Source organism: Hymenobacter sp. H14-R3, from assembly GCF_030063445.1.
Taxonomy (GTDB): Bacteria; Bacteroidota; Bacteroidia; order Cytophagales; family Hymenobacteraceae; genus Hymenobacter.
Map to the genome: position 1 here is coordinate 1 of NZ_JASITD010000028.1, position 47,839 is coordinate 47,839.

Below are 47,839 nucleotides of genomic sequence, written 5' to 3' on the forward strand. Positions count from 1 at the left end.
CCTTGGGCACGTGGACGGGCAAATGAGGGGACAACCGCGCCCAAAGCGTGTCCGAAATGCGAAATTCTTGAACTGTAGCCATACCCCTAAAATACAACTGATTTTTCCCTATTCGGATAGCCTCTTATTGATATGCGGTAGCAGGCCCTAGCGGCCGCGCAAGCGGGGAGATGCCGGAGCCACCTCAGCCAGCAGAGGCGCGGCCACCAGCGCTGGCGCTTGCCAAACGGGGGCTGCCAGCGTCGCGCCAGGCGCAAAGTAGGCCGCTGGCCGCTCGCTACGGCAGCCGGCTACCCAACTGGCCGCTAGTATCACTCACAGCCAAAAAAATGCGCGCATAGAGAAGTTGTTTTGCCTGCTCACGCACTACTTGGCCGGTTTAGTACTGGTCTTTTTCCCACCGCTCAGCAGCGAATAGAGCAAGAACAGCACCACCAGCCCCGCCGCCGTGTAGCCCAGCGCCGTGAAAAAGCCCACGCTGAAAATCAGGTTCACCAGCGCTGCCAGGCCGGCGAGCACGCCGAGTATCACGCCAATAAAAAACAGCGCCACCCGGCCCAGCCCGTTTTCAGCCGCGCCCTCGGTGGCGTGCCGCCGCCGCAGGTGCTGGCTCAGCTGCCGGCTGGCCTGCGTAGGTACAGATAAAGTAGATAACGCCTTAGTGGGCAATGTGTTAATAGCATCTGCTAAGCGGTGTGGGCGCAGTTGCCTGGTGGGTTTTGGTGAAGCTGCTACCGTGGCCGGCGCTACCGTTTCGGTTGGGGCGGGGAACGCTGTAGCTGAGGTAGTTACAGGTATCTCAGGAGCCATAGCCACCGACGTAGCCGGGGCCTGCTGAAACTGGAATACTACTTGCTCGCCGCGGCAGCCCGCCAGCAGCAGCGCCGGCACCAGGAATACGATTCTTCTCATAACGCCTTATACTCAGAAAGCCCGAATAACGTCGGCAATAAGCACGCAGGCCTCGCGCAATTCGCTTTCAGTAATGACCAGCGGCGGCGCAAACCGGATGATGTCGCCGTGAGTGGGCTTGGCCAGCAGGCCACGCTCCATAAGCATTACGCACACGTCCCAAGCGGTGCGGCCATCGGCGGCGGGCTTGATAACCACGGCGTTAAGCAAGCCCTTGCCGCGCACCAACTCGATAAGCTCAGGCCGCTGGGCCTGTAATTTTTTCATTTCGGCCCGAAAAATAATGCCTAGCCGAGAAGCATTTTCAGCCAGGTTCTCGTCAATTAGCACGTCTAGTGCAGCCTGCATTACGGCACAGGCCAGTGGGTTGCCACCAAACGTAGAGCCGTGTTGGCCGGGCTTAATAGTCAGCATAATGGCATCATCGGCCAGTACGGCAGACACCGGGAGCACACCGCCGCTCAAAGCCTTGCCCAAAATAAGCACGTCAGGATGCACGGCCTCGTGGTCGCAGGCCAGCATCTTGCCAGTGCGGCCCAGCCCGGTCTGAATTTCGTCGGCCACAAACAGCACGTTGTGCTGGCGGCAGGCCGCCGCCGCCTGCGCCAGATACCCGATGGCTGGCACCATCACACCGGCCTCGCCCTGAATAGGCTCCACCATAAAAGCGCAGACGTGCGGGTCCTGCAACGCAGCTTCCAAAGCCGGAATGTCATTATATGGAACTACCTGGTAGCCAGGCACGTAGGGGCCGAAGCCACCCGTGCTGTCGGGGTCGGTACTAAAGGAGATAATGCCCGTGGTGCGCCCGTGAAAGTTGTGCTCGGCCACCACAATGCGCGCCATATTGGGCGCAATGCCCTTCTCCTGGTAGCCCCACTTGCGGGCCAGCTTGAGGGCCGTTTCCACGGCCTCGGCTCCCGAGTTCATCAACAAAGCTTTGTCGTAGCCAAACAGCTCGCAAATCTGCTTCTCGGCCGCGCCCAGCCGGTCGTTGAAAAATGCCCGCGAGGTGAGCGTCAGCTTCTGCGCCTGCTCAGTCAGCGCCCCGATAATGCGCGGGTGGCAATGCCCCTGATTCACGGCCGAGTAGGCCGACAGAAAGTCAAAATACTGGTTGCCAGCTACATCCCATAGGTAAGTACCCTGGCCGCGCTCCAGCACCACGGGCAGCGGATGGTAATTGTGGGCACCGTATTGGTCTTCGAGCTGCATCAGCTCCGCGGCGCGGGTGGTAGTAGGGGTGGGGGCGAGCATAGGGGGTGGGCGTAAGGAAGTAGTGGAGTTAAACTACTCAAAATTACAAACAAAGCGGCGGCGGGTTTGGGTCAGGTGTGGCTACTTCTACCTTTGCCGCTCCTCTTTAGTTATTAGCCCTATGGAAACGCTGCACCACCCCGACGCCCCGCAGGCAGTTGGCCCTTATGCCCAGGCCATTGTGGCGGGCGGCCTGGTATTTTGCTCGGGCCAGACGCCGCTGGTGCCCGCCACCATGCGCATCGAAGCCACCACTATCGAAGCCCAAACCCACCAAGTGCTCGCCAACCTGCGCACCGTGCTCTCAGCCCGCAACCTGGGCCTAGCTGATATTGTGAAGACCACCGTTTTCCTGAAGAATTTCGCCGACTTTGCCCGCATGAATGCCGTGTACGCCGACGTGTTTGGCGCGCACCGGCCGGCGCGCACCACCGTGGAAGTATCGCGGCTGCCGCTCGATGCGCTGGTCGAAATCGAGTGCATCGCCGCCCTATCCAATGGCCATTGACCCCCGCCTCGCCGCCTTTGCCGCCCTGCCGCTGCAAGCCGGCGACTTCTACAATACCCCCGAGGGCTACCTCGTTTTTACCGCGCAGTACCACCGCCGCCGGGGCTTTTGCTGCGGCAACGGCTGCCGCCACTGCCCCTATAAGAAGGCGAAGCCACAATAAAGAGGCGGGCAAAACGGCCGTTGGGAGCTCTCCCAAATGCCTCATTCCTCCTTCTCAATTGTTTCGCAATTTGGTATTTGGCTGAAAATTGCCGATATTTGCGGCCCGTTTCGGAATAGCATCATCTAACCCTTCGATATCATGGCCCGAGTTTGTGATTTGACCGGCAAGCGCACCCGCGTTGGTAACAACGTATCGCACGCCAACAACAAAACCAAGCGCAAGTTCTACCCCAACTTGCAGAAAAAGCGCTTCTACATCCCCGAGCAGGATGCTTGGGTAACGCTGAAAGTAGCTGCCTCCACTATCCGCACCATCAACAAGAATGGCATCATGGCCACCTTGAAGAAGGCCAAGGAGCAGGGCTTCATCGTCTACTAGTTGCCGCTTTTCGCTTAGGGAAGGATTTTTTTTCGGGACTGCCACTAAAAAAAACGATGTGCCTGGCACACCGCCTTTTTAGCGTGCAGCAGGCAGGCCGACAAGGCTTTGCGATTTTTCAAAAAAAGCCGTACCTTTGCAGTCCTAAAATTAAAAATTAATCCCCCTCCCGTCACGATGGCCAAGAAAGGAAACCGGGTGCAGGTTATCATGGAATGCACCGAGCATAAGACCTCGGGCATGCCGGGCACCTCGCGCTACATCACCACCAAGAACCGCAAGAACACCCCCGAGCGCATCGAGTTGAAGAAATTCAACCCGATTCTGCGTAAAATGACTGTTCACAAGGAAATTAAATAACCTGAGTCATGGCTAAGAAAGTAGTAGCAACGCTGAAAACCGCCACGGGCAAAGACTGGGCGAAAATCATCCGCGCCGTGCGCTCGGAAAAGACTGGTGCCTATACCTTCAAGGAGGAAATGGTACCCGTTGACAAAGTACAGGAAGCATTGGCTAACAGCAGCAAGTAAGCTGCCCAGCCGCTGATGAAGTAAAAAAGTCCCACCTTCGTGGGACTTTTTTCGTGTTATACATTTTCGTCAGGCTCCGCGTGACGTCCTTTTTGCCGGTAGTATGGGTCTCTTCGACTTTTTTAAGAAAGACAAGGAAAACAAAGAGCAGCAGCAGGCGCTCGACGAGGGCTTGCAGAAGACCAAAACCAACTTCTTCGACCAGCTCAGCAAGGCCGTGGTGGGCAAAAACACCGTGGACGAGGCCGTGCTCGACGACCTCGAAACCCTGCTCGTGCACGCCGACGTAGGCATCGACACCACGGTGAAGGTTATCGACCGCATTGAGAAGCGCGTGGCTCGCGACAAGTACGTGAGCACGAATGAGCTCGACCGCATTTTGCGCGAAGAGATTGTGGCCCTGCTCGATGCGAATACGGAAACCACCGGCTCGCGCGCTATCCTCGACCGGCCCGATAGCCCCGGGCACCCCTTCGTGATTATGGTGGTGGGCGTGAATGGCGTGGGCAAAACCACCACCATCGGCAAGCTGGCGCACCGCTTTCACAGCGCGGGCAAGAAGGTGGTGCTCGGCGCGGCCGATACCTTCCGGGCCGCCGCTGTAGAGCAGCTTATTGTGTGGGGCCAGCGGGTGGGCGTGCCCGTTATCTCGCACGGCATGAATACCGATCCCGCCGCCGTGGCCTACGACGCCGTGCTGAAGGGCGTGGAGATGGGGGCCGATGTGGTTATTATCGACACCGCCGGCCGCCTGCACAACAAGGTGAACCTGATGAACGAGCTCAGCAAAATCAAGCGCGTGATGCAGAAGGTGATTCCCGAGGCCCCGCACGAAGTGCTGCTGGTGCTCGACGGCAGCACCGGCCAGAACGCCTTTTTGCAGGCAAAGGAGTTTACCCGCGCCACCGAGGTGTCGGCGCTGGCTATCACCAAGCTCGACGGCACGGCTAAGGGCGGCGTGGTTATCGGCATTTCGGACCAGTTCAGCATTCCGGTGCGCTACATCGGGGTGGGGGAGAAGATGACCGACTTGCAGCTGTTCGACCGGCACACGTTCGTCAACTCGCTGTTTAAGAAATAGAGTTTACAGCGGTAAAACGCGTTCCGAGAGCGCCTGGTAAACTACCGGGCGCTCTCGTGCGTTGGGAGGCTTTCTACTGCTCTACATCATGCGCATTCTCTACTTTGGGCTATTGGCTGGGGGCCTGCTGGCCGCCTGCAACTCCAATACCGATACCGTTACCCTTATTCCCAACGTGCCGGTGAACGTGCAGCTCGACCTGCTCGACCAGCAGAACCGCGCCCTGCGCTTCGATAACGGCGTGGTGACCATCATGCCCGGCGGCGTCAATGGCGGGGGCGTGAAGGGCATCTACGTGGTGCGCCAGAACGCCACCACCTACTCGGCCTTCGAGCGCAACTGCCCCTACCAGCCCCTGAACGCCTGCGCCACCGTCACGTTGGACCGCAGCTCGCGCCTGTTTTTCCGGGATAGCTGCTGCACGTCGCAGTTCAGCCTTCAGGGCCAGGTAACGGGCGGCCCATCAGCCCGCTCGCTGCGCCAGTACAGCACCAGCCTCAGCGGTAGCTTGCTGACAATCACGAATTAAGAAGTTTTTTGCGTAAAAAGCGCAGTAATTTTTACAGAAAGTTTGCGTAATCAAAAATAGCCTTCCTATCTTTGCAGCCCGAAAGCGCCGGTTTCGGGATAGAAAAGCTTCCTTAGCTCAGCCGGTTAGAGCATCTGACTGTTAATCAGAGGGTCCCTGGTTCGAGCCCAGGAGGGAGCGCTATTACTTCAAACGCCACTGTAAATCAAGTATTTACAGTGGCGTTTTTGGTACTGTGCCCCTCGCTGTGTCTTTTAACATGGAAAACCAAGAGAAAATTGAGCGCCGCACCTTCGGCGGGGCTAACGCCATGGATGGCTACGCGGGCTTCCGGGTGGGCCAGAGCTACCAGCTGCGCTACACGGTGCTGGAGAGTGGCGAGGTGTCTATCGAGCTTGACCACGCGCAGGAAGGGGTGGGGCCGCTGGTGATGCCCTTCGCACAATTCAAGACCTGGTTCACGAAGGACTGATGCCATGCCGGCCCAAAACTGCCCGGCGCCAAAAGATTCGGGCCAGCCTGCCCCAGCGGTGCGCCGCCTGTGGGGCTGCCGACCGGCTGCTCACGCTTGACCACATTATTCCGAGGGTGTATGGGGGCGGCAATGAGCTGGCAAACTTTCAGCTGCTGTGCCAGAGCTGCCACGACGAAAAAAGTAAGCGCGAGGTGCGTCACTGGCACCCCGCTGCCAACCAGCGCGCTGGCGACCGGCTACGCAAAAAAGTTAATACAATCCAGTTGCCAGCCTGATTAGTGCTAGTTATCTTAGTAGAAACTTTAATTTCTACTTATGGCTACGAGTACGCAGAAAGAATGGGAAGAGTCGCCGACCTATGATGAGGTGGTTGACGCGGAATTTGAGCAGGGTGCCGACCCTGAGTATGATGAGAGCCGGCAGGCCGAATACGATGAGCAAGCGCAGCGGGACTTTGGCGACGATGTGGCTGACCCGGATGCAGACGATGGGGGTAGCCAGGACTGGCGCGCCCGCAAGCAGAAATAGAAAAAGCCCAGACCGCAAGGCCTGGGCTTTTTATTTGGACATTAAATTGCACGACACGCTCAGCGTAGTATAATTATTAGATAGCAGGTAGCCAGAAAGAGCACGAGCGAGATGCTTCGGCATGCCCACCAGGTGCGAGTGAGCATGCGGCGTAGATAGTCGTTGGCGTAGCTCTGCTGCACGTATTTGGCCAGATTATTTCCGTGCCTAGCCTCTTTCCACGCCGCTGCGTCAGGCCACGAGGCAGAATCAGGGCTGGCGTAGAACTCGCTCAGGTCGGTGCGGCCGGCGGCGATGCGGGCCAGGTTGAGCAAGGGGGTGAAGTAACGGGCGAAGTAGCCAGCCAGCAGTGCCAGCAATCCCACGCTGGCCAGCAGGTAAGGCAGCCTGCCGCGCGGGGCCAGTGGCAGGCCCGCCACCAGCACCAGACCACCCGCCACCAGGGCGCGCACGTTGCCGCGCCGCTGGTGGTAGCCTTTTCTGAGGTCATCAGCCGCACCGTTGGCCGTGATGTCGCGGTCGTTCAGCTTTACTTCGCTGGCTGTGAATCGCCTCCACAGCAGGAAGGCAGCTAGCCAGGTGAAGGGCAGCAGGTAGGCGAGCCAGGCCATGCTAATGCCCGCCAGCACTATCAGAAATGAATTTGCCCGTGCGGTACTTCGTGATGCCCAGCCACAGGCCAGCTACTACGGCGCCTGCGCCACTGGCGAAGCCCCAGCCGCTACCAGGCTGAACAAACGAAAGCACTAGGGCGATGAGCGCCAGTACTAGAATAAGGAGGGGTACGTACTTCATGGCAGAAAAAGAAAAAAAGGTTAGTGAGACAGAAAAAGGGCAGCCTCGCGCCCACGGCGGGCCTCAATTGCCCGGTTAGGCTGGCCGTTCACATTGCGCCAAAGCTTGAAAGCGGCCGTGAGGGCGGCGGCATCCTGACTGCCGGCGTTGACGAGACGCAGCAGGGAAGACTTTTGCAGCGCGCCCGCACCCAGGTTGAAGGCAAATGACACCAGGGCATTGAACTGCGACTGGTTGAGGGCCACCCGCACCAGGCGGTGCACGGCCGCTTCGAAGCGGGCCAAATCCTGGGTGAGCAGGCGCTGGCTGGCCTCGTGGGTGAGGGTGCTGGCCGGGTACACGTCGGGCCCGGTGTGGCCGACGCCCATGGTGAGCACGCCGCCCGCGTCTTTATAGGTGTGCAGGATTTCGCCTTCCTCCTTGGTAAGGAAGGCCCGCCCGGCGGCATCAACTGTTAAGTGATTCATCGGATAGTGAGGGTTATCGGCTCGCCGGCCGTAATGGCGTTTTGCATGCGCTGAAACAGGCGGTCGAATGCCAGGCGGCTACTGGTGACCATGGTGCCGCCTGCGGCAATGGCCAGGCCCGGCAGCAGGCAGCCCTCGGTGTCGGTGGCGTAGTTGCCGGGGTGAATGCGGATGCCGCATAGGCCGATTAGTCGGCCCCCAAAGAAGGTTTGCTTGCCGGGCATATCGGAGAGCAGGGGCAGCACTCGTTTGAAGCGGGTGCTCAGCGAGAAGTGCACCTGGTAGGTGCCGGCGGGAATGGCCGTCTGGCCGAAGATTTTCGGCTGGCCCTGCCCCCGCACCACATCTTCCATGCCCACGCAGAACGGGGCACCATCGACGTACCAGGCGGAAAGGGTGCAGCCCTTCTCGCTCGGCTTGCGGATAATGGAGATAACCACGGCTAAAAGAGGCTTTTCTTACGCCACCACACAACGCCCCCGATTACCCCGCCAAGCACTACCACGGCCAGCACCTTACCCAGCGGCTGGGCAAAGGCCGCGGCGATAGTAGCCCCCACACCGGGCGGCTCCACATCGGCTTTCGTCTGGCTGGTGGTATTGCCGTCCCCATTCGTAGCCGCCAGGTTGCCGGTGCCCACCGTGTTCTGGCTCACGCTGTCGGAGCCCACCACCGCTGGCCCCGCCTTCTTTTCCACGACACTGGCTACGGCGCCGTCGCCGGCGGCGACCGTGGCTTTCTTGCTGGCTACGGTCGCGTCGCCATACACAATCGTGCAGCCTTTGCACTTGCGGGGCACCACCGCCGGCGCAGCCTTGGTGCGGGCGGCCGCGCGCTGAAACTGCCGCTGCCAGCGCCGCAGAATGCGGCCCTGTTTGCGGTAGGACTGGGCCGGGGTTTTGCCGCGGGCGTCGAAACTGGGGGGCGGGGCAATGGTGCTGGGGCGCGCCTCGTAGGGCGGGCCGCCATTGGTGGGCCGTGCCTGGTTGAGCAGGCTCACCACGTCGGTGGCGGACGGGCGCAGCGGCGTAAGCTGGCGCTGGGCGGCGCAGCTGGCCAGCGCCAGCCCGGCGGCCAGGAGAAGGAAGTGTTTCATGTTGCAGAAAAAAGGATGGTGACAGAATCAGGACTGGCCGTCGAGGTTGACGTTTTGGGCCGTTTCGACCGTTACCTCAGCGGCCGGGGCAGGCGGCCTATCAGCCAGGATTTTCGCCTTTGTTACAAAGGCATCGATGCCCAGGCCAGCGGCGAGAAACAGCAGGGTCGGGCTCCAGATGTACTCCGGTGGCCAGCGTCCCCATACCCAGCCGATGGGAAAGGCCGCCACCACGATAGCGGCAACGCCGGCAATGGTGAGCAGCTTGCCGTCAGGGGTGCCGGTGGCGTCGCAGAAGGTGCTCTTAAAAAAGTCGGACAGTCTCATTACATGCTGTAGCTAAACTTATTGGCGTATTCCTGAAGCAGGTGTTCCATGTCTGAGTCGAGCAGCCGCGTCGGGCCCTGGTGGCTTTTGGGCAGCGTACTGGCCTGGTCAGGCCGGTAGACTTCGCAGTCGCGCCAACTCAGCACGTACATGCCGATGATGCCCATCTCCGGACTTCCGGGCTTAATGGGCCGGCGCACAAACACGGCAATCGAGCTATCGTAGCCGCGCTCCTGCATCATTTTATTTACCTTCCAATCGTCGCAGCGCTCGGCCCAGAGCAGCAGGTAGGGCTGTAATTCGAGCGCCGTAATGGTGCGCGGAATGTCCTGCGCGAATACCATGCGCTCCGTATCCATGTAGCGGGGCAGGCCCTGCTCTACCGCCTCGGCCTGCATCACGAACTTGTCAATGCCTTCGCCTGAGCGCAGGTACTCGCCGTTCTGACAGCCGTACACGCTCACGTGGTCGCAGTCGACGCGCACGCGCAAGGCCTCGGCCGCCTGCTCCAGAATAATGGCCTTCTTGGCCTTGCGTACCAGGTCGGCCCCGCTGGCTGGCTCCTTGCTGCTGCGCTTGAGGCGGTCGGTGAGCTGGTCGAAGAGCTTACTGGCAAATTCCTCGACCGGCTTTTTGAGCAGCCAGGCAAAGAAGGCCAGGATGCCGAGCACAATGACTACGCTCACCGGCATTGTCTCCAGCCAGTGCACGTACCAGGGTGCTGGGTCGTAAGTAATGGGTGGAGCGGCAGGCACGGCTTAGGCGTTGAGTTCCTGGGTGATTTGGTGCAGGCGGTGCTCCACGATGCGCAGCTGCCGCCGCAGGCTTTTTTCTTCGCTGGCCAGCTCCTTGCGCGTGTAGGGTCGCGTGGTGAACGGCACCGTTGTTAGGGTTTGGCCGCCAGCGGCGACCATTTCGCGGGCGGGCGCGGGCAGCTTTGCCAGGGGCTTGATGGTGAGCGAGCCGGTAGCAGAATACCCCACGGCGGGCCGCTGAAAAGGGAGGTTGCGGAGGGTTGACGTGAGCATGATTAGCGACGATAAAAGGAGGGATAATTCTCATCGGGCCGGCGAATGCCCTGCACCACGACAGAGGGCGCGCGGCCGGCCGCCGGGCCACCGCAGCAGGGGCTGGCCACCGGGTAGAAGGTGCCGAACTCCGAGCCATTGGCCCGCAGCCACTTGGTTAGGCTCACCTCGTAGCTGAGGGCCTCCCCGTCGTAGATGTTGGCTTGCCGGGCCAGGTCGCGGCCATCGGCCGGCTGGCTGTACTGGCTGGTTTTCACGGCAAAGCCATTGGAAACTGCCGTCTGCTGGGCAAACGGCATGTAGCGCGCCATCGCGGCGCTGGCCACCACGGCCACGGCCTTGGTGCGCAGCGTGCTCCAGGGGAATGCCAGCGGCGCGGGGCTGGCCAGGTCGGCAGCGCGCTCGGCCGCTACCAGGCGCAGCAGCTCGTTGGTCAGCCCATCCGGCAGCAGCGGCCGCAGGCGCTGACGCTGGGCGGCCAGGATGTGCGGCCGCAGCCGGTCGATGTCGAGCGACTCGGCCAGGTCGGCGAAGTCGGCGAAGTCGCTCTTATTAAGGAGTAGCGTTTCCATCGGTAGTAGAAGAGGTGTCCGGTGCGCCATCGACGAGCAAGCCGATGAGCGATAGTTTTTGCTTCTGGCTCATAGCCCCTAGCACGTTGTTGGCTACCAGCGGGGAGAGCGAGTTAATGGCCTTCAATACCTGCTGGGCCTCGCTTTCTTCCGCCACCTCAGCCACCGCGGCCAAACTCAGGTTCTCAATCGAGTAATCGTCCGACGGGCACAGGGGTACGTCGGGCTGGTCGGGCCGTTGAAAGGTGGCAAACACGGCCGTTAACGTGCGCTCGATACTGCGCTGGTTGGTGTTGACCACCATGTTCTGCACGTAGAGCGTGGCATCCTCCATCTCCTGGCTACTGCCCAGCTTGCCGGCCGTGGCCTCGCCGTAGAGCAGGCTCGGAATCTGGAACACGGCCCGGATATCCGCCTTCAGCGCCTCGCCATCGGTGGCGTACCGCTTGCTGGCGTCGGGTGCCGAGATGGTTTTGATATCCGGTGTAAGGTCTTTGCTGTCAGCGTAGAGCAGCATAATGCGGTCCCCATCTTCGCCGACGAAACCGCCATACTTCAGGGCGTTGGCGGCCATTACTTCCAGCGTGGGGCTACTGCTGCCGTACTCGGTGATGACGGTTTTATCGGAGTAGCCGCTTTTGATATCAGTGCGCCGGCTGCGCTTCAGGCGGGCCTCGGTTTCCATATCGACCTCGACCGGCTCGTACACCTGTTCGGGGTAGTAGCCGGCCTCGTCGAGCCAGGAGCAGTACACCTCCCCCGGGTAGGCTTCGGGCCCACCGGGCCACGAGGCCAGGCGCTCAGCCCGCTGCTCAGCCGGCTCCCTGGGGTCGAACACCAGGTGCAGGGTAGGCTTGGCGGCTTTGGCCTTGCTGCCCGGCACCTTGGGGTGCAGCTGAAAAACGTAATCTATCGTGCCATCGTCGAGCGGGATGCCCAGCCGCACGCTCTCGGCCGCCAGGTGGTAAACGGAATAAGGATTGCCCAGCAGGTTGAGATTGATGAGCAGCGCGTGACCGCTGAGCTTGCTTTCGCGGTCGGCCAGCAGCTTGAGCAGCGCGTCCATGGTCTGGCCGCGCGGGTTGATGAGAGCCTGGTAGAAGTCGATATCCTTCAGGCCGTTGCCCTCGATGAATTTGGCCTTGGTGGTAGCGCAAACTTTCCCCGTGCCCGAGTTCGCCAGCAGGGCCAGCAGCTGCTGGGGGCGCTGGTCATCCACGCCCCAACGCACGTAGTCGCGGGTATCGACGACGCGGCGTTTGGGGGCGGGCTCCAGGGCGGTGATTTGCTGGCGGAAAACGGTCACGGGGAAAGGCTACTTAAAACTTGAGACCGTCAGCAGTCGGGTCAATAGTTGTATTGCTGGTGTCGCGGCTGTTTGGGTAGGGATAAGGCGTGCCCAACTCCTTCAGGTTCTGGCCCAGCCACATCACGGCTTCGTCCAGCTTAGTGCGCACCAGAGAGATTGGGCGATTAGCTGGCAGCGCTTTTACACGCTGGATAATCGCGTCCAAATCCACGCGCAATTGCTTAGTTTCAATGATTTGCTCTTCCATTTCTTATTCAGAAAATCAAGTGGAATAATGACCCGCCCCGTGATTTTCACGGGGCAGGCGGAAACTATTCGGGGTCTTGCAGGCTGGCGCGGTGCTCCGCGATGGCGTCGCGCAGCTGGTCGTTGGTCAGGCCGGCGGCTGGCTCCAGGCGCAGCTCCACGCGGTAGGTGTCGAGCAGCTGCTCCTTGTTCATGCGCGAAAGGCGCACGGGCTGCTCGTCGTGCTCGTCAATCACTTCCAGGTGGCCAGTAGTCACTTCCACGCCGTTGGTCAGCGTCTGCGTTTCCACTACCGCTTCCGTTGCCGGCGCTTCAGCACCGCCGGCGCTGGCCGTCAGGCTGGGCGTGGCGTTGTCGGCCGGAGCGTGCTGCTGAGCGGCATCAAGCCAGGCCTTTTCATGAGCGGCATCTACTTCGTTCTGGCGGCGCTCCGATTCATCGAGCAGGGCGGCGGCTAACTTGGCGTAGTCGAAGCCGGCGGGCGCGGCGGGGGCCGGATGCTCGGCTTTCTCAGCCTGCTTTTCAGCCGAGGCCTGGGCGGGCGTCAGCGGCTGCTCATCCTCGCCTTCAGTAGCGGCGGGGGGCAGCACGGCAAAGTGGGCGGCTGCATCCGGGTCGGCCTTGAGGATGTCGCGGGCGGCCTTATCGGTCAGGTTGGCGTTGGAGTAGGCCACGCCCAGGCCGTGGGGGGTGTAGATAAGCTGGTCGCTGTGGAAGCGCGCGGTAACAGTGGACTTTTTCACGTTGTCGGAAAAAATGGTGGAGGAAGAATCTTGTTGGTCAGCCCAGCGCTTGATGGCGAAATAGGCCGTACCCAGCTCATGGCGACAGGTCTGGCACACGGCATCCCGGCCGGGGTAAAGGGCGGCGTGTACGCTGGCCACCTCGGCCGGGCGGGCCGAATAGGGCCCGGCAGCTACCAGCTGCCGGGCCCGGTCGAGTAGCTCAGCCACTAGGCAGCGTACAGCGCCTCGAAGGCGGCGAGCGTAGCCACGGGGTCTACCAGGCCGTCGGGCGTCATGACGGCGAAGAAGTCGGCCAGGCCCTTCTCCTTAGTGCTGGCCAGCGTGATTTCGGGCGCGCCACCGGTATCGGCATTGGCCGAGTCGGTGTCGTTCTTGGTGGCCGTGAGGCCGGCGTTGAGGCCGTACACCAGGATGTTTCCGTTGTTGTCGCGCACCACCGACACGGTTTTGTCCTTGGCCAGGTCCTCGGCCGTGGCGTAGTCGGCGGGGGCGGCGGTGAAGGCCACCATATCCACCTCGTGGGCGTAGGTGGGCGAACCGTATTTGCTGGGCGTCATCTTGGCGCGCGCCACGTTGCTTTCGCCTAAGCCCTCGAAGACGTAGCCCTTGGTGCCCTGCTTCATGGTGATGGTCACCAGCTTCGGGTTGAGCGCATTGCGCACGTAGCTGGCAATGTCAGCCTTGCGCAGCTGCACAAGAGTTGTTTGCAGCCCGCCGGTAGCGGGCTCGCAGCCGGCGGCGATGCCGCGTTTTAGTTTACCGCAATCAAGGGCCATAACAGTAGCAGAAAGAAGATGAGAAGAAAAAAGGCCCAGCCGGTTGGCCGGGCCTCTAGTGGTTGCTTGGGGGAGGTGCGGGCCTAGAAGGCAGCGCGGGTGAGGAAGGGGCGCATCACCTTGGCATCCATCTTCCAGTTGCCGCGCATGTGGGTGAACTTGCTCTCGCGGTTGAACCACGACTCCACTTGCGTGGCCTTGTCGTAGGAGTCGAAGCCGAGCTGCATGTTGGCGTTGGTGGTGAGCACCGCGCGGTGGGGCAGGTTGATTTTGCCGGCGATGTCGAAATCCTCCATCAGGATGTCATCCCATTCGGCCACGGGCACGATGACCACGTTGAGAAACTTGGGGCCCACCAGGCCGGTCACCTGTAGCTCCCAGCTGGTTTCGAGCTTGTCGTTCGACATGCGGTAATCAGCCCAGTTGTCGGCAATCGACTGCGTGCACTGAATGGTGGGTACGCCGAACTTGCCGCTCAGCAGCCGGCGGTCAGCGCCGCGAATCAGCTTCTGGAAAATCTGAAGCGACTCGCCCGGGGCCAGCTGCTGGTCGGCCGTTTGGTTGGCGGCAATGCTGTAGGCGCGCACCTTGGGGTACACCGTGGCCAGCGCGATGATTTGGGGCCACAGGCCCCGCAGCTGGTTGTAGTTTACCAGGTCGGCCGCGCCGCCGGTGAGCTGGCCGGCGGTCAGGGCGGGGTCGGCGAAATAGCCGATGCGGAAGATGTCGTCGCGGATAGCCGCCTCCATCATATCCTGCACGAACTCGTTCCAGTAGTTGAGCGTGGTTTCGTCGCTCTCCCCCAGGCCCGAACGGATTTTGATGGCCGCCTCCTGCAAGTCCAGGCGCTTGTAGCCCACGCCCAGACCCCAGGCCATGAAGGTGCCGTCGAAGTCGCTGCCGCACTCGGCAATCCAGGCCTCCAGGGCTACGGGGTCCCAGGTGAGCTTTTCCACGTCCATGCCGGGCGTGTGGGGCACCGTGCCGCAGCCGGTGTCGAGGTGCGTCACCTTCTTGAAGCGCTTGGCGAAGAGGATGTCCATCTTCGCCTTGATGTCGTCGCTGATGGTGAGCAGCTGCGTCAGGTCGGGCGATTCGAGGACGGGCTCCAGAATCAGCGCCCGAAAGTTTTCGGGGCCATACAGCAGGCCCTGGCCTTGCACGGCATTGGCGATGATGCTGGTGCCCGCGTAGCGGGGCGGGACCACGATGGCCCCGAGCAGGCCGATGAAGGCTAATTTGCTGAGCATAAAAAAGGGCAGAAAAAAGGCGGGAGAGTGTGAGCAGCGGGTGGGCTACTTTTTGAACTTGGCTTCACGGCGGGCGCGGCGGGCATCGCCGGCGGCCTTCACGGGGTCCACAGGGGCGTCCTTGCCTTCATCGTTGGCGGCGTTGGCGCGGGTCGGTACGGCACGGCTGCCGGCGGTGGCGGCTACGCGGTTAACCACTTTGGCCTGCGCGGCGAACTGCGTTTGCAGGCCGCCTACGGTAGTAGCCAGCGCCGTCACGGTGCTAACCAACTGGGCGATAGCCGCATCAGAATCGGCCGAAGCGGTGGGGGCAGCAGCCATGGAGTCGGTGGGCATAATGACCGTGATGGCCCCGGCGGCTACCGTAATCGTGTTGCCGTCGTCGAGGCTGTAATCCCCATCGGCGGCTTCCGTAGCCATCGTGTCGTCGGTGTAAACCATGTCGCCTACCTGGTAATCCGTGCGGCTGTCGCCAGTGTGGATATGCAGGCCAGTGCCATCGGTCGTGGTGACCGCGCCGGCAACGGCAGCTTCGGTTTCGGGGGCCTGCGCGGTGGCGGGCTTGCGGGCGAGGGTGAGAGCCGAGGCCATCGCGGCCAGGCCCAGATTGAATTTAGACATAAGGGTATGGGCCCAACCGGGCATTTGGTCGGCCGGGGCCGGGGTGGTGGCAGTGGTAGGCACGAGAGCCAGCGCGGTGGCGGGTTGCAGAATCTGGGTGGCAAAGCCGTAGTCCATCAGCTCCTGGCCCACGAGCGTAGTCGCGGCGCGCATCACTTCGCGGAAGGTGGCTTCCTCCACGCCGGCGCGCGCCACGTAGAGAGCCAGCAGGTCAGCCTCGCAGCGGGCCATCTCGTCGGCCCAGGCCTGCGCCTGCTCAGCGGTAGCCCCGTTGATGCCGCCGATGGGCAGGTGCACCAGGCTCTCAGTGTGCTGGTGGGCGATGCGCACCGAGCCAGCCAGGAACACGGCCGTGGCGATGCTGCTGCACTGGCCGATGGCCTCGGTGGTGATGGTCACGCCGGGCAAGCTGCGCAGGTAGTCGTACATGGCCATGCCTTTATCCACGCGCCCACCGGGCGAGTTGATGATGACCCGCACGGCGTCGAAGGGCTTCTGGTATTCCAGCTCCCTGGTCACATCTTCCAGCGTGCAGTAGGGGTACGCGTTGCCCGCCTCACTGCTGTCAGCGACAATAGGACCCGAGATATAGACTTTCGCTTCCGGCATGCACAAAGTTTCCGACCACCAAGGGCCGCAAATGGGCATTTTGAGGATGCAGAATCGGACTAAACCCAAACTGCGTGGCGCTTTTGGCAATCGCGTGGCGCTTTTGGGGGCCACCATTTGGGAGAGCCTACGGCCGGTCGGAATTTCGAAGGACTATGGCCGACCAAACCACCGAGAGCATCCTGTTTGAAATAAAAATCAATGCGGAGCAGTACAAAGCGGAGCAAAAACTTATCCGCGGCAGCCTGCAACAGCTCACCCTCGACATTGAGCAGACAAAATCGGCGCAGAAGCTGCTTACCAAGGAGCGGGAGCTGGGCAAGCTAACGGACCGCGACTACGCGCAGCAGTCGGTGAAGCTGCGCGAGCAGTTGAAGGGCCAGACGGCTGACCAGCGGGAGCTTGAAAAGGGCCTGGCCACTAGCCAGCGCGCCTACAACAGCGCCGCCGGCAGCGCCGAGCAGCTGCGGGCCCAGCTTTTCGAGCTGACCACGGCCTACTACGCCATGGGCGAGGCCGAGCGCAAGTCGGCCGAGGGCCAGGCAGTGCAAAAGCAGGCGCTGGCCGTGTCGGACGCGCTCAAAAGCATCGAAGCCGGCGTGGGCAGCACCGGCCGCAACGTGGGCAACTACGCCGCCAGCTTCAAGCTGGGCCTGGCCCCCGTGGTGGCCGAGCTGGTGAAGATTGAGCAGGAGCTGAAGGGCGTCGATGCGGCCAGCGAGCAGGGCGCGCTACTTCAGCAGAAGCGCATCGGCTTTATGACCGCCGCTCAAAAGGCCGCGGCGCAAGCTGGCATCACCGACTTCACCCAGGCCAAGGCCACCATCGACCAGTACACGCAGGCCTTCACGCCGGCGGTGGAAAACCTGGTGCGCGTGCAGCAGGAGCAGCAGCAGGTGGGCCAGACGGTGGGCGAGAACTCGGAGCAGTACCAGCAGCTGGGCTTTCGGGTGGCGGGCGCGCAGAAGCAGCTCGATGATTTGGTGAGCGCCCAGCAGGCGGCCGAACAGGCCAGCCGCGCCGGCGGGGCCGCGGCCCAGGGCCAGGCCGCGGCGGTGGAAGTAGCGGCCGGCTCGCTGGCTGGCCTGCGGGCGCAGCTCGTGGCGCTCGAAAACACCCGCGAAAGCCTTGACCCCGCCACGAAAGAGGCGCAGGAGCTGAACAGCACCATCCTGGAGCTGCGCACCACCATTCAGCAAGCTGAGGGCAAGATTGATGAGTTCGGTGAGCGGGTGCAGAAGAACATCAAGAAAGAAAACTTCGACACCGTGACCGACGCCGTGCAGGGCATGGTGGGCGCGTTCTCGGTGGCCACGCTCGTGCTCGGTGACAACACCGACGCGGCAGCGGCCCAGGCCAAGGCCTTGCAACTGATGGCCATCGCCCAGAACGCGCGCGCCATCGCCATCGGCCTGGATTCGGCCAAGGATGCGGCGCTCATCGTGCTGCTGAAAGCCAAGAGTATTTTCCTGCGGGAAGAGTCGGTGCTGACCGCGGCGGCGGCCGTAAGCACCGAGGCGCACGCCGCGGTGGCGGGGGCCGATGCCGTGGCCATCACGGCCCAGGCCGAGGCGGCGGCCCTGAACGCTGAAGGCCAGGCGGCCAGCGCCGTGGCCACCGCCGGCAGTACCGTGGCCACCGAAACCCAGGTGGTGGCGGTAGAGGGCGCCACCATTGCCCAGCGCGCCCTCAACCTGGCCCTGCGCCTGAATCCCATCGGCCTCATCATCATCGCGGTGGCGGCGCTGGTGGGCGCGTTCCTGGCTTACCGCAATGCCAGCGAGCAGACCCAGCAGAAGGTGCGCGACTTCGCGAAGGCCCTGCTGCTCTTCACCAATCCCATCGGGCTGGTGTACGTGGCTATCGAGAAGCTCTACCAGAAGTTTGCCAGCGTGCGCGCCGTGCTCGACCCGCTCATCAAGGGGTTCGAGCTCGTGGCCGGCAAGGCCTTGGAGCTAGCGCGTGACTTTGGCGAAACAATTGGCCTTCTCGATACGGCTAATGAGAAAGCCATCAAGGCCGCGCAGCAGCAGCTGAATAGTATCGAGGCGCTCAAAACTGCTTACGCCCAGGAAGCCAAGGCACTGGAGCAAGCGGGCTTCAGCATGGAGCAGGTGCGGGCCAAGGGCCGGCAGGGCCTGGCTGAAGAGTTAGCGCAGCGCACTGCCCTCAACAAGCAGCTAGAAGCCCAGGAGCGGGAGAAGAACCAGTCGCAGTTGGCTAGCATTGCCCGGAAGCAGGCAGCCAATGAGCAATTGAGCGACCAGGAACAGAAGTTCTTTGAAGAGCGACAGGCCCGTAATAATGCGGAGAAAGCTGCTCAGATTGCCCTGAACGCCTACGACTACGAGACGATTGAAACCCGCCGGGCTGCCCGCCAGCAGGAGGCCCAGGACTTTCAAACGAATGCGCAGCGGGCCAGCCAGAACCTAGCCCGGCGCATCGAGCAGCAGAATGCCGCGGAGGATGCCCAGCTTCAGCGCAATATTTCGCGCATCGCCCTGCGGCTGAGTGCTGTGCAGAAAGGCACCACGGAGGAACTGCGTTTGCAGCAGCAGCAAGTGCAGGCCCAGACGGCCCTGCAAATCAAACAGGCGACGGATGAGCTGGCCGAGAAAACCCGCCTGCGAAAGGCTTACTACCCAACTGAGTTGGCGGCCTTGAATAAGGCTACGGCAGCTGAGCTAGAACAGTTTGGCTTAACCGAGCAGCAGAAGAACGCGCTGCGTGCTACAGCGACCCAGGCGCGCATCGACTTGGACCAGAAGTACGACCTCAAAGCAGCCCAGCAGGCTGTAGCGGAAATTCCGTTGTTGCAGCTGGAAGCCGATGCGGTGAAGCTCAAGCTACGGGCCGACTTCGAGCGGCAGGTGAACGCGCTGGTGCTGCAAGCAGAAGTAACGCGCAACCAAGCCCAACTGGCCCAGGCCAAAGTGGGCACGCTCGAGCGCCGCAACCTCGAACTCACTCTCATCGACCAGGAGCAGGAGCTGGCCATCGCCGGCCTCGACCGCCGGGCCATGAGCAACCTGGAGTACGAGACGCGCATCACCGCCATCCGGGCCGACGCCATCGGCAAGCGCAAGGCCCTGAGTGAGCAGGACACCCAGAACGTCATCACGGAGCTGAATGCGCAGCAGCAGGCCGCCGAACTCAATCAGCAGCTTATGCTCGCCGGCCTGACCGAGGCCAAGCAGAAAGAAGTGCAGGCCACCCGGCAGTACGCCAACGAGCGCCTGCGGGCCGAGGTGAACGCCTACGCCGCGGGGCTGGCCGCCACCAAGGAGGGCACCACCGAGCGGGAAAATGTCGAGAAGCAGCACCAAATCAATCTCAAGAACCTGGCCCAGGAGGGCGCGCAAAGCCAGGTGGCGGCCTTTCAGGCTAAGTATGAGCAGTACAGCCGGATAGCTTCGCAGTCGCTCAGCGCGCTCTCCACCATTCAGGACGCGGCCACCCAGGACCAGCTCAACCGCATCAACCAGGAGATGAACGCGGCCACGACCAGCCAGGCGCGTAAAGCGGTGCTGGCCAAGCAGCAGGCCCGCATTGAAAAAGAGCAGCACGAGCGGCAGCAGAAGTACGCAATTGCCCAGGCCGTCATCGACGGGGGTTCGGCCGTGATGAAGATTCTGGCCGAGACGCCCAAGTTTGATTTCGGCATTCTTACGGCCCTGCAAATTGCGGCGGCGGCCATCACCACCGGCGCACAGATTCGCGCTATCAGCAGCCAGAAGTTTGCCAGTGGCGGTATCGCCTACGGGCCCAGCCACGCGCAGGGCGGCATTCAATTGCTGCACCGCGGGCGTCATGCCGGCATTGAGATTGAGGGTGGCGAGCCGGTGCTCACCGCGGCCGTTTCGCGCAACCCCGTGCTGCTGAGCATGGCCAGCATGATTAACCAGTTGGCCGGCGGCCGGGCGCTCTACCGCGACCCCACGCCCACCGCCACGTGGGCGCGCTGGGCAGAGGGAGGCGTAGTGAGCAGCAGCGCTGCCTACCTGCCCCAGGTGCGCACGGGTGGCGTGGTGCATGCGGCGGCCGCCGGCCCGGCCATCGACTACGACTTGCTGACGGCTAAGCTGACGGGGGCCTTCACGGCCGGCGCGCAGGCACTGCCCCCACCGCAGCTCAACCTCACCGACCTGCGCCAGCGCCAAAGCCAGCAGCAGCAGCTTGATAACCAGACCAATATCTAGGCCATGCAGTTAATCGACCTTCTCAATCAGCTCGACCAGCAGGGCCGGCTCAGTCAGCTCTATCAGGCGGGCGCGCTTAACATCAAGTGCTTCAACTACAAGGAGTTGGTGCTGCACTACCGCGCCCTGCTGGCCAGCCCGACTTATGCCGAGCAGCCCAGCCGCGCCGCGCAGGCCACGGCTGCGCAGTGCGGGGTAGCCAAGAGCACGGTGTATCTCGCTATCCGGGAGATGGAGCAGATGGTTTAGCGTTGGTAAGTGTAGATGTTTGTAGCTGTAACGTTAGTATTAGCATTACTACGCGCTACGTAAGAATCCTGCAAAACCAGCTGATTAGCAGTCAGCTGGTTTATTTGCACAGCATTTGTTGTGCCGCCAGAGGTCGTGCTTAGTTGATTGTTACTGATAGTGTAAGTGCCTGACGTTGGAGATATACTCTTGTCGTAGCTGATTACAGTCGCAGTTTCAAATGTTAAATAAGAATCCCCCTTTGCATAGAGTATGCTATTGTCTTTAAATGTGCTCGTGGTGGGTGAAAAGGTTGTTTCCCTCTTTGCCAAATCCCACCGGCCCAGAATCAATTGATTATTGGTGGGGGCAGCAGCTGCCGGGTCATCTTTTTTGGCGCAACTGGTAGTGCTCAATTGGCTACTAGCCAATAAAAAGATAAATAGTAGTTTCTTCATCCTGCCAAACTACTACAGCCGAATCAACTCCACCGGCGTGCTGGCCTCATCTTCCTCCCAGCCGTCCACCTTGTTCACGAAAAACCACGCTCCTTCCTCTTCCAGCCACACGGGCACGAGCTGGTCGAAGGCCACCACCTCGGCCGCCGTAAGCCGCACGGCCGGTCGCAGTACGAGGGGCCGCACCAGGGCCGCCGCCAGGTGCGGGTAGTAGCGCGGCAGCAGTGAGCGGGTGAAGTCCAAGTCTTCAGTTTGGTCGCGCCGCACGAAGTAGCTCAGGCGCATGCTCACCTGCTGCGTGTTACCCTGGTCATCTTCGAGCTTCACCTCGCGCCCGTAGGCGGGCGGCAGCTGGTAGCACAGGCGCGGGGCCGGGGCCTGGGTATCGAAATCATCGACGAGCGCCTTGGCGCGGGCCGCCACGGCTTCGACTGCCGAGTACGTGCCATCGGCCTGCGCATCGGCAATCACCTGCAAATCAGCAGCGTAGTCCGTACCCGCCTTCGGCTTCCAGTAGGGTAGCAGCAACAGGCCCGCCTCACCCACCGGGGAGGCAGCAAAGGGCAGGCTCAGCACGTCTTTGGTAGCAGCTAGGCTCACGTCGCCGGCCCCATTGTCGAGGTAGCCGGCGGCGAAGTCGGCCGCCACTTTCTTGGCCGCGTCGCCATCCCAGTAGAAGCCGGGCTGCGTGCGGGCGGCCTGGGCCTGGGCGTAGGCCAGGTTGCTGTCATCTTCTTTCCAGCGAAACCAGTTGCGCTGGGCGAAGTCACCGAGCCGCCAGCTGCGCTTCGCCGGCTGGCTGCCATCGCGGCGCGCGCTCCAGTCAGCCCCCGTGGCGAAGTTGTCGAGCACGGCAGCCGTGCGCCGAAACAGGGCGGCATTCGTGTAGGGGTCGGTGGTTTGCGTGAGGCCGTAGAGCTGAATGAACCCCTTCACGAAGTCGCGTTGGGTCATTTCGGGCAGCCAGTCGGCCAGCACCACGCGGCCACCGGGCGGGAAGTCGCTCAGCAGCGAGATGCTGAGGCGGCCTTCGGTTTCGAGCACCCAGCCGTAATCGTAGGGGCCGTTACCGATGGTGCCCCCCTTGAACTTATCGAACTGGTAACGCGCCTGCACGCGGTCGCCAACCTGCAACAGCTGCCGCTCCGCAAGGGCCGTGAGCCCCGCATCAAGCTGGCCACTGCCGCGAATTGAGTCCACCTCTCCCACGAGCTGGCCATTGACAAGCAGCTTGATGACTGCTGCCACCTCCCCGCTCAGAATATTCGAGCAAAACAGGTGCACCGTCTGGTCGGCTTGTAAATCGTAAAAGCCGCGCTGGGTGATGACGGCCTCCTTGGCCACCGGGTCCCACACGGCGCTGCTGCCCAGCACCAGGCTGCCGTCGACCTTGGTGGCCAGCGTGTGGGTGAAGGGCAGCGGCGCGTTCTGCTCGTCGCCGAAGCGCAGGGCCTGCGCCGTGGGCGCGTAGCCCGCCACCACGCGGTGGGCGGCGCGGGTGGCCTCTGAGTAGCCGAAGCTGGCCGTGGCGGGCAGCAGCGCCGTGTCGAAGGCGCCCGGCAGCTCCCCGCTCCACTTCACGCCGGCCCCCACGAAGATGGCCTCCCACACGGCGCGGGCGTAGGCCGTGGGCCAGTAACCGGCTTCGAACAGGCGGCTGCTACCGGCGGCGGGCAGCGGGGGCGCGCCCAGGCCGCGGTCGTAGATGTCGTACACGTAGCCGGCTTGCCAGTGACTGTTACTAGCACCAGCCGCTACCTGACTCAACGTCCAATCATGGTCGAAGGCCGACAGGTCCAACTCGCGCAACGTCTTATCGCCCAGCAGGTCGTAAAACGCCTTGTTGCCGGCCAGCAGCTTGCCGGTGTAGCCCGTGCGCGGCGTGTAGTCGTCGAGGGCCAGCCGGGCCCCGGGCAATACTTCCACGCCGCCGGCTTCCAGGCAGCAGCCCAGGCCCGCGTAGGGTGCGGTGCTCAGGCTGGTACCCAGCTGCGCGAGGTCGAGGCGCTTGTGCGTGCCCACGTCGTCGGGCAGGGCGAAGGAAGTAGAGAACGCCGCCTGCACGCTCTCGGGCCGGGTAAGGTCGTTATCCTGCCGCGTGATAGCCACGCGCCCGCCCAGCGTCTGCACGGTGCCATCGGGGTAAACCAAAGAGTAGGCCATTGCTTAGTGGGTGAGCGCGTTACGCGTGGGTAGTTTGATAGTCAGCTCCAGCTCGTGGCGGCCCTCGCTGCTGGTGCGGGAAGCGCTGGAGTTGGCCAGTACCAGCACCGGGATGCGGCGGCCATCGGCTAGCTGCTGGTACACCTGCGGGCTGTCGAGTAGCGTAGTGAGCGCCTGGTGCTGGGCCGTGCTCAAGTCACCGGCCCGGACTACGAGGGTGTCAGTAGCCGCACGGCGCACGGCTACGGTGGCGCGCGCGTCGGCCGTGCTGATATCGGTGGCGTCGGTGGTTTCCGTTTTGGGGTCGCTATCGCCGGTGAACAGCCAGCCGGGCCACGTGCCGAGGGGGCTGAGCCAGCGCAGGTAGGTGCCCGCGCAGGCGGGTTGCAGTTGAAGTAGCAGGGGCTGAGCCAGGTATTGCATGGCCGAAGTTCCGGCGGGCGCGGGCCAACTCCAAATCAAAGCACCAAAAGCGTAACGGGATTTAAGTGGCCAGCAAAAAGCCCCGCCAGGTGGGGCGGGGCTCGGGGTGCTCAGGGGCGCAGGGCCTTATAAGTGATGCGGGCCAGGGCCAGCTAGTAAGTTATTGGCTTTTCTATCACGCTGTGGTGAGGGTAATACATTGCAGAATGGGCGGCCCGCTGCCCGTGCTGGCAAGAGATAGCGTTATGCCATTGCCGCCGGTTGCCGAAATGATTGCTTGGCTCGCGTAGCTAGCAATATTACTCCCTGCTGTGTACGTATTCACGTTGGCAAGAATGAGCGGCCCGCTAGCATCTAGCCGCACGTCGAAAGTACGCGCACCCCGCAAAGGGCCGTAAGGTTCGCTAAACACCAGACCTAGCCGGTAATTTCCATTGGCTACTGGCAAATTAATGGAAAAATCACTGCCAGTATAGAACACTATATTGTACAACTCCGCATCTACCGTAGCTAGCGGCGGGTACCCAGCTCCGTTATAGTCGAAACGGGGCTGCGAAGCCGGTAGCGGCTGCCAGCTTTTGCCGTTCACGTCAATGTGGGTTTCTGCACCTGCGTAGAAGCGCAACACGTCCGGCAAGGCAAAAGCAACCGCATTAAACAGCGTATCGGACGGGGCACGGCCATACCCTGGCCCCACTTGCCAGCCTAGCTGGCCGATTGGAGAACCGGCCGGGGCGGCTAAGCTAAACACATCGCCAGCCCGTTGCGCGGCCACGGCTGCGCTATAAGACGCGCCGCCGTTCGTGGTGTATCTAACATCAGCCGTTCGTATGTATTGCGGTGCGGTAGCCTTGTATAATTGGCTGCCCAAGTCGCTCACGGGGTTCGTAAAAGGCGGCCACTTGCCGGCCGGCCCAGCTACGGAATCTGAACGCCTTACGGTTGTGCCGTCTGCTGCAATCTGGCCCGGCAACGGGTCGGCCGAAATGCCATTAAGTAGAAAAGTCCCGCCGCCGGAGAACCGCACAAAGTCAGGCGCATCGTTATATAGTACATTGGTATGTAGCACCAATGCGTTTGGTGGCGCAATATGCAGCACACTGCCAAACCGCCCGCCTACAAATTCGGTCGGGTTTTGGTCGCTCGGAAACTTGCACTGCATTGTCCCCGATTCCGCCGCGAAATTAAAAAAGCGGCCGGCCTGGTTGTACGAAATCGTTTTTCCATCTAGCCTAATTATGTAGTTATTTCCATTTACTACCGTGCCCGTTGGCAGGGTAATGTTGCGCGCAAGTATGGCAGGCTGACGGTATATGTCAATAAAGGCGTACACGCCGCCGCCGCCCTTCGCGGTTAGCGCGTCGCCGGCATCTGCCAGACTTGCCCCCGTATAAATTACTGGTGCTAAGGCGTTTACAACCACGTTCTGGCGCACCAAAACGCCCGGCAATTGTACTGCATTATCTACGTAGGTCTTATCCGCTTTTTCCGCCAGCAGCGGGGCATTAGCGGCGCGGGCCTGCTCATCAGTGTAGCCATTTCCTCCATTGCTTACCGGCGTAGTGGCATCGGTAGCCAGGTCGTAGTTTACCAGCACCGACGGGTCCTGCATTAGCCAGCCGGTTGGCTCCAGCGCGCTGGTCGTCAGCGCGCGGATGCGCATGTCGTCGATTGCGTAGCCCAGCTGCGCATCCGCGCGCTGGATGATGTGGTAAAGCCGGCCGGCCTTATACTCGCTGCCGCGCGCCATATCCTGCATCTGACCTACCGTGCGCGCCTCCACGAACGCATTTTCCGGTGCGGGTGGCACGAATACGGCCCAGTTGGCATCGCCCGTGGCCAAAGCCGGCGGGGGTAGTTGGCCGGGTAGCAGCGCCTGAAACGTGATAGTTGCCCCGAACACGTACTTCATCAGGTCGTCCACCCGGTAACCGGGCGGTACCCCATACTGGTTATGGGTGGGGCTGTAAAGCGGCACGTTGGCCGTGCGGGTCTCTGTGCTGTCTTTGCGTGTCCACTTTACGGCGTTTTTACCATCCACTTGCGCCTTTGGGTAGAGTTGCAGGCTACCATCGACGTAGGCTAGCAGCCCCGCGCGGGCATCGGGGCGGTCGTCGTACGTGAGTTGCATCTCGATGCCGAATCCAGCGGGATGCAGGTCCACGCGGCATACCATCCCGTTGTAGAAATACGTCGGGTCCAACCCCTCCAGGGTGGCGTACTCGGGGTGGCCGGCGCGGGTGGCCTCGTCCTGAGTAAGGTAGATGACAGAGAGCAGGCCGCTGGGCAGGTAGTTGGGGCCCATTGGTGTAGTGCCCTGCTGCAATACCCATACAATGGGCACCTTATTGCTGGCCGGCGCACCGACGTAGGCGGGCACCAGCACGGCCCCGGCGGTGCCCGCGGGCACGAGGGTGGCCACGTAGCGGCGGGGCAGCTCCGTTAAGCTCAATGGCGCGTCGGCCGGGTTCTGCACGGTGGCCTCGGTGTTCGGCACGATGGTGGCAGGGCTCAGGCGGTCGAGGGTCAACGCCCCGGCGGGCACGCCGTACAGCTGGCTGCTGCGGTAGCGCACAAACTTAGGGCCACCTACTACCTGGTTGCTAGTGGTGGCAGCGTCACCGGCCACGAGCGGCGTCTGCTCAGTGCGGTTGGTGGCCGGGTTGAACACTGCCAGGCTGAGCGTAGCGCGGTCGGTGCCGGCGGGCAGCAAGGGCAGCTCGGGAATGCGCTCATCCTGCGCAGTGTAGTCCAGAAGATTGGCGGGATTGGGCATATCAGAGGCGCAGGCGGCCGGTATTGGTGAGCAGATAGCCAGGCTGGGCGGGCGTGGGCGTGTAGTTTGAGCAAGTGCCAGCGTAGGCGCGGTCGGTATCGACGATAGCCACCTCGACGCAGGCAGCGCAGGGCAGCGGCAGGCCCGGCAGCGGAATGCGCAGCATGCCGGCGGGCAGCGAGGCGGGCAGGGCATAGGAGCGGATTTCCACTTCCTGGCCACCAGCATCGAGGTAGCGCAGCTCGGCGTAGCGGATTTGGTCAACATCAGCCGCAGGCAGCAGCACGCTCACTTCGAGCGGCAAGCCCAGAAACTGCACGGCCTCGCCCGAGGGGAAGATGCAGGCCACGCGGCCGGTGCCATCGGCCACGTAGGGGGCCATGGTGTCGGCCGGGCCTTGCAGGGCTGCCAGCACCGCGTAGCGCTCACCGGCGCGTTGCTGCCAGGGCTCAGCGCCCGCGGCATCGGCCACACGGTAGCGGTAGTAGTAGCGCAGTGAGGCATCTCTATCGACGAGCGGGCTGCGGGCCGTGGCCGGGTAGCGCAGCAGCGCCACCAGCTGCGCGCGCAGGTAGGGCGCGGCATCGACATACTGCGTAGCGGCGCGCAGGGTGGCCTTGAACGCAGCGAAGGCCACCAGGGCCGCCGGCTGCCACAGCTCCACCTGCACGTGCAGGCCGGGCCGCAGCACGCCGGCGGCGTCGCTAAGGCTGGCCTCGACAAGTAGCAGCACGGGGTTGGGCAGCACGCCGCCCACGGGCTCCCAGCGCGCGGCCTCGGCAAGGCTCGGGTCAACCGGCACGGGCGCCTCGCCCAGCATGAACTCGCCCGTCAGCGCCGGGCAGCCAGGCTCCTCCACCAGGCTCAGGCTGTAGGTATAGCGGCCGGCGGGCAGATTGAATAACACGCCCGTGCCGTCGTTGCCGCGGGTGTACGCCTGGCTGCGCGTCACCGGGCCCGCCACGGTCCACTGCACGTTGCTGGCCGAGGCCGTGGCATAGGCCAGGCCCACGTAGCCGAACCCGCCGGGGCTGGTGGGCGGGTAGGGCGTGAGGCTGAGCAGAGTGAGGTCGCAGGCCATGAATTAGAGGCGGTTAGCCGTGAAGGCCACCAGGTCGGAGCGCAGGCCCGAGCGGGCGGCGTCGACGAGGCCAGCGCGGAAGCGGGGCAGCGCGGCGGCGATGGGGCCGCTGAAGGTGTCGGTGGGCTTTTTGAAGCGGGCATCTTCGCCACGCCACAGTTGGGTGCCCTTCTTGGCAATGCTGTTGGCCACAGCGTAGGGATTGAGGGTGAGACGCTTGGCGGCCAGCCACTCCTTTATAGCTTCGATGGGCGGGCGCTGGCCCGGCCGGCGGCCATCGCGCAGCTGCTTGGCGTGGGCCGGGCCGAAGAGGCGGGCATACTCTTCGCCCGAGTCGCTGCGCACGGCCGCGATGCTCTTGCCGGTGGCGCGCTGGTCGTTGGCCTGCATGGTATCCACCACGTCGGCTTGCAGGCGCACGATTTCGCGGGCCAGGATATCGGCGAAGTCGGTCATTAGTTCGTAGTGGCCGCCAACACGTCCTTTTCGAGGGTGAACTCAAGGGCATTGTGCCAGGAGGTTGCCGTGCCGTGCGACAGCTCGTAAGTCATGTAGCCGCCAGCACGGTATATCAGCGCCGTAACGAGGCGTGGCAGTTGGTCGCTGTCGGTGCGCAAGTATACCATTTGACCGATTTCGAACTCATTTTCAATGATTATCATACCTGCGACTGATTAGGAGGTAAGCACACATTCAGCCCGCCGCGCGGGGTAAGGTCGAAGTACAGCGCCACCCCGTCGGCGTTGCGGTCGAACTGGTTGAACAGCACATCGGCCGGGCGCGTCAGCTTCACGCTGGCCACGTCGGGGTGCACGCTCAGCGCCTGCACCATGCGCGCCGCCGCATCGACCATCGCCGCCACGCGCGGCTCGCGCACGGCGCTGGTGTCGGCCAGCTTCGAGGGCACCAGCAGCATCAGCAGGCACGAGTAGGTGGTGCCCGTGAGCTGGCCGTACTTGGTGGTGACGAAGCGGAAGGGCATCTTGTCATCGAGGTACACGATGCGGTCGGCCGCCGTAGTCTGGTCGAGCTTGATGTTGGCCAGCTCGGCTTCACCATGGTAGTAGAAGCAGCCGGGCAGCACGTAGCTGGCAGCGGCTTGAATGAGGGCGTGGGGCAGGTTCATCGTTCGTAGTGCGGGGTAGACAAGCGGTAGTGAATGGGCTCGGTGCTGGCCGACAGCGCCCGGCTGGTGGTGTGCCAGGCCCGGCAGGCGGAGCAGTAGTAGGCCCGGCGGTAGTGCGCGCTGGCCAGCACCAAGGCCACCGCCCTGGTGCTGGTGTGGCAGATTTTACCGCAGTCGGGCGCTTTCATTACTTGCCTGCAGCTTTCGAGGTGGTTGCCTTCTTTGCGTTTGGCTTGCGTGGCTCAGGCTTAGCCATTTTCCCCACTAGGCTTTCGTAAGCGGTGCGGTCGGTGGTGTTGAGGCCGCCCGTGCTGGCCTTCACCACGAGCAGGGCGTATTTCTTCGTTTCGGCAGTGGTGAGTTTCATAATTACTTGCGCTCCTGACGCTTATGGAGCTGATAGCGGTAATGGGCCTGGTGGTTCTCGAACTCAATCATGGTGTTGACCTCCCCCCAGGCTAGCCGGAAGAAGTAGGGCCAGCGAGTCTTGTCCCCAGCGGCCAGCGCGTTGACCACAGCCAGCGCATCCCACTCGGCCACGAGGGCTTCGAGGCCGGCGGCGTGCTCGTCGGCGCTGACGGGGATGCGCTTGAGCTGGCCGAGGTGGGCGCGGCGAATGCCGTCGTACTGCTCAAAAAAAAATCAGTGAGGGGCAGCGCCTCTTCGATGGCCACGTTGACGCACACGTAGTTGGCGAACGTGTCAATGGCATCGCTGTCGTAGTCGCCTTTCTGCCAGTAGGGGTGCATGAGAATGGCCAGGGCCCGGATGCGCTTCTGTGGCACCGTCATGGCTGTGTCACTGAGGATAGCCCCCAGGTCGCAGGCCTGCCCGAACGTGCTGGCGGTGAGGTCTGTCGGTACCGACACCTCATCGTAGAGCCCACCGCCGGTGCTGCGCATGTGCAGCACAGTGGGCCGCCCGAAGCTGGCGAAGTCGGGCGTGGTGCTGGCCGCAAATTCCAGCATGGGCAGCACCTGCTCGTACACGAAGGCCGGCGGTAGGTTCATCACCTCCACGGGAGCCAGGTCGAGGAAGACACTCAGGAAGCTGTATACGTCGGCCCGGTCGGGCAACTCGGTCAGGCGGTCGAACTGGCCCAGCGTGACCTCTCCCCAGCGGGTGGGCAGGTCGAGGGTGCGGGTGTCGGGCAGGGTGAGCAGGTGCATTAGGCGGCCTCCTTTTCAAGTAGTGATTGGCAATAGGCCTGGCGCACCTCGGGACGCACGTGCTCCGCATCGGGCCCGAAGTGCTTGGGGAACAGGTCATCGAAGTGAGCCAGCGGCATCACCTGCTTCAGCTCGTACACCTTGCCATAAGCGGAGTCGAGGAAGGAGCCCAGCGAATCGAATACCTTCTCACCGGCGGCGGCGGGGTCGAATACCCGGAAGCTGATGCGCGACTCGTCGAAGCACTCTGATTCAGCCTGGTGGCCCGTCATCGTCAGGCCCACTGTATGAAAGACATCTCTGTGCCTCAGGCTATTGATGTCGATAATGAACGGCACCTCAAACCCCGCGAGGCGGGCCGCGCCCTCCGCGCCACCAAAAATCTTATCCCACAGCACCGCCGGCATTGGCACGGTGCACGTGGTGTCGGCATAGATGCGGTGCAGCAAGTAGCCCAGCTCGCGCGCCCGCTCTTCGAAGCGGGTGCTGTTGCACTCGGTCACGTCTTCGAGCAGGCGCTCGTCACCGAGCAGCGCGTAGAGGGCGTAGTACTGGCAGCCCCAGGGGAAGGGCTGCGGGGTGTGCTGGAGGAAGAGGTCCATTACTGAGGGCGAAAGGATTGGAAAACTTGAATGGGCTTGCTGCCCACTGGCTGGTAGCGGCGAATGGCCTGCGTGAGGCAGTCGAGCATGTCATCGTGGGCGGCGGTCGGGAAGGCCGCCGCCTGGTTGATGAGCTTCTCGTTCCAGCTGCCGTCGATGAGCACGACGCGGCCGGCCTCGATGAAGGCGCTGGCCGTGTTGACGCGGCTGCGCTTGTCACCATCGGGCGTGGGAGCCTCCACGACGTTTAGCTGGGTGATGGCCTTGAGGTCCTGCACCACGCTTTTGCCCGATGCCTTGGGCTCCACGTGCAGCTTGCTTTGGGCGGTGGTTGCCCCATGGGCCGCCAGCAGCTCAGGCAGCTTCTTTTTGAGGGCGGGAAACTCCAGCCACATTTCCTCGACGAAGCGCACGTAGAGTATCTGGCCTAGGTAAGCGCTGATGAGCAGCGCGCTGGGGTCGTTCTTCTGGCTGTCGGTGTAGGCCGTATCGGCGTCACCGTGCCACACGGCTGAACTAGCCCCCGGCACCTTCAGGAAGTCAGGGTAGCTGATGGTGCGGAACCAGGCCTTCTTCAGGATGCCACCTTCATCAGGCGCGGGCAGCTGCTGCACCTGGCCGGCGTAGGCGTAGGAGCCCAGGTCTACCTTCAGGTCTTGCAGCACGTGACGGGGGCGCCGGATGGGGTCGAGTAGGCCATCGACGTACTCTTCCTTGAGGTAAGCCGGGCGCACCTGTTTACCGAGGACGCCGGTTTGCTTATCCCTAGTCAGCTCACCGGGCAGGCAGATGTGGCGCAGCGGGCGGCCACTGGTGAGCCACTCGCCGGCGGGGTCCTTCTCGGCAATGCGCTGCATCACCATGATTTTGACGGTGCGCTCCGGGTCGGTGGTGCGGGTGGCTAGCGTCTTGAGGTGACTCGAAGCCGCCAGCAAGGCCGCCTCACTGGCTGCCTTCTGCGGGTTCAACGGGTCGTCGATGATGATGAAGTCGGCGTGGTTGCCGGTCGGGCCGCCCGTGGTCGAGGTGCTGTAGCGCTGCCCCAGGGCCGTGTTGCGGTAATCAGTCTTGCCATCCTGGTCATCCTGAAACTCGATGAGGCCCGGGTAGAGGCGCTGAAACTTGGGGCTCTTCAGGCACAGGCGGGTTTTGGTCGAGTGGCTGATGGAGAGCGAGGCCGTAAACGAGCTGCTGATGAGGCGGATGCTGGGCTTGCGCACCCAGAGCCAGGCCGGGAACAGCTGCGTAACGGTGGTGCTCTTACTCGTGCCAGGGGGCACGTTAATGAGCACATCGGGCTGCACTTCCACGCGGGCCCATGTCTCGTACACCTCCTGCAACTGGTCACAGAGGTAGCGAATGTGCCAGTTGAGCTTTAGCTCGACAGCCTCGATGGTGTGCCAGAACGCGCAGAAGAACTCGAAGAACGACTCCTTGCAGATGTCGGCTTCGAGTTGGTCGGGGGTGAGGGCGGCGAGTGCCTCATCAAGCTCGGCCTCGGTGGTGGGCAGCAGCTCAGACATCGGCGCCTCCTTCCTGCTGAGCCAGGCGCAGGCGCGCCAGCATGGCTTTCTTTTCCTCGAGCGTGAACAGGCCGAGCACGGCCGGCGCCGGCGCTATCGACTGGCCCAGGCTTGTGATGTCGAGCTTGGTAGTCATGCCGCGCCACTTGGCCAGGTTGTCGAGGGCAGCGTCTGGGTCGCGCAGGGTGATGCCCGTGCCGTTACGGCCCTCGCTGATGCTCTTAATGAGGTCGAGTACTCCTAGCTCTTCCGCCTTCACGAGGTCGAGTGACATGCGGTACTTCTTGACGGGCGGGCCCTCAGCCTGGTAGGTAGCCGCCGGGTTCATCTCCAGCTCTACCTGGCAGCGGATGATGTCATTGCGCCGGCGCTGCTGGCTGTAGTAGTGGCGCTCGGCATCATCCTCATCCAACGTCTGGCGCTTGGCCACGCGCTCTTCAAAGTCCACCTCGTACTCCAACTCAGCGATGCGCTCCAGCACGGGGCGCAGCACCTTGGTTTTCTCTTCGTACTCGACCTTGGTGTAGAAGTCGGAGAGGTCCACTCGCGCAATCCGGTCCCAGCGCGCCGCTATTTCTTCGGGGTCCATGCCAGCGATGTCGAGCACCGCTTTAATGGCAATTTTGATGTTAAGTATTGTTAAGAGCTGGCTTCCCTGAACACGGGCCGTTTTCTCGCTGTAACCTGCTGTGCGTGCAGCCTTTGCGCCATTCAGACATAGGCAAAAAGCCTCAACGAATTTGCGTCGTTGAGGCGAGAGAACTTTCAGGGCTTTTTTGGCGGCGTCGGACTGCTCTGACATGGTCCTTCGAAATTCCGACCCACCTCACCCCCTCGCAAACGCGCACCCCCAAAAGCGTCACGGACTTGCCAAAAGCGTCACGGGATTTCATTTGGCCGCCTGCTGGAGCAGGTAACGCAGCTGCCGGGTGCTTATATTCAGCTCGCGGGCAATGGTGGCGCGTACCCGACTGCTGGGCCAGCTGGGGTGCCTGGTAGCTACCTCGGTGACACGGGTAGCGGCCTTGGTCACCTCGCTGGCCAGGAACGTGCGGGGCAGTAGCGGGGTAGAAGAACAGGTGGTGGGAATGACGTACATGCAGAATTAGGGCAGGGTGGTAATGATGCGGATGGCTTGGTCTGGGGTAAGCACAATGTGGTAGGGGGTGCCCCGCCACTCTTCCCGGAACTTGGCCTCGCCGGGCGTGAGCTGCCGGGCGCTGGGCGGCTGGGCAGGGTCTTTAATCTCGAAAATGAACGTGCGGCCGCGGTAGCCGACCAGTAGGTCAAAACAGCCTTTTAGCTGATGCGTGTAGAGGATAGATGCGCCGACAGCCCGCAACGCTTTCACGATTGCGGGCTGGTTGGCATCGACGCGGGAGGCGGTGCGCAGCATTAAACCGTCTCGATAGGAGCCGCGTGGCTGCGCGCCTCGCTGCTGCGGGTGTTCCACTCGGCGGCGGCCAGCTCGGCGTTATCGCACGTGCGGGTCTGGAGCATCACGGGGCAGGCATCGTTTTCGCATTCGATGTAGCAGCCGCGGCCGGTGAGGGGCAGGATGATGGGGACGCAGCCGCAGAAGGGGCAGTGGAGTAGGTCAGGCATGGGTGGGGGCTGCTGGGAATGGAGGTAGTCGGCTATCTCGCCAGCCGACACGGCGGGGTCATCGTAGGGGCTCACTTGCCTTGCAGGGCTAAGTATTCCGATTCGAGTATTTCAACCATGTCGGGGTGCGGGGCGCAGGTGCCGTGGCCAGTGTCGAGCAAAGCCACGCCCGTTTCTTCCTTCCACACGATACCAGGCCGCTGCGTGCGTCGGAAGCCGCCGCTTGCTTCATCTATCGTCATTCCGGACTTGAAGCCAACCAGCTCGTTTAGCTCCGAGTCCTTCACCTCAGGTAGTGCGGCCAGCTCACTTACCAGCTCCCGATTCACTTTGAGGCTCACCTTCGGATAGTAGTAGTCGGGGTATTGCAGCAGCTTGAAGTGCTCAGGCTTCTCTTTAAAGCACAACGCCCGAATGCCACCACCTACACCACGGCCACCCGAGTAGGCATAGGCACCACACTTGTTAGATAGTGCCTTAGCTACGACATCGGCCGCCTTTATCTTGTCGCGCAACTCCCCTATAGCTTCGTAGAGCGGGGTATTTGGAAGGATTTTGTATTTCATTTGGTTGGGGTGGCCACTAGGCCGCTTGAGGAGAGTGATTGAGGTGCTGGCGCTGCTGGCGTAGCAGCTGCTCGGCTTCGATGAGGGCCAGGCCCGGCCCACCGCGCTGGCGGTAGTAGGCCAGCAGGTGCGCGAATCGAGCGCTGTCGGCTTCGCGGATAGCGCGGCGCACGGCCACGGCCATCTGGCGAGAGTAGGCCTCCATTTAGAAGGGCGCGTCAGGTGGGGCCTTCTGAAAGGGCGCGGGCTGCCCGAAGTCGCCGGCGGTGCTCACAGCAATGACGCGGGGCTGGAACTCAGCGGCCGCCGGCGGTAGCTCCGCACTGGCCGGCGCATCACCCAGGTCGTAGAGCAGGCCGCGCTTGAGCTCGCAGCCCACGATGATTTCGCCCACGCTGCCATTGCGGTTCTTGGCGATGTCCATCAGCAGCGTGCCCTCGGTCGGGCTGCCATCCTCGTACTCCTCGATTTTGTAATACTCGCCTCTCCACAGGAACATGATGATATCGGCGTCCTGCTCGATGGCGCCCGACTCGCGCAGGTCACTGAGCTGCGGGCGCTTCTGGCCACCGCGCTTCTCCACATCCCGACTCAGCTGGCTCAGGGCCACCACCGGCACCATAAGCTCTTTGGCCAGCTCCTTGAGGCCGCGGCTGATGCTGCTGATTTCCTGCTCCCGGTTGCCGCGGCTCTTCTGGTCACCTTTCATCAGCTGTATGTAGTCCACCATGACCAGGCCCAGCGGGTGTTCCGCATGCAGGCGGGCGCACTTGGCCCGCACCTGCTGGATGGAGAGCCCGGGCGTGTCGTCGATGTGCAGGCGGTGGCCCAGGGTTTTAAGGCGCTTGGCCTTCTCCCGGATGCTGGCCACCTCGGGCGCGCCGCCCTCGATGTTGCCGCGGCGCAGGTCGGAGTTGGAGTAGCCTTCCACTTCGCTCGACACCAGGCGCTGCACAAGCTGCGCCGCCGGCATCTCCAGCGAGAAGATGGCCGTGTGTTTGTCGTGATCGAGCGAGGCCTCCCGGGCCTGGGCCAGCATCACGGCCGTCTTACCCATCGCCGGGCGGGCGGCAATCACCACGAGGTCGCCGGGCTGCCAGCCGCCGGTAGCGTCGTTGAGCTGCGTGAGGCCGGTGGGCACGCCCGTGAGGCCTGGCTTCAGTACGTCGGCTTCGAGCTTGGCAAACACGGCGTCGAAGTGGTCGGCTACAGTCTGGGCGGGGCGCTGGTCGATAACCTGGTGCAGGCTGGTGAACTGCATTTGCAGCTCCGCTAGCACCTCCAGCGGGTCAAGGCCCTCGTCGTAGGCCTTGGCCTGCGCCTTGGTGGTGGCCTCAATCATCACCCGGCGCATGTACTGCTGCAAGATGATGCGGCTGTGCGTGTCGAGGTTGGCGGCCGAGTTGACGTGCATGGTGAGGCCGGCCACGTAGGCCATGCCGCCGGCGCGCTCCAGGGTGCCTTTGCCCTTGAGGTACTGCACGACGGTGAGCTGGTCCACGGCCTGGCTCTCCGTAGCGAGGGCCTGAATAGCAGCGTAAATCAGCTGGTGCTCAGCCTTGTAGAAGGCCAGCTCGGGTAGCTGGCTCAGCACTTGGCCCACGCTGGGCTTTTCCAGCAGCATGGCGCCCAGCACCGCCCGCTCGAATTGCAAGGCCTGGGGCGGCAGGTGGGTTGATTTAGGGATGGGGACGTTCATAAAATACTTTAGATGAGAGGGTTAAGCCCAGCTTTGGGCCTTTAGCTTGGCGGGGGAAGTGCCGGCGCGGGCAGGGGTCTGGGTGGTTAAGGCCTCGCCGGGCCGCTGGCGGGTTTCGGCCGCCACGGCGGCCCAGTCACAGCCGCACCACTCGCCGCCGGCATAGTCATCAGCGTAGGCACCGAGCCAGTCAGTGAGGCGGTGGGCACGAATGCCGGACTTTTCACGGGTGAGGCGGTAGCCAGCGAATTGCTCCTGCACTTCGGCCAGGCGGTCCAACTGGGCCAGGCGCTTAGTGAAGGCGCAGATGAGGGCAAATTTTTGGAAATTCTTCTGCTCCGAAATCTTCCACAGCTGGCCCATTGTCACGGCGAGCTGCTTGGCTTCGGTAGCGAGGGCCTCCGGAAGCTGGGCAGCCTCCGATTTCGGGGGGGCTTCGCAACGGGGGGCACTAACTTCTTTTTTGGCTGATAGAGGGGCGAGAGTTATTTCCTCCGCAGCCTCACCCGCCTTTTTTTTTGGTTGGTCTTTCTCTAGAACTATGTCTGGTCTATTCCTTATAGGTGGTGAATTATTCACCATGAGATGTAACGTTTTGGGTAATTCGGTTACATCCTGTGGTGAATTATTCACCATGACTTGCGCCGGTTGTGGTGAATTATTCACTATTGTGGGCAGCCAGTCAGCCGCCGGGCCGTAGTTCAATTCCCACCCGCGGCTGTTGCTGTCGAAGTGCAGCAGGCCCCGCTCGGCTAGCTGGGCTACGGCCCGGCCGAACGTGTTCTTGTCACAGGGCAGGTCGGCATAGACCTGGTTAGCGCGGCGGTAGAGCACGGCCGGCCAGCGCGCGCGGTTGAACTCGTTCAGCCAGTACATGTACAGTTTGCTGGCCAGCGCCGGAATAGGCTGCTGGTTATTAAGCTGAAAGAATTGGTCGTGGAGCTCGAAGAAGGTCATCGGGAATTAGGCAGCGAAAAGGGTGGGGATGGCGGCTGCCTTAGCCTTGGGTTTAGCGGTGCCGGTCGCGTTGAGCAAGTCGGCCGTGATGGGCTGCGCCTGGTGCATGTGTTGCAGCAGCTTGGCCGTCATCAGCACGTCGGCCATGGCGCGGTGGGCACCGGTGTTGCTGATGCCGAAGCGGGCGCACAACTCCCCCAACTTGTGGGGCGCGGGGTAGCGGCGGGTGGCCACTACCTGCGTGCACAGGAAGGAATTGGGTAGCGCCTGGTAGGCACCGAGGCGGGCGCGGGTGGCGTTGACGAAGCGCAGGTCGAAGGTGACGTTGTGCCCTACTAGCAGCGAGTCGCCGGCCACGCGCCGGAACTCCTTCATCACATCCAAAGCCTCAGGCGCGTGAAACACCTGCTTGGTGCTGATGCCCGTGAGTTCCGTAATCCGGGGCGGGATGTAGCCGGTGTAGCGCACGAAGGACTGCATGCTGTCTACTGGCTTGCCGTTGGTATAGCGGGTAGCGGCTATTTCTAGCAGGTGGTCCTTCTCGTGGCTGAAGCCAGTGGTTTCGCAGTCGAATACCGTGTAGTCGTCGAGAATGCCGGCGAGCACAGCCGGGGTCTGGGCTAGGGCCACAGGGGGCTGCTCCAGGGCCACGGCCATCAACTCCAGTGCGCCAGCTTCCTCAGCGCCGTGCTGGTTGCGGGCGGCCCCACCACGCAGCAGCTTCCGGGCGGCCTGCTCATCACGCACCTTCTTGAGCGCCAGGCGCAGGGCCTGCACGTGGCGCAGCTTGGCCGCGCGGTAAGCATCGCGGGTGCTCATCACCACGCCGGCCGGCAGCCACAGCTTCGGGTAGAGGCACGTGAAGCTGATTTTATCCTCGCGCTCGGTCACGCTGGAGAGGCGGCCGTCGGCCGTCAGCTCGAAGTGCTCCCGTCGCCAGGAACACTTCTCGCTGCTCAGCCCCGCGTGGTGCAGGAAGTAGAAGGCTGGCTGGCTGCTCATGCGGTGGCCTCCTGCTTTTTGCCCTTGCTGTAGTATCGCACTTGCACCCGGTTCTCAGCTTGCTTAGCCACATTAAAAGCAGGCTGGTAGCTGATAGGCAGTGCGTTCACCAGCGTCGCTTGGGTGCCAGTGTATTCGGTTTGCTCTAAACCATCGCGGATTTTCAAGTCGAAGAATAGGGCCACCTTTTCCAGCACGTCAGGCATCGCAGCCAGTTGCCGATTGAGGTATAGGTAGTGGGGGCTGTCGCCTTTGTTGCTCCACGTGCTTACCAACTCTGCCTCAGTGGGTTCTTCCCAGCCATAGCAACCTGTTAAGTGACTCAGCATATCGTTGGGCGTGCGGGTCTTGCCGAACGTGAGCGACCGTTTCAACCAATGGTCGAGCAGCGCGTGAGCTGCCCCGATGCCCGCCGTTGGGTCGAGCAACTCGGCCGTGAACGTTTCGCGCAGCTTGTCAGCCAGTAGCTCATTCGTCATCTTTTTGATGCGATTGGTTCGAATGGCTGCTGCGCGTTCAGCTTTATTATCCTGGGCCACCGCCTGCGCATCGGGCGCGCCCTTGCTGAGTTTTACCCAGTTGATAGCGCCCGCATCGGTACCATCTACCATCAGGGCTGCTACCGCGCCCTTGTCACCTTCTTTCGCGCGGTCATAGAACTTATACCCCAGCGCACCAGCGGGTGGGGTAGCATAGCTGCTGGAAATCTGCGGCACGTTAGTACCCGAAAACTCTTTCTTGCGGCGCTCTAAAAAAGCCTGTTTCTTGTCTGCAAAGCAGCCGGAATCCAGGCACTTACCAGCCGTTGGGTCAGTGCCTGCCTCGTCAAATAGGCCGCGGCTATTAGCGCTGTTTTTGGGGCAGGTGGTGCAAGGGCCGGCAACCGGGCACAGCGTAGCGTCTGCCTTGTCGAAAGCTGCACCAGCCAGCTGGCGTAGTACTTCCTGAGTAATGGCGTGGTGAATGCTACTAGCACTGAGCGGCGTGCTTTGCTTCAGCTCCCAGGCCTGAGAGGATTCCATCCACTTCTTTACTACGACCTGGCTGTGAGCCGGCAGTCGGGCCAGCTCGTGGGCGGCCACCAACGGCAAACGCTCCCCCTCGAGGAGTTCCATCCAAAAGGGAATGAGGGCTACCAGCTTGGCGCGCTGCAACACGAACTTCACGGGCTTGCCTACGCGCTGGGCAATCTCTTCAGCAGACAGGTGGCTAGCCAGCAGCTTGCTGAACGCCGTGGCCTCATCGGCCGGGCGCACATCGACACGCTGCAAGTTCTCCAGCAGCTGCACCTCCAGAAACTCCCGGTCGGTGAGCGTGCGGATGACGGCCGGAATGGTCGCCTGCTCAGCCAGCTTCGACGCCCGGTACCGGCGCTCGCCGGCCACTAGCTCAAACTTGCCGACCTCGGTACCATGCGGCCGCACCGTGATGGGGGCAATAACGCCTTGAGCTTTGATGCTGTTGGCCAGCTCTGCCAGGGCCGTTTCGTCGAAGACTTTACGGGTGTTGCTCGTCACCACGATGTCGGCCAGCAGTACCAGCTTCATCTTGGTAGGCGTGTATACCAGTGCCGGCGCTGCTTCCGCAACTGGCTCAGGTGCAGCCGCTTGCTGCCCTAGCTCGGTAGCCCGGTAGGCAAGGGGCGCGCCATCGGTGTACTCAATTAGCTTTTCGCGGATTAACTCGGCCAGCAGCGGCTCGGCATCACCACTCACGTTAGCCGCTGGTGCTTCGCCAAGAATAATAATTTTTTCCAGTAAATCCCAGGCATCCATGCTGATAGCAACCTCATCGGCAGACTTGGCCACCGGTGCGGGTGCTTTGCTGGGCGCGCCCACATTATCACCGAGCACAGCCAGTAGCCTCAAATAGCAAGGCAGGATGCGCCGGTTGTTCAGGTTCGGCTCATCCTCGTGAACCTCCACCTCAATGCTGCGGCTTTGGGCGTCGTAGTTCCCTACTATCGTTACCAGCTTGCCCGACAGGCGTTTGCTGATGTCGGGTAGCACGTGGGCCTTGTCGCCTTCCAGCAACGTGTGGCCGTTACAGTCGAGCCAGGGCAGGTCTGCCTCAGGCACAATAGGAGCCGGCGCGGGTGCCGGCATCACGTCTGGCTCGCCTACAGCAGCCAGTACTTTTTTAGCTTTTGCCATACCTTTGAGTGTGTTAGGTTGAAAAAGTGAGTGGGCCACCGTTACCGCGGTGGCCCTTTCTCGTCGGGGTGGCAGGAATCGAACCTGCGTCAATGGCCGCAATGGCCGTCTTTCCAATTGGACGACACCCCGGAGGCAGCTAGGCGGCGACTGCCGTAGTAGTGCCCTCTCGGTCGCTGATAGCTTTGCGCAGGTTGGCAATCGTATCCGCCGCGCCCGCCGCGGTCACCTTCAGAATGCCGCTTATCATCAGCGTCTTTTCCTTGCGGGTAATGAGCGGGTGTTGGATAAGGCCCATGATTTCATCACGCTGCTCTATGGTTGCGTACACCACGGCCGCCCCGCCGGCATCACGCAGCGGCTGCGCTTTGCCCGTGGTGACGCTGGCCACCTTCACGGGCACAGTGCCGGCGGTGGTTTTGAGCACGTTGGCCAGCGCTGCCTTGGGCGCCAGCTGCCCCACACGGGCCTTCGCCGAGTCTTTGGCCTCCGTCAGGCATTGCTTCTGCTTGAAAGAGAGCTCGTTCCATAACTCCAGCACTTCTGCGTTGCTGCTGGCCTGCTCGAATGAATCGCGGTACTGGCTGATGATATCCTCATCGTCCTCGCTCACCACCTCCATCACTGGCTTGGTATCCTCCACTACCGCCGCACTAGTTTCCGGCTCCTGGGCCGGCTGCATCTCCAGTCCGATTTCCTCCTGCGTCACCAGGCCCGAAATGCTGAAGGCCCGCTTCAGCGCCATCGCTTCGGCCACCTTCACAATCATGGCGCTAGGGTACTTTTTCCAGGTCGGATTGTTGCCAGCGCCGTACTCGGCAAAGGGGGCATAGAAGTAGGCCGGAATTGCCCGGTCCTTGCGGTAGACTAGGGCGTAGGCCCCGATGATGGCTCCGCGTGGGTTGCCGTAGGCGTGGTCTACCGTGCCATCAGCCAGTTTTTTAAGCGTGTCGTTGGCACACACCGCATCCGATTGGATGCCGTTCATCTGCTTATCGCGGCTGGCAATCTTGAGGTAGCCATCGCGGCTGCTGAAAATGGTGGCTGCAAAATCGGCAGGGTTGCGGCCATGGGGCACGTACTTGATGCACCAGATTTCCTTTGCGAAGGGGTCAAGGCCATAGGTTTTGGCCAAGTGCAGCAGCAGCATGAACTCATCATCCGTCGCGCCCTTGGCTACGGTGTTTTTCATGAGCGCCAGCTGCTCAGGCGTGAAGCTGAGTTGCTCAGCCAGTTCGGTTTTGGTTTTCTTGGCGGGCGTTAATTCGTTAGTTGCCATATCGTTATGCAGTTAAGAAGTTGAAAAATGATAGGCAACACTATTCGCTCTCGTTGGTCCAGGCGTAGGGGCGGCTGGGCACGCTGGCCTCGTGGGCCTCGGGCCCGGCATCGGTGCCCGAGCGCCACTGCTGGCCGATAAGGAAGAAGGTGATGGCCAGCACCAGCACCACTAGCAGGATGAAGAGCAGGCGCAGGGCCAGTAGTGCCAGGCGGGACGCGAGAACCGGCCGGCTCTCGGTTGTGGGTAGCTCGCGCGGCTGGTTGGCCGCGTGGCTGGCAGCAGTACCTAGGTACTGGTTGCGGCTGGTGAAGGCAAGGGGGCGGGGAGCAGGGCCGGTATGCATTACTTTTGGGGGATAGAAGGTTGAATGAGTGATTTCTGAGAGGCCCCGCAGTTACAGCTGCGGGGCTTTTTGCTTAGCGCTTCATCTGGGCTAGGCCTAGTGCCATCGCCTGCTCGTGGGCGTAGGCGGCGTGGGCCTGCATGCGGGCGGTTTCCGTTTCAGTGGTGGGGTTGAGCACGAACAGGCTCCAGGCTTCGAGCCAGAGGGCTTGCAGGCGGCGGGTTTCGGCGAAGCAGCTCATTAGGAGCGGGGCTGCTGTGCCATGGCCATCAGGTCCTGGCGGGCGCGCCTCTTGGCGGCCTCGCTGCAATTTTTCATGCCCACGCTGGCCCCGATGTCGGGGGCAGTAGCGTAGTAGCCGGTGGCGGCATCGTGGCGAAACTGAATGATGAGGGCGTTTTTCATAGGGCAGGGTAAAGGGGCGCTTTGTACCAGTCGGGGAAGCAGCTTTCGCGTTTGGCTATCAGCTTTTCGAGGCGGGCAATGGCCTCTTGCTGGGCAGTGGGGTCGGTGAGGTAGCGGGCCATCCGCTTCTCCAGGGGGCGCAGGCTGCGGTGCTGGAGTAGCAGGCCCATCTGCTGGGCTACCTGCGCTGGCTTGCGGTAGAAGGCGCTGGCCCAGGCCCGCCGGTAGATGTTTTCCAAATCGGTGCGCCTAGCTTTATCACTATCAGCAAGTTGCGTGGCAGCACCAACCTTCGCAGCTGAAAAGGGCGTTTTCAGACACGTGTCGGAAGTACTCACAGCTCCATTGCTTTTGGTCATCGCACGTGTCATACTTTTGGTAGTAATTAGGGGCAATTTTGAACTTTACCGGGTAACAGCTAGCTCGTACTTCTTAGGGAGTATGGCGCCAGGTTAGGCGGCCATGGGGCGGCGGCCCAGCAGGAAGTGCTGCACGGCGGGCTCGCCCACCCGGTAGTTCTTGCTGCCAGCGCAGCAGTAGGCGATATCTCCCTTGCGAATGAGGTCGTAGGCGCTGCGCTCGCTGATTTTGAGGCGGGTGGCTAACTCGGCCACCGTGTACACTTGCTGGGCAGCGTTGCTGGCCAGTTCGGTGCGGGTGCCGTCGGAATAGGTGGTGAGAAGCATGATTACAAAGGAATAAATTTGTTTACAAAACAGTACAAGCGGGCTAAAAAAAGAGCCCTAGCCAATTGGGTTAGCGTCATGCTCCTTTTTCAGTTGCGTCAAGGTTGCCTCTACAAGTTCAGAGGCCAACTCTACAAGGGTAAGGCGTTCACCCTTAAGCATTCTGCGTGCTTGTTCAGCATACAAAGTGTTCTGGCCATCACGCGAAATTTCAACGCGGGTCTTGTAACTATCTGGGGCGGGGCTCATAAGGGCTTCTAGCATGGCTTGGCAGGTTTTGGTATGTTTTGTAATACAATAGTACGAACCAAAACAGTAAATACAAATAATATTCAGACCAAAGTCTTACTTTTTGTTCCGGTAAGTATTTCTTTGTTCTGTCAATGTACAAGCACATGAAATCAGACCATTCTAATCAAGCCCAGCGCCTGGCATATTTGCGACGCCAGTCAGGCATGACGCTACGTGAGGTGGGCGACAAAATAGGATTGAGCCACTCTCGTATAGATGCCTATGAGTCAGAGCCGAACATTCGCATTAAAATGGATAAGCTACGCTTGCTTGCTGATTTATTCGAAACGACAATTGAGTACATAGAAACCGGGGTTGAACGGAAAATGCACTTGGTTTCCGAGACTCAGGATGTTTCGTCTGTTATTGCAAGCCAGCTGGCAGACGATACAGAGGAGTACGAAACCTTACCTTTCGTACCATTCTCAGCATATGGCACCTTCGGTGAAAGCTGCCATGACCCACACTATGGAGACTACTCTACCTATAAGATATTACGCCGCCCGGGCGTAGATTATCGAGGTGCCGTAGTGGTAGAAGTGCGTGGCAATTCTATGGCACCACGTTACCCAGACCAGTCCTGCCACGTAGTGCGGCCCGTTTCAAATGGCGACTGGCAGTATGCAATGGGTGTGCACTGCGTCAGCCTACGTAACCCCATGTTCGTTATTAAACGCATCGTATCCAATACGAATGGCATGATACGGCTCAGGTCAGACGCCAACGGGGAAGAAATAGAGATAGAACTAGGAGATATAAACTGCATGTGGAAAGTAGGCGAAAAAGTTTACGAGCCTGCTGAGGATTAGCCATGCCAGTTCGCTTCTACCTGCACAGCTACGTCAACGCCGACGGTAGCCGGCCCATCTATACCGATGTCCGCTGGGGACGGACCGAGGCGCACCAGACCGAAGCGCTGGCCCGGCTGCGCACCGGCACCGGGCAAAGCTGCCAGCCTAAAAACTTCACTGATAAGGGCCGGGTAAGCAGCGCCGAAAAGGGCTACGCGGCCATCAACCGCGCCCTGGTCAAGCTGGAAGGCGAGGCCGGCACCCACATCAACCGCGCCGAGCTGGACGGCGTGCACCTGACGCCCGCCGCCCTGCTGGCCCTGCTCAAGCCCCGGGCTGCCGCCCGCAAGCAAGCCAAAGCGGCTGCGCTCTCTACCTCGGCCGAAGCGCTCCCCGCCGCGGTCCCCACCCTGCTCAGCCTCTACGCCGACTGGCAGCAGGCCTACGCCGGCCGCCGCGCCAAGAAAACCCTTGACGGGCCGGCCGGCCTTATCGACCAGCTGGAGCGCTGGCGCGCCGGCACCCGGCCGGATGAGCTGCAACCCGATGCCACCGGCCGCTGCAAGCTTTTCGAGCAATTCTGCCAGTACTGTTTGACCGAAGCCAAAAACCGCAAGGGCGAAACCGGGCTGCTTAATAATACGCTCTCCTCCTACGTGAAGCGCCTGAGCAAGCTGCTCAAGTTCGGTAAGTATGACACCGACTGGCTGGAAGATGATTTCAGCGAGGAAGTGGAGCGCGAGCCCCTCACCTTCGCCGAAGTCGAGCAGCTCTACGCCCACCCGGTGTTCGACGCGCGCGAAGGCACCGGCACCCGGGCCACCAGCCGGGCCGGCATCCGGGACGTGTTCGTATTTATCTGCCGTACCGGCCCCCGTTACAGCTCGGTACAGGAGCTCGGAGCCGACGCGCTAACTTGGGAGTGGGACAGCGCAGCGCAGGCCGACGCGCCCGTGCTGGAGTATTACCACTACAAGAACCGGCGCAAAAAAACCAAGCTGCGCGTACCGCTCGACCCCGTGGCCCTGGAGATATGGGCTCGCTATGGTGGCCAGCTACCCGTGCCCAGCCTGGGCAAGTTCAACGAAGAAATCAAACTACTCTGCCGTGAAGCCGGTCTCACGCGCATCATTAAGGAACTGCGCGGCTCGGGTGCCACGCGCCAGGAAGTGCGATTACCCCTGTGGCAAACCGTGTCGGCCCACATCGGCCGCTACACCTTCATCACCACCCAGCACGAGGGCGGGGCCGACCTGGTAAGCATTCAGGATACCGTGGGCCACGCCGACATCAACACCACGCGTAAGTACACCAAGAGCCGGGAAAAGGAACGGCTCACTACTACGCGGGAAGCCTTCGCCCGCCAGCGCCAGCGGGCACAGTAGGGCCGCCTGTGCCCTGCAACTGTGCCCCTCCTGGCGTAAATCGGTGCCGAATCGTGCCGAAATCTGCTAGGTATTTGGCAGGTCAGTTAGCAGGGATTAGCATATACTAGCAGGAAGTAGCACAGACTAGAAATTACCCTGAGTTCAGGAGGGAGCGCTTTACTACAGAAAGCCTTTGTAAATCATTGATTTGCAAGGGCTTTTTCGTTGGGTTTTGTTTCCGGTGCGTAGCCGGCTGTTGCGCGCCTTGGTGCTGGCTGAGCGCCTGATTCTGCGGGGCGGTTGATTGGCTGTTGCTATCGTTTTGCAGTCGTTAAGGCCAGCCCTGAAGCGGGTTTAAGTGGGTGTGCCGAGCAGGCTGCCAACTCTTTGCTAGCTGCCCGCCGCTAGTAATGACTGGCGCTAACGACGAGCGGACAGCCGGCGAAAAGCCGGCAGCCCGCCCTGGGGGCACCCGATGAGCAGACGGTCAGCTTTAGCAGCTTCTTCCTAACGCAAAAGGACCGCCTGGCTAGCCAGGCGGTCCTTTTGCGTTAGGAAGAAGATAAGCGGAAAGCCTACCAGAATACCGAGTACAGCGCCACCACGATGCCCACAATGAGCACGGCCCCGGCCGTAAACGTGGGATTGGGCTTGAACATCGACGAGTCGATTTCGAGGCCGTTGGTTTTCACGCCGCGGGCGTTTTCGATGAGGCTGATGATGACCATGCCCAGGATGCAGAACACGAACACGAAGCCCATGCGGTCGAGAAACGGAATCTCGTACACGCCATTGACGGGTACCGAGAAGCCGAAGGGCGACAGCCACGAGAGGTTGGCCATGCCAGGCAAAAACTTGAGCAGCACCGACAGCAGGAAGCCGCCAATAGTGGCAAACAGGGCCGCGCTCGACGTGGCTTTTTTCCAGAAAAAGCCCAGGATGAACATGGCAAAAATGCCCGGCGATACGAAGCCCGTGTACTCCTGAATGTAGGTGAAGCCGCCCTTTTTGTCGATGCCCAGGTGCGGGGCAATGAGAATGCCCAGCAGCATGGCCACCACCACGGCAATTTTGCCGGTGGTTACCAGCGTCTTTTCCGAGGCGTTGGGGTTGATGGCCTTCTTGTAGATGTCGAGCGTGAAGATGGTGGCAATCGAGTTGGCCTTGCCGGCCAGCGACGCCACCACGGCCGCCGTGAGGGCCGCAAACGAGAGGCCTTTGAGGCCCACGGGCAGGATGTTGAGCAGCACCGGGTAGGCGCGGTCGGGGTTGAGCTCGCCGTTCTGCATGAATTCGCCGCTGCCAAACACGTTTTGCTTGTAGAGGATGAAGGCCGCAATACCCGGCAGCACCACGATAATGGGCATCAGGAGCTTGAGCACGGCCGCAAACAAGAGGCCGCTGCGGGCGGTGGGCAGGTCGGCCCCCAGGGCGCGCTGCGTAATGTACTGGTTGCAGCCCCAGTAGTTGAGGTTCACAATCCAGAGGCCGCCCAGCAGCACGGTGAGGCCCGGCAAGTCGATGTAGCTGGGGTTATCCGGCTTCAAAATCATGTGGAAGTGGTCGTTGGCCTGGTGGTACATGATGCTCAGGCCGTTGAACACCCCGCTGGTGCCGTAGTGCTCCGATACCAGGTTGATAGCCAGGTAGGTAGTAGCCAGGCCGCCCAGGATGAGGAAGAACACCTGAATAACGTCCGTAAAGCCAATCACCTTCATGCCGCCCAGCGTGATGATGACGGCGGCAATGGCCAGCCCGTACATGCAGAAGGTGAGGTTGAGGCCCGACACGCTGCTGGCCGCAATGGCCCCGAGGTAGAGAATGGACGTGAGGTTGACGATAACGTAGAGCAGCAGCCAGAACACGGCCATAATCATGGCCACCGTGCCGTTGTAGCGCTGGTGTAGGAACTGCGGCATCGTGAAGATGCGGTTCTTGAGGTACACCGGAATGAAGAATACGGCCACGATAACCAGCGTGACGGCGGCCATCCATTCGTAGGCCGCAATGGCCAGGCCCATCTTAAAGCCCGAGCCCGACATGGCCACGAACTGCTCGGCCGAGATGTTGCTGGCAATCAGCGACGAGCCGATGGCCCACCATGTGAGCGAGCCCTCGGCCAGAAAGTAGTCTTTGGAGTCGCCCTCCAGGGTGCCGTCGTGGCCCGTCTTGCGGTTATAAATCCAGATGCCATACCCGGCAACTATCAGAAAATAAACGAAAAAGACGATGTAGTCTAATGTAGCCAGCTTGTGCATAGGGCGGGAAAAACGAATGGAAAACGAAAGTAGGGTAAATATCCGCTAGCTAACCTACGCAAACGATTGTGTTGGTAAAAACCTGCGTAATCTGGTAAGAACCGGCGCCTCTAGAGTGCCACGCGCCACCAGTCGATAGCCCCTTGCCCTTGGCTGGCCGGCACCCGGGCCCCAGGCAGAAAAGGCCCGTTTTGGTGCTTGTTCACTCATCGCTGCTTTGGCAAGTTGCAGCGCCCTCCCTTGCTGATGTTTTCACCGCAGAAGCGTCGCAGAGTGCGTCGCAGAAGAACGACCTCTGCGACGCTTCTACGTTTCTTCTGCGGTGAAAACATCAGCAAGGGAGGGCGCTGCAAGCAGCGGGCTGCAACTTGCCAAAGTAGAGGTGCCTGCTCAGGCTGCGAATACAGGATTAGTTCGTATAAATTATTGATTATCAACGATATGAATAAAATAGCCTCGCCAGCATCGCCCTACTTGAGC

The 47,839-nt window shown here is 61.6% G+C and carries 61 protein-coding genes and 2 tRNA genes; 15 read left to right on the forward strand and 48 right to left on the reverse strand.

Annotated elements, in window-relative coordinates; all coding sequences use genetic code 11:
- Positions 1 to 366 precede the first annotated feature (366 nt).
- Both QMK33_RS19585 and rocD read right to left on the reverse strand, forming a co-directional pair.
- Complete coding sequence (locus tag QMK33_RS19585; RefSeq protein ID WP_283566317.1) at positions 367 to 912, reverse strand: hypothetical protein; 546 nt, start codon at positions 910 to 912, stop codon at positions 367 to 369.
- Between the two features lie 12 nt (positions 913 to 924).
- Positions 925 to 2,169 carry an ornithine--oxo-acid transaminase gene (rocD, locus tag QMK33_RS19590; RefSeq protein WP_283566318.1) on the reverse strand — a complete coding sequence of 415 codons (1,245 nt, stop codon included), beginning with the start codon at positions 2,167 to 2,169 and terminating at the stop codon, positions 925 to 927.
- 121 nt (positions 2,170 to 2,290) lie between these two features.
- On the opposite strand from rocD, the gene QMK33_RS19595 reads away from it, so the two are divergent.
- The 11 genes from QMK33_RS19595 (at position 2,291) to QMK33_RS19640 (ending at position 6,364) form a co-directional block, all read left to right on the forward strand.
- Positions 2,291 to 2,677, forward strand: a complete 387-nt coding sequence (locus QMK33_RS19595) for a Rid family detoxifying hydrolase (RefSeq protein ID WP_283566319.1) — start codon at positions 2,291 to 2,293, stop codon at positions 2,675 to 2,677.
- Positions 2,667 to 2,840 (forward strand): C1orf53 family protein, encoded by a 174-nt coding sequence (locus QMK33_RS19600; protein WP_283566320.1) that lies wholly within the window; start codon positions 2,667 to 2,669, stop codon positions 2,838 to 2,840. Before QMK33_RS19595 ends, QMK33_RS19600 begins: the two co-directional genes overlap by 11 nt.
- Positions 2,841 to 2,981: 141 nt before the next feature.
- On the forward strand, positions 2,982 to 3,221 hold the full coding sequence (gene rpmB / locus QMK33_RS19605; protein WP_068339669.1) for a 50S ribosomal protein L28: 240 nt from the start codon (positions 2,982 to 2,984) through the stop codon (positions 3,219 to 3,221).
- A gap of 177 nt (positions 3,222 to 3,398) precedes the next feature.
- Positions 3,399 to 3,581, forward strand: coding sequence for a 50S ribosomal protein L33 (gene rpmG / locus QMK33_RS19610; RefSeq protein ID WP_068339666.1), 183 nt, complete (start codon positions 3,399 to 3,401; stop codon positions 3,579 to 3,581).
- Positions 3,582 to 3,589: 8 nt separating this feature from the next.
- The gene (locus QMK33_RS19615; RefSeq protein ID WP_283566321.1) at positions 3,590 to 3,751 is read left to right on the forward strand and encodes a DUF4295 domain-containing protein; all 162 of its coding nucleotides are present in this window, start codon (positions 3,590 to 3,592) and stop codon (positions 3,749 to 3,751) included.
- A 103-nt stretch (positions 3,752 to 3,854) separates the two neighbouring features.
- Positions 3,855 to 4,832: a signal recognition particle-docking protein FtsY gene (gene ftsY, locus QMK33_RS19620; protein WP_283566322.1), complete on the forward strand. Its 978-nt coding sequence runs from the start codon at positions 3,855 to 3,857 to the stop codon at positions 4,830 to 4,832.
- A gap of 88 nt (positions 4,833 to 4,920) precedes the next feature.
- Positions 4,921 to 5,361 carry a hypothetical protein gene (locus QMK33_RS19625; RefSeq protein ID WP_283566323.1) on the forward strand — a complete coding sequence of 147 codons (441 nt, stop codon included), beginning with the start codon at positions 4,921 to 4,923 and terminating at the stop codon, positions 5,359 to 5,361.
- Between the two features lie 106 nt (positions 5,362 to 5,467).
- Positions 5,468 to 5,541, forward strand: a tRNA-Asn gene (locus tag QMK33_RS19630).
- 79 nt (positions 5,542 to 5,620) lie between these two features.
- The gene (locus QMK33_RS19635; protein WP_283566324.1) at positions 5,621 to 5,833 is read left to right on the forward strand and encodes a hypothetical protein; all 213 of its coding nucleotides are present in this window, start codon (positions 5,621 to 5,623) and stop codon (positions 5,831 to 5,833) included.
- Positions 5,833 to 6,111: an HNH endonuclease gene (locus QMK33_RS23670; RefSeq protein WP_502867080.1), complete on the forward strand. Its 279-nt coding sequence runs from the start codon at positions 5,833 to 5,835 to the stop codon at positions 6,109 to 6,111. Before QMK33_RS19635 ends, QMK33_RS23670 begins: the two co-directional genes overlap by 1 nt.
- A 40-nt stretch (positions 6,112 to 6,151) precedes the next feature.
- Positions 6,152 to 6,364 carry a hypothetical protein gene (locus QMK33_RS19640; RefSeq protein WP_283566325.1) on the forward strand — a complete coding sequence of 71 codons (213 nt, stop codon included), beginning with the start codon at positions 6,152 to 6,154 and terminating at the stop codon, positions 6,362 to 6,364.
- Between the two features lie 59 nt (positions 6,365 to 6,423).
- Here the strand turns inward: QMK33_RS19640 and QMK33_RS19645 are convergent, their stop codons facing one another.
- From QMK33_RS19645 to QMK33_RS19715, 15 genes are all read right to left on the reverse strand, one after another.
- On the reverse strand, positions 6,424 to 6,993 hold the full coding sequence (locus QMK33_RS19645) for a hypothetical protein (protein WP_283566326.1): 570 nt from the start codon (positions 6,991 to 6,993) through the stop codon (positions 6,424 to 6,426).
- Positions 6,977 to 7,159 (reverse strand): hypothetical protein, encoded by a 183-nt coding sequence (locus QMK33_RS19650; RefSeq protein WP_283566327.1) that lies wholly within the window; start codon positions 7,157 to 7,159, stop codon positions 6,977 to 6,979. Before QMK33_RS19650 ends, QMK33_RS19645 begins: the two co-directional genes overlap by 17 nt.
- A 20-nt stretch (positions 7,160 to 7,179) precedes the next feature.
- The gene (locus QMK33_RS19655; RefSeq protein ID WP_283566328.1) at positions 7,180 to 7,626 is read right to left on the reverse strand and encodes a lysozyme; all 447 of its coding nucleotides are present in this window, start codon (positions 7,624 to 7,626) and stop codon (positions 7,180 to 7,182) included.
- Positions 7,623 to 8,066 carry a DUF5675 family protein gene (locus QMK33_RS19660; protein ID WP_283566329.1) on the reverse strand — a complete coding sequence of 148 codons (444 nt, stop codon included), beginning with the start codon at positions 8,064 to 8,066 and terminating at the stop codon, positions 7,623 to 7,625. The genes QMK33_RS19655 and QMK33_RS19660 overlap by 4 nt, the downstream gene beginning before the upstream one ends.
- 2 nt (positions 8,067 to 8,068) lie before the next feature.
- Complete coding sequence (locus tag QMK33_RS19665; RefSeq protein ID WP_283566330.1) at positions 8,069 to 8,722, reverse strand: hypothetical protein; 654 nt, start codon at positions 8,720 to 8,722, stop codon at positions 8,069 to 8,071.
- 27 nt (positions 8,723 to 8,749) lie between these two features.
- Positions 8,750 to 9,049: a hypothetical protein gene (locus tag QMK33_RS19670; RefSeq protein ID WP_283566331.1), complete on the reverse strand. Its 300-nt coding sequence runs from the start codon at positions 9,047 to 9,049 to the stop codon at positions 8,750 to 8,752.
- On the reverse strand, positions 9,049 to 9,804 hold the full coding sequence (locus QMK33_RS19675; protein WP_283566332.1) for a hypothetical protein: 756 nt from the start codon (positions 9,802 to 9,804) through the stop codon (positions 9,049 to 9,051). The genes QMK33_RS19670 and QMK33_RS19675 overlap by 1 nt, the downstream gene beginning before the upstream one ends.
- A 3-nt stretch (positions 9,805 to 9,807) precedes the next feature.
- Positions 9,808 to 10,077 carry a hypothetical protein gene (locus QMK33_RS19680; RefSeq protein WP_283566333.1) on the reverse strand — a complete coding sequence of 90 codons (270 nt, stop codon included), beginning with the start codon at positions 10,075 to 10,077 and terminating at the stop codon, positions 9,808 to 9,810.
- Between the two features lie 2 nt (positions 10,078 to 10,079).
- Complete coding sequence (locus tag QMK33_RS19685; RefSeq protein ID WP_283566334.1) at positions 10,080 to 10,649, reverse strand: DUF6712 family protein; 570 nt, start codon at positions 10,647 to 10,649, stop codon at positions 10,080 to 10,082.
- Positions 10,630 to 11,955, reverse strand: a complete 1,326-nt coding sequence (locus tag QMK33_RS19690; protein WP_283566335.1) for a hypothetical protein — start codon at positions 11,953 to 11,955, stop codon at positions 10,630 to 10,632. Before QMK33_RS19690 ends, QMK33_RS19685 begins: the two co-directional genes overlap by 20 nt.
- A gap of 13 nt (positions 11,956 to 11,968) precedes the next feature.
- On the reverse strand, positions 11,969 to 12,205 hold the full coding sequence (locus QMK33_RS19695; RefSeq protein ID WP_283566336.1) for a hypothetical protein: 237 nt from the start codon (positions 12,203 to 12,205) through the stop codon (positions 11,969 to 11,971).
- 64 nt (positions 12,206 to 12,269) lie between these two features.
- Entirely contained in the window at positions 12,270 to 13,157 is an 888-nt protein-coding gene (locus QMK33_RS19700; RefSeq protein WP_283566337.1) for a hypothetical protein, read from the reverse strand.
- Positions 13,157 to 13,726, reverse strand: a complete 570-nt coding sequence (locus tag QMK33_RS19705; protein WP_283566338.1) for a hypothetical protein — start codon at positions 13,724 to 13,726, stop codon at positions 13,157 to 13,159. Before QMK33_RS19705 ends, QMK33_RS19700 begins: the two co-directional genes overlap by 1 nt.
- Positions 13,727 to 13,809: 83 nt before the next feature.
- Positions 13,810 to 14,976 (reverse strand): hypothetical protein, encoded by a 1,167-nt coding sequence (locus QMK33_RS19710; protein WP_283566339.1) that lies wholly within the window; start codon positions 14,974 to 14,976, stop codon positions 13,810 to 13,812.
- A gap of 45 nt (positions 14,977 to 15,021) precedes the next feature.
- The gene (locus tag QMK33_RS19715) at positions 15,022 to 16,206 is read right to left on the reverse strand and encodes an ATP-dependent Clp protease proteolytic subunit (protein ID WP_283566340.1); all 1,185 of its coding nucleotides are present in this window, start codon (positions 16,204 to 16,206) and stop codon (positions 15,022 to 15,024) included.
- Positions 16,207 to 16,361: 155 nt separating this feature from the next.
- Between QMK33_RS19715 and QMK33_RS19720 the strand changes: the two genes are divergently transcribed.
- Positions 16,362 to 20,405 carry a coiled-coil domain-containing protein gene (locus tag QMK33_RS19720; protein WP_283566341.1) on the forward strand — a complete coding sequence of 1,348 codons (4,044 nt, stop codon included), beginning with the start codon at positions 16,362 to 16,364 and terminating at the stop codon, positions 20,403 to 20,405.
- A gap of 3 nt (positions 20,406 to 20,408) precedes the next feature.
- Positions 20,409 to 20,654 (forward strand): hypothetical protein, encoded by a 246-nt coding sequence (locus tag QMK33_RS19725; protein ID WP_283566342.1) that lies wholly within the window; start codon positions 20,409 to 20,411, stop codon positions 20,652 to 20,654.
- Here QMK33_RS19725 and QMK33_RS19730 read toward each other — a convergent pair.
- The 30 genes from QMK33_RS19730 to QMK33_RS19875 all read right to left on the reverse strand — a co-directional run bounded on the left by QMK33_RS19730 (position 20,651) and on the right by QMK33_RS19875 (position 42,652).
- Complete coding sequence (locus QMK33_RS19730; RefSeq protein WP_283566343.1) at positions 20,651 to 21,091, reverse strand: lipocalin family protein; 441 nt, start codon at positions 21,089 to 21,091, stop codon at positions 20,651 to 20,653. The genes QMK33_RS19725 and QMK33_RS19730 overlap by 4 nt on opposite strands.
- A 12-nt stretch (positions 21,092 to 21,103) precedes the next feature.
- Entirely contained in the window at positions 21,104 to 23,254 is a 2,151-nt protein-coding gene (locus QMK33_RS19735; protein WP_283566344.1) for a hypothetical protein, read from the reverse strand.
- Between the two features lie 3 nt (positions 23,255 to 23,257).
- Positions 23,258 to 23,677 carry a hypothetical protein gene (locus QMK33_RS19740; RefSeq protein WP_283566345.1) on the reverse strand — a complete coding sequence of 140 codons (420 nt, stop codon included), beginning with the start codon at positions 23,675 to 23,677 and terminating at the stop codon, positions 23,258 to 23,260.
- A gap of 175 nt (positions 23,678 to 23,852) precedes the next feature.
- Positions 23,853 to 26,453, reverse strand: a complete 2,601-nt coding sequence (locus QMK33_RS19745; protein WP_283566346.1) for a malectin domain-containing carbohydrate-binding protein — start codon at positions 26,451 to 26,453, stop codon at positions 23,853 to 23,855.
- A gap of 1 nt (position 26,454) precedes the next feature.
- Positions 26,455 to 27,534 carry a hypothetical protein gene (locus QMK33_RS19750; protein WP_283566347.1) on the reverse strand — a complete coding sequence of 360 codons (1,080 nt, stop codon included), beginning with the start codon at positions 27,532 to 27,534 and terminating at the stop codon, positions 26,455 to 26,457.
- 3 nt (positions 27,535 to 27,537) lie between these two features.
- A complete protein-coding gene (locus QMK33_RS19755; protein ID WP_283566348.1) occupies positions 27,538 to 27,990 on the reverse strand; it encodes a hypothetical protein in 453 nt (150 codons plus the stop codon).
- On the reverse strand, positions 27,990 to 28,196 hold the full coding sequence (locus QMK33_RS19760; RefSeq protein ID WP_283566349.1) for a hypothetical protein: 207 nt from the start codon (positions 28,194 to 28,196) through the stop codon (positions 27,990 to 27,992). The genes QMK33_RS19755 and QMK33_RS19760 overlap by 1 nt, the downstream gene beginning before the upstream one ends.
- Positions 28,193 to 28,660, reverse strand: a complete 468-nt coding sequence (locus tag QMK33_RS19765) for a hypothetical protein (protein WP_283566350.1) — start codon at positions 28,658 to 28,660, stop codon at positions 28,193 to 28,195. The genes QMK33_RS19760 and QMK33_RS19765 overlap by 4 nt, the downstream gene beginning before the upstream one ends.
- Complete coding sequence (locus QMK33_RS19770) at positions 28,657 to 28,848, reverse strand: hypothetical protein (protein WP_283566351.1); 192 nt, start codon at positions 28,846 to 28,848, stop codon at positions 28,657 to 28,659. Before QMK33_RS19770 ends, QMK33_RS19765 begins: the two co-directional genes overlap by 4 nt.
- Positions 28,848 to 29,027, reverse strand: coding sequence for a hypothetical protein (locus tag QMK33_RS19775; protein WP_283566352.1), 180 nt, complete (start codon positions 29,025 to 29,027; stop codon positions 28,848 to 28,850). Before QMK33_RS19775 ends, QMK33_RS19770 begins: the two co-directional genes overlap by 1 nt.
- A 91-nt stretch (positions 29,028 to 29,118) precedes the next feature.
- Positions 29,119 to 29,829 (reverse strand): hypothetical protein, encoded by a 711-nt coding sequence (locus QMK33_RS19780; RefSeq protein WP_283566353.1) that lies wholly within the window; start codon positions 29,827 to 29,829, stop codon positions 29,119 to 29,121.
- Complete coding sequence (locus QMK33_RS19785) at positions 29,829 to 30,431, reverse strand: hypothetical protein (RefSeq protein WP_283566354.1); 603 nt, start codon at positions 30,429 to 30,431, stop codon at positions 29,829 to 29,831. Before QMK33_RS19785 ends, QMK33_RS19780 begins: the two co-directional genes overlap by 1 nt.
- Positions 30,431 to 31,954, reverse strand: a complete 1,524-nt coding sequence (gene terL / locus QMK33_RS19790; RefSeq protein ID WP_283566355.1) for a phage terminase large subunit — start codon at positions 31,952 to 31,954, stop codon at positions 30,431 to 30,433. The genes QMK33_RS19785 and terL overlap by 1 nt, the downstream gene beginning before the upstream one ends.
- Positions 31,947 to 32,756 carry a terminase small subunit gene (locus QMK33_RS19795; protein ID WP_283566356.1) on the reverse strand — a complete coding sequence of 270 codons (810 nt, stop codon included), beginning with the start codon at positions 32,754 to 32,756 and terminating at the stop codon, positions 31,947 to 31,949. Before QMK33_RS19795 ends, terL begins: the two co-directional genes overlap by 8 nt.
- Positions 32,757 to 32,843: 87 nt before the next feature.
- Positions 32,844 to 33,053, reverse strand: a complete 210-nt coding sequence (locus QMK33_RS19800; RefSeq protein ID WP_283566357.1) for a hypothetical protein — start codon at positions 33,051 to 33,053, stop codon at positions 32,844 to 32,846.
- A 6-nt stretch (positions 33,054 to 33,059) separates the two neighbouring features.
- A complete protein-coding gene (locus tag QMK33_RS19805; protein ID WP_283566358.1) occupies positions 33,060 to 33,350 on the reverse strand; it encodes a hypothetical protein in 291 nt (96 codons plus the stop codon).
- Positions 33,350 to 33,634, reverse strand: a complete 285-nt coding sequence (locus QMK33_RS19810; protein WP_283566359.1) for a Lar family restriction alleviation protein — start codon at positions 33,632 to 33,634, stop codon at positions 33,350 to 33,352. The genes QMK33_RS19805 and QMK33_RS19810 overlap by 1 nt, the downstream gene beginning before the upstream one ends.
- Positions 33,631 to 34,125, reverse strand: coding sequence for a hypothetical protein (locus QMK33_RS19815; RefSeq protein ID WP_283566360.1), 495 nt, complete (start codon positions 34,123 to 34,125; stop codon positions 33,631 to 33,633). The genes QMK33_RS19810 and QMK33_RS19815 overlap by 4 nt, the downstream gene beginning before the upstream one ends.
- A 16-nt stretch (positions 34,126 to 34,141) precedes the next feature.
- Entirely contained in the window at positions 34,142 to 34,330 is a 189-nt protein-coding gene (locus QMK33_RS19820; protein WP_283566361.1) for a hypothetical protein, read from the reverse strand.
- On the reverse strand, positions 34,331 to 35,824 hold the full coding sequence (dnaB, locus tag QMK33_RS19825) for a replicative DNA helicase (RefSeq protein WP_283566362.1): 1,494 nt from the start codon (positions 35,822 to 35,824) through the stop codon (positions 34,331 to 34,333).
- 21 nt (positions 35,825 to 35,845) lie between these two features.
- Positions 35,846 to 36,781, reverse strand: a complete 936-nt coding sequence (locus QMK33_RS19830; RefSeq protein WP_283566363.1) for a hypothetical protein — start codon at positions 36,779 to 36,781, stop codon at positions 35,846 to 35,848.
- A gap of 6 nt (positions 36,782 to 36,787) precedes the next feature.
- Positions 36,788 to 37,783 (reverse strand): 3'-5' exonuclease, encoded by a 996-nt coding sequence (locus tag QMK33_RS19835; protein ID WP_283566364.1) that lies wholly within the window; start codon positions 37,781 to 37,783, stop codon positions 36,788 to 36,790.
- Positions 37,780 to 39,936 (reverse strand): ParB/RepB/Spo0J family partition protein, encoded by a 2,157-nt coding sequence (locus QMK33_RS19840; RefSeq protein ID WP_283566365.1) that lies wholly within the window; start codon positions 39,934 to 39,936, stop codon positions 37,780 to 37,782. Before QMK33_RS19840 ends, QMK33_RS19835 begins: the two co-directional genes overlap by 4 nt.
- Positions 39,937 to 39,999: 63 nt before the next feature.
- A tRNA-Gln gene (locus QMK33_RS19845) sits at positions 40,000 to 40,068 on the reverse strand.
- A gap of 7 nt (positions 40,069 to 40,075) precedes the next feature.
- Complete coding sequence (locus QMK33_RS19850) at positions 40,076 to 41,215, reverse strand: RecT family recombinase (RefSeq protein WP_283566366.1); 1,140 nt, start codon at positions 41,213 to 41,215, stop codon at positions 40,076 to 40,078.
- 40 nt (positions 41,216 to 41,255) lie between these two features.
- Entirely contained in the window at positions 41,256 to 41,561 is a 306-nt protein-coding gene (locus QMK33_RS19855; protein ID WP_283566367.1) for a hypothetical protein, read from the reverse strand.
- Between the two features lie 73 nt (positions 41,562 to 41,634).
- Positions 41,635 to 41,802 carry a hypothetical protein gene (locus tag QMK33_RS19860; protein ID WP_283566368.1) on the reverse strand — a complete coding sequence of 56 codons (168 nt, stop codon included), beginning with the start codon at positions 41,800 to 41,802 and terminating at the stop codon, positions 41,635 to 41,637.
- Complete coding sequence (locus tag QMK33_RS19865; protein ID WP_283566369.1) at positions 41,802 to 41,966, reverse strand: hypothetical protein; 165 nt, start codon at positions 41,964 to 41,966, stop codon at positions 41,802 to 41,804. Before QMK33_RS19865 ends, QMK33_RS19860 begins: the two co-directional genes overlap by 1 nt.
- Positions 41,963 to 42,205: a hypothetical protein gene (locus tag QMK33_RS19870; RefSeq protein WP_283566370.1), complete on the reverse strand. Its 243-nt coding sequence runs from the start codon at positions 42,203 to 42,205 to the stop codon at positions 41,963 to 41,965. Before QMK33_RS19870 ends, QMK33_RS19865 begins: the two co-directional genes overlap by 4 nt.
- 213 nt (positions 42,206 to 42,418) lie before the next feature.
- Positions 42,419 to 42,652, reverse strand: a complete 234-nt coding sequence (locus tag QMK33_RS19875) for a helix-turn-helix domain-containing protein (RefSeq protein WP_283566371.1) — start codon at positions 42,650 to 42,652, stop codon at positions 42,419 to 42,421.
- 383 nt (positions 42,653 to 43,035) lie between these two features.
- Between QMK33_RS19875 and QMK33_RS19880 the strand changes: the two genes are divergently transcribed.
- Complete coding sequence (locus QMK33_RS19880; protein ID WP_283566372.1) at positions 43,036 to 43,752, forward strand: LexA family transcriptional regulator; 717 nt, start codon at positions 43,036 to 43,038, stop codon at positions 43,750 to 43,752.
- A 2-nt stretch (positions 43,753 to 43,754) separates the two neighbouring features.
- Positions 43,755 to 45,119: a site-specific integrase gene (locus QMK33_RS19885; protein WP_283566373.1), complete on the forward strand. Its 1,365-nt coding sequence runs from the start codon at positions 43,755 to 43,757 to the stop codon at positions 45,117 to 45,119.
- A 557-nt stretch (positions 45,120 to 45,676) separates the two neighbouring features.
- On the opposite strand, the gene QMK33_RS19890 is transcribed toward QMK33_RS19885, so the two are convergent.
- Complete coding sequence (locus QMK33_RS19890; RefSeq protein ID WP_283566374.1) at positions 45,677 to 47,359, reverse strand: sodium/sugar symporter; 1,683 nt, start codon at positions 47,357 to 47,359, stop codon at positions 45,677 to 45,679.
- Positions 47,360 to 47,839 lie beyond the last annotated feature (480 nt).

Bases quoted from the DNA above. Each gene is read 5' to 3' on its own strand.
- QMK33_RS19585 (WP_283566317.1), bottom strand. From the start codon at position 912: ATGAGAAGAATCGTATTCCTGGTGCCGGCGCTGCTGCTGGCGGGCTGC.
- rocD (WP_283566318.1), bottom strand. From the start codon at position 2,169: ATGCTCGCCCCCACCCCTACTACCACCCGCGCCGCGGAGCTGATGCAG.
- QMK33_RS19595 (WP_283566319.1), top strand. From the start codon at position 2,291: ATGGAAACGCTGCACCACCCCGACGCCCCGCAGGCAGTTGGCCCTTAT.
- QMK33_RS19600 (WP_283566320.1), top strand. From the start codon at position 2,667: ATGGCCATTGACCCCCGCCTCGCCGCCTTTGCCGCCCTGCCGCTGCAA.
- rpmB (WP_068339669.1), top strand. From the start codon at position 2,982: ATGGCCCGAGTTTGTGATTTGACCGGCAAGCGCACCCGCGTTGGTAAC.
- rpmG (WP_068339666.1), top strand. From the start codon at position 3,399: ATGGCCAAGAAAGGAAACCGGGTGCAGGTTATCATGGAATGCACCGAG.
- QMK33_RS19615 (WP_283566321.1), top strand. From the start codon at position 3,590: ATGGCTAAGAAAGTAGTAGCAACGCTGAAAACCGCCACGGGCAAAGAC.
- ftsY (WP_283566322.1), top strand. From the start codon at position 3,855: ATGGGTCTCTTCGACTTTTTTAAGAAAGACAAGGAAAACAAAGAGCAG.
- QMK33_RS19625 (WP_283566323.1), top strand. From the start codon at position 4,921: ATGCGCATTCTCTACTTTGGGCTATTGGCTGGGGGCCTGCTGGCCGCC.
- QMK33_RS19635 (WP_283566324.1), top strand. From the start codon at position 5,621: ATGGAAAACCAAGAGAAAATTGAGCGCCGCACCTTCGGCGGGGCTAAC.
- QMK33_RS23670 (WP_502867080.1), top strand. From the start codon at position 5,833: ATGCCATGCCGGCCCAAAACTGCCCGGCGCCAAAAGATTCGGGCCAGC.
- QMK33_RS19640 (WP_283566325.1), top strand. From the start codon at position 6,152: ATGGCTACGAGTACGCAGAAAGAATGGGAAGAGTCGCCGACCTATGAT.
- QMK33_RS19650 (WP_283566327.1), bottom strand. From the start codon at position 7,159: ATGAAGTACGTACCCCTCCTTATTCTAGTACTGGCGCTCATCGCCCTA.
- QMK33_RS19655 (WP_283566328.1), bottom strand. From the start codon at position 7,626: ATGAATCACTTAACAGTTGATGCCGCCGGGCGGGCCTTCCTTACCAAG.
- QMK33_RS19665 (WP_283566330.1), bottom strand. From the start codon at position 8,722: ATGAAACACTTCCTTCTCCTGGCCGCCGGGCTGGCGCTGGCCAGCTGC.
- QMK33_RS19670 (WP_283566331.1), bottom strand. From the start codon at position 9,049: ATGAGACTGTCCGACTTTTTTAAGAGCACCTTCTGCGACGCCACCGGC.
- QMK33_RS19680 (WP_283566333.1), bottom strand. From the start codon at position 10,077: ATGCTCACGTCAACCCTCCGCAACCTCCCTTTTCAGCGGCCCGCCGTG.
- QMK33_RS19685 (WP_283566334.1), bottom strand. From the start codon at position 10,649: ATGGAAACGCTACTCCTTAATAAGAGCGACTTCGCCGACTTCGCCGAC.
- QMK33_RS19695 (WP_283566336.1), bottom strand. From the start codon at position 12,205: ATGGAAGAGCAAATCATTGAAACTAAGCAATTGCGCGTGGATTTGGAC.
- QMK33_RS19705 (WP_283566338.1), bottom strand. From the start codon at position 13,726: ATGGCCCTTGATTGCGGTAAACTAAAACGCGGCATCGCCGCCGGCTGC.
- QMK33_RS19710 (WP_283566339.1), bottom strand. From the start codon at position 14,976: ATGCTCAGCAAATTAGCCTTCATCGGCCTGCTCGGGGCCATCGTGGTC.
- QMK33_RS19715 (WP_283566340.1), bottom strand. From the start codon at position 16,206: ATGCCGGAAGCGAAAGTCTATATCTCGGGTCCTATTGTCGCTGACAGC.
- QMK33_RS19720 (WP_283566341.1), top strand. From the start codon at position 16,362: ATGGCCGACCAAACCACCGAGAGCATCCTGTTTGAAATAAAAATCAAT.
- QMK33_RS19725 (WP_283566342.1), top strand. From the start codon at position 20,409: ATGCAGTTAATCGACCTTCTCAATCAGCTCGACCAGCAGGGCCGGCTC.
- QMK33_RS19730 (WP_283566343.1), bottom strand. From the start codon at position 21,091: ATGAAGAAACTACTATTTATCTTTTTATTGGCTAGTAGCCAATTGAGC.
- QMK33_RS19735 (WP_283566344.1), bottom strand. From the start codon at position 23,254: ATGGCCTACTCTTTGGTTTACCCCGATGGCACCGTGCAGACGCTGGGC.
- QMK33_RS19740 (WP_283566345.1), bottom strand. From the start codon at position 23,677: ATGCAATACCTGGCTCAGCCCCTGCTACTTCAACTGCAACCCGCCTGC.
- QMK33_RS19745 (WP_283566346.1), bottom strand. From the start codon at position 26,453: ATGCCCAATCCCGCCAATCTTCTGGACTACACTGCGCAGGATGAGCGC.
- QMK33_RS19750 (WP_283566347.1), bottom strand. From the start codon at position 27,534: ATGGCCTGCGACCTCACTCTGCTCAGCCTCACGCCCTACCCGCCCACC.
- QMK33_RS19755 (WP_283566348.1), bottom strand. From the start codon at position 27,990: ATGACCGACTTCGCCGATATCCTGGCCCGCGAAATCGTGCGCCTGCAA.
- QMK33_RS19760 (WP_283566349.1), bottom strand. From the start codon at position 28,196: ATGATAATCATTGAAAATGAGTTCGAAATCGGTCAAATGGTATACTTG.
- QMK33_RS19765 (WP_283566350.1), bottom strand. From the start codon at position 28,660: ATGAACCTGCCCCACGCCCTCATTCAAGCCGCTGCCAGCTACGTGCTG.
- QMK33_RS19770 (WP_283566351.1), bottom strand. From the start codon at position 28,848: ATGAAAGCGCCCGACTGCGGTAAAATCTGCCACACCAGCACCAGGGCG.
- QMK33_RS19775 (WP_283566352.1), bottom strand. From the start codon at position 29,027: ATGAAACTCACCACTGCCGAAACGAAGAAATACGCCCTGCTCGTGGTG.
- QMK33_RS19780 (WP_283566353.1), bottom strand. From the start codon at position 29,829: ATGCACCTGCTCACCCTGCCCGACACCCGCACCCTCGACCTGCCCACC.
- QMK33_RS19785 (WP_283566354.1), bottom strand. From the start codon at position 30,431: ATGGACCTCTTCCTCCAGCACACCCCGCAGCCCTTCCCCTGGGGCTGC.
- terL (WP_283566355.1), bottom strand. From the start codon at position 31,954: ATGTCTGAGCTGCTGCCCACCACCGAGGCCGAGCTTGATGAGGCACTC.
- QMK33_RS19795 (WP_283566356.1), bottom strand. From the start codon at position 32,756: ATGTCAGAGCAGTCCGACGCCGCCAAAAAAGCCCTGAAAGTTCTCTCG.
- QMK33_RS19800 (WP_283566357.1), bottom strand. From the start codon at position 33,053: ATGTACGTCATTCCCACCACCTGTTCTTCTACCCCGCTACTGCCCCGC.
- QMK33_RS19805 (WP_283566358.1), bottom strand. From the start codon at position 33,350: ATGCTGCGCACCGCCTCCCGCGTCGATGCCAACCAGCCCGCAATCGTG.
- QMK33_RS19815 (WP_283566360.1), bottom strand. From the start codon at position 34,125: ATGAAATACAAAATCCTTCCAAATACCCCGCTCTACGAAGCTATAGGG.
- QMK33_RS19820 (WP_283566361.1), bottom strand. From the start codon at position 34,330: ATGGAGGCCTACTCTCGCCAGATGGCCGTGGCCGTGCGCCGCGCTATC.
- dnaB (WP_283566362.1), bottom strand. From the start codon at position 35,824: ATGAACGTCCCCATCCCTAAATCAACCCACCTGCCGCCCCAGGCCTTG.
- QMK33_RS19830 (WP_283566363.1), bottom strand. From the start codon at position 36,781: ATGACCTTCTTCGAGCTCCACGACCAATTCTTTCAGCTTAATAACCAG.
- QMK33_RS19835 (WP_283566364.1), bottom strand. From the start codon at position 37,783: ATGAGCAGCCAGCCAGCCTTCTACTTCCTGCACCACGCGGGGCTGAGC.
- QMK33_RS19840 (WP_283566365.1), bottom strand. From the start codon at position 39,936: ATGGCAAAAGCTAAAAAAGTACTGGCTGCTGTAGGCGAGCCAGACGTG.
- QMK33_RS19850 (WP_283566366.1), bottom strand. From the start codon at position 41,215: ATGGCAACTAACGAATTAACGCCCGCCAAGAAAACCAAAACCGAACTG.
- QMK33_RS19855 (WP_283566367.1), bottom strand. From the start codon at position 41,561: ATGCATACCGGCCCTGCTCCCCGCCCCCTTGCCTTCACCAGCCGCAAC.
- QMK33_RS19860 (WP_283566368.1), bottom strand. From the start codon at position 41,802: ATGAGCTGCTTCGCCGAAACCCGCCGCCTGCAAGCCCTCTGGCTCGAA.
- QMK33_RS19865 (WP_283566369.1), bottom strand. From the start codon at position 41,966: ATGAAAAACGCCCTCATCATTCAGTTTCGCCACGATGCCGCCACCGGC.
- QMK33_RS19875 (WP_283566371.1), bottom strand. From the start codon at position 42,652: ATGCTTCTCACCACCTATTCCGACGGCACCCGCACCGAACTGGCCAGC.
- QMK33_RS19880 (WP_283566372.1), top strand. From the start codon at position 43,036: ATGTACAAGCACATGAAATCAGACCATTCTAATCAAGCCCAGCGCCTG.
- QMK33_RS19885 (WP_283566373.1), top strand. From the start codon at position 43,755: ATGCCAGTTCGCTTCTACCTGCACAGCTACGTCAACGCCGACGGTAGC.
- QMK33_RS19890 (WP_283566374.1), bottom strand. From the start codon at position 47,359: ATGCACAAGCTGGCTACATTAGACTACATCGTCTTTTTCGTTTATTTT.